The sequence below is a fragment of the Candidatus Bathyarchaeota archaeon genome, from assembly GCA_026014725.1.
Classification (GTDB): Archaea; Thermoproteota; Bathyarchaeia; order Bathyarchaeales; family Bathycorpusculaceae; genus Bathycorpusculum.
Genome location: JAOZHV010000001.1, coordinates 57,089 through 100,530 on the forward strand (window position 1 = coordinate 57,089; position 43,442 = coordinate 100,530).

The 43,442-nt window shown below is 44.9% G+C and carries 51 protein-coding genes, 1 tRNA gene and 2 pseudogenes (1 of these 54 cut by a window edge); 20 read left to right on the forward strand and 34 right to left on the reverse strand.

What is annotated here, in order from left to right; translation table 11 throughout:
* The 10 genes and pseudogenes from NWE95_00330 to ftsZ form a co-directional block, all read right to left on the reverse strand.
* Positions 1 to 624, reverse strand: partial view of a 30S ribosomal protein S4e gene (locus NWE95_00330; GenBank protein ID MCW4002349.1) — the 5' portion only. 141 nt of this gene lie to the left of the window's left edge; only the first 624 of its 765 coding nucleotides appear in the window; its start codon is at positions 622 to 624; the stop codon falls past the left edge of the window.
* 320 nt (positions 625 to 944) lie between these two features.
* A pseudogene (gene rplX / locus NWE95_00335) lies at positions 945 to 1,307 on the reverse strand (50S ribosomal protein L24).
* A gap of 11 nt (positions 1,308 to 1,318) precedes the next feature.
* The gene (locus tag NWE95_00340; GenBank protein MCW4002350.1) at positions 1,319 to 1,759 is read right to left on the reverse strand and encodes a 50S ribosomal protein L14; all 441 of its coding nucleotides are present in this window, start codon (positions 1,757 to 1,759) and stop codon (positions 1,319 to 1,321) included.
* 1 nt (position 1,760) lies between these two features.
* Positions 1,761 to 2,075, reverse strand: a complete 315-nt coding sequence (locus tag NWE95_00345) for a 30S ribosomal protein S17 (protein MCW4002351.1) — start codon at positions 2,073 to 2,075, stop codon at positions 1,761 to 1,763.
* Positions 2,076 to 2,084: 9 nt separating this feature from the next.
* A complete protein-coding gene (locus NWE95_00350) occupies positions 2,085 to 2,366 on the reverse strand; it encodes a ribonuclease P protein component 1 (protein MCW4002352.1) in 282 nt (93 codons plus the stop codon).
* Positions 2,363 to 2,665, reverse strand: coding sequence for a 50S ribosomal protein L29 (gene rpmC, locus NWE95_00355; GenBank protein MCW4002353.1), 303 nt, complete (start codon positions 2,663 to 2,665; stop codon positions 2,363 to 2,365). The genes NWE95_00350 and rpmC overlap by 4 nt, the downstream gene beginning before the upstream one ends.
* Positions 2,666 to 3,445 (reverse strand): 30S ribosomal protein S3, encoded by a 780-nt coding sequence (locus NWE95_00360; protein MCW4002354.1) that lies wholly within the window; start codon positions 3,443 to 3,445, stop codon positions 2,666 to 2,668.
* Positions 3,446 to 3,931 (reverse strand): 50S ribosomal protein L22, encoded by a 486-nt coding sequence (locus tag NWE95_00365; protein ID MCW4002355.1) that lies wholly within the window; start codon positions 3,929 to 3,931, stop codon positions 3,446 to 3,448.
* Positions 3,932 to 4,250: 319 nt separating this feature from the next.
* A complete protein-coding gene (locus NWE95_00370) occupies positions 4,251 to 4,466 on the reverse strand; it encodes a hypothetical protein (protein MCW4002356.1) in 216 nt (71 codons plus the stop codon).
* Between the two features lie 343 nt (positions 4,467 to 4,809).
* Entirely contained in the window at positions 4,810 to 5,892 is a 1,083-nt protein-coding gene (gene ftsZ, locus NWE95_00375; protein MCW4002357.1) for a cell division protein FtsZ, read from the reverse strand.
* 171 nt (positions 5,893 to 6,063) lie between these two features.
* On the opposite strand from ftsZ, the gene NWE95_00380 reads away from it, so the two are divergent.
* Complete coding sequence (locus NWE95_00380) at positions 6,064 to 6,462, forward strand: hypothetical protein (protein ID MCW4002358.1); 399 nt, start codon at positions 6,064 to 6,066, stop codon at positions 6,460 to 6,462.
* 156 nt (positions 6,463 to 6,618) lie between these two features.
* Positions 6,619 to 7,656, forward strand: a complete 1,038-nt coding sequence (gene hypE, locus NWE95_00385) for a hydrogenase expression/formation protein HypE (GenBank protein ID MCW4002359.1) — start codon at positions 6,619 to 6,621, stop codon at positions 7,654 to 7,656.
* Here the strand turns inward: hypE and hypD are convergent.
* Genes hypD through hypF form a run of 3 tightly spaced genes read right to left on the reverse strand, consistent with a single transcriptional unit; the run spans position 7,653 to position 11,314 of the window.
* Positions 7,653 to 8,741 carry a hydrogenase formation protein HypD gene (gene hypD / locus NWE95_00390; GenBank protein ID MCW4002360.1) on the reverse strand — a complete coding sequence of 363 codons (1,089 nt, stop codon included), beginning with the start codon at positions 8,739 to 8,741 and terminating at the stop codon, positions 7,653 to 7,655. The two genes, hypE and hypD, sit on opposite strands and share 4 nt — an antisense overlap.
* A 15-nt stretch (positions 8,742 to 8,756) precedes the next feature.
* The gene (locus NWE95_00395; protein ID MCW4002361.1) at positions 8,757 to 8,981 is read right to left on the reverse strand and encodes a HypC/HybG/HupF family hydrogenase formation chaperone; all 225 of its coding nucleotides are present in this window, start codon (positions 8,979 to 8,981) and stop codon (positions 8,757 to 8,759) included.
* A 50-nt stretch (positions 8,982 to 9,031) separates the two neighbouring features.
* The gene (gene hypF / locus NWE95_00400; protein ID MCW4002362.1) at positions 9,032 to 11,314 is read right to left on the reverse strand and encodes a carbamoyltransferase HypF; all 2,283 of its coding nucleotides are present in this window, start codon (positions 11,312 to 11,314) and stop codon (positions 9,032 to 9,034) included.
* A 101-nt stretch (positions 11,315 to 11,415) separates the two neighbouring features.
* On the opposite strand from hypF, the gene NWE95_00405 reads away from it, so the two are divergent.
* The gene (locus tag NWE95_00405; GenBank protein ID MCW4002363.1) at positions 11,416 to 11,622 is read left to right on the forward strand and encodes a hypothetical protein; all 207 of its coding nucleotides are present in this window, start codon (positions 11,416 to 11,418) and stop codon (positions 11,620 to 11,622) included.
* A gap of 182 nt (positions 11,623 to 11,804) precedes the next feature.
* A complete protein-coding gene (locus NWE95_00410; GenBank protein MCW4002364.1) occupies positions 11,805 to 12,665 on the forward strand; it encodes a winged helix-turn-helix domain-containing protein in 861 nt (286 codons plus the stop codon).
* Between the two features lie 91 nt (positions 12,666 to 12,756).
* Here the strand turns inward: NWE95_00410 and NWE95_00415 are convergent, their stop codons facing one another.
* Complete coding sequence (locus NWE95_00415; GenBank protein MCW4002365.1) at positions 12,757 to 14,376, reverse strand: long-chain fatty acid--CoA ligase; 1,620 nt, start codon at positions 14,374 to 14,376, stop codon at positions 12,757 to 12,759.
* 81 nt (positions 14,377 to 14,457) lie between these two features.
* Here NWE95_00415 and NWE95_00420 point away from each other — a divergent pair, with 81 nt between their 5' ends.
* Entirely contained in the window at positions 14,458 to 14,922 is a 465-nt protein-coding gene (locus tag NWE95_00420) for a flavodoxin family protein (protein MCW4002366.1), read from the forward strand.
* Between the two features lie 29 nt (positions 14,923 to 14,951).
* Here NWE95_00420 and NWE95_00425 read toward each other — a convergent pair.
* Positions 14,952 to 15,059 (reverse strand) — tRNA-Met (locus NWE95_00425).
* Positions 15,060 to 15,203: 144 nt separating this feature from the next.
* Complete coding sequence (locus tag NWE95_00430; GenBank protein MCW4002367.1) at positions 15,204 to 15,464, reverse strand: hypothetical protein; 261 nt, start codon at positions 15,462 to 15,464, stop codon at positions 15,204 to 15,206.
* 210 nt (positions 15,465 to 15,674) lie between these two features.
* Here NWE95_00430 and NWE95_00435 point away from each other — a divergent pair, with 210 nt between their 5' ends.
* From NWE95_00435 to NWE95_00450, 4 genes are all read left to right on the forward strand, one after another.
* Entirely contained in the window at positions 15,675 to 15,854 is a 180-nt protein-coding gene (locus NWE95_00435; protein ID MCW4002368.1) for a CooT family nickel-binding protein, read from the forward strand.
* Between the two features lie 85 nt (positions 15,855 to 15,939).
* Complete coding sequence (locus NWE95_00440; GenBank protein ID MCW4002369.1) at positions 15,940 to 16,620, forward strand: hypothetical protein; 681 nt, start codon at positions 15,940 to 15,942, stop codon at positions 16,618 to 16,620.
* Between the two features lie 4 nt (positions 16,621 to 16,624).
* A complete protein-coding gene (locus NWE95_00445) occupies positions 16,625 to 16,885 on the forward strand; it encodes a GIY-YIG nuclease family protein (protein ID MCW4002370.1) in 261 nt (86 codons plus the stop codon).
* Positions 16,886 to 16,926: 41 nt separating this feature from the next.
* Entirely contained in the window at positions 16,927 to 17,403 is a 477-nt protein-coding gene (locus tag NWE95_00450) for an MGMT family protein (GenBank protein MCW4002371.1), read from the forward strand.
* Here the strand turns inward: NWE95_00450 and NWE95_00455 are convergent.
* From NWE95_00455 to NWE95_00470, 4 genes are read right to left on the reverse strand one after another with little or no spacing between them, the layout of a single operon-like run.
* Positions 17,395 to 18,642 (reverse strand): HAD-IB family phosphatase, encoded by a 1,248-nt coding sequence (locus NWE95_00455; GenBank protein MCW4002372.1) that lies wholly within the window; start codon positions 18,640 to 18,642, stop codon positions 17,395 to 17,397. The two genes, NWE95_00450 and NWE95_00455, sit on opposite strands and share 9 nt — an antisense overlap.
* Positions 18,643 to 18,692: 50 nt before the next feature.
* A complete protein-coding gene (locus tag NWE95_00460) occupies positions 18,693 to 20,027 on the reverse strand; it encodes a radical SAM protein (protein MCW4002373.1) in 1,335 nt (444 codons plus the stop codon).
* A 1-nt stretch (position 20,028) separates the two neighbouring features.
* Complete coding sequence (locus tag NWE95_00465) at positions 20,029 to 21,657, reverse strand: DUF2207 domain-containing protein (GenBank protein MCW4002374.1); 1,629 nt, start codon at positions 21,655 to 21,657, stop codon at positions 20,029 to 20,031.
* Complete coding sequence (locus NWE95_00470; GenBank protein ID MCW4002375.1) at positions 21,651 to 22,010, reverse strand: hypothetical protein; 360 nt, start codon at positions 22,008 to 22,010, stop codon at positions 21,651 to 21,653. Before NWE95_00470 ends, NWE95_00465 begins: the two co-directional genes overlap by 7 nt.
* 225 nt (positions 22,011 to 22,235) lie before the next feature.
* Between NWE95_00470 and NWE95_00475 the strand changes: the two genes are divergently transcribed.
* Together NWE95_00475 and NWE95_00480 are read left to right on the forward strand one after the other, a co-directional pair.
* Positions 22,236 to 23,009 carry a hypothetical protein gene (locus NWE95_00475; protein MCW4002376.1) on the forward strand — a complete coding sequence of 258 codons (774 nt, stop codon included), beginning with the start codon at positions 22,236 to 22,238 and terminating at the stop codon, positions 23,007 to 23,009.
* Between the two features lie 162 nt (positions 23,010 to 23,171).
* Complete coding sequence (locus NWE95_00480) at positions 23,172 to 23,381, forward strand: hypothetical protein (protein ID MCW4002377.1); 210 nt, start codon at positions 23,172 to 23,174, stop codon at positions 23,379 to 23,381.
* A 165-nt stretch (positions 23,382 to 23,546) separates the two neighbouring features.
* On the opposite strand, the gene NWE95_00485 is transcribed toward NWE95_00480, so the two are convergent.
* From NWE95_00485 to NWE95_00495, 3 genes are all read right to left on the reverse strand, one after another.
* Positions 23,547 to 24,236 (reverse strand): hypothetical protein, encoded by a 690-nt coding sequence (locus tag NWE95_00485; GenBank protein ID MCW4002378.1) that lies wholly within the window; start codon positions 24,234 to 24,236, stop codon positions 23,547 to 23,549.
* A gap of 67 nt (positions 24,237 to 24,303) precedes the next feature.
* A complete protein-coding gene (locus NWE95_00490; GenBank protein ID MCW4002379.1) occupies positions 24,304 to 24,738 on the reverse strand; it encodes a type II toxin-antitoxin system VapC family toxin in 435 nt (144 codons plus the stop codon).
* A complete protein-coding gene (locus tag NWE95_00495; GenBank protein ID MCW4002380.1) occupies positions 24,735 to 25,028 on the reverse strand; it encodes an AbrB/MazE/SpoVT family DNA-binding domain-containing protein in 294 nt (97 codons plus the stop codon). The genes NWE95_00490 and NWE95_00495 overlap by 4 nt, the downstream gene beginning before the upstream one ends.
* 409 nt (positions 25,029 to 25,437) lie before the next feature.
* Here NWE95_00495 and NWE95_00500 point away from each other — a divergent pair, with 409 nt between their 5' ends.
* Together NWE95_00500 and NWE95_00505 are read left to right on the forward strand one after the other, a co-directional pair.
* On the forward strand, positions 25,438 to 25,734 hold the full coding sequence (locus NWE95_00500) for a nucleotidyltransferase family protein (GenBank protein MCW4002381.1): 297 nt from the start codon (positions 25,438 to 25,440) through the stop codon (positions 25,732 to 25,734).
* 68 nt (positions 25,735 to 25,802) lie between these two features.
* Positions 25,803 to 26,102: pseudogene (locus tag NWE95_00505) on the forward strand (DUF86 domain-containing protein).
* A 463-nt stretch (positions 26,103 to 26,565) separates the two neighbouring features.
* On the opposite strand, the gene rpiA reads toward NWE95_00505, so the two are convergent.
* The gene (gene rpiA, locus NWE95_00510) at positions 26,566 to 27,318 is read right to left on the reverse strand and encodes a ribose-5-phosphate isomerase RpiA (protein ID MCW4002382.1); all 753 of its coding nucleotides are present in this window, start codon (positions 27,316 to 27,318) and stop codon (positions 26,566 to 26,568) included.
* The gene (locus NWE95_00515; protein ID MCW4002383.1) at positions 27,272 to 28,018 is read right to left on the reverse strand and encodes a hypothetical protein; all 747 of its coding nucleotides are present in this window, start codon (positions 28,016 to 28,018) and stop codon (positions 27,272 to 27,274) included. The genes rpiA and NWE95_00515 overlap by 47 nt, the downstream gene beginning before the upstream one ends.
* Positions 28,019 to 28,487: 469 nt before the next feature.
* Between NWE95_00515 and NWE95_00520 the strand changes: the two genes are divergently transcribed.
* From NWE95_00520 to NWE95_00540, 5 genes are all read left to right on the forward strand, one after another.
* Positions 28,488 to 28,892, forward strand: coding sequence for a hypothetical protein (locus NWE95_00520; GenBank protein MCW4002384.1), 405 nt, complete (start codon positions 28,488 to 28,490; stop codon positions 28,890 to 28,892).
* Positions 28,861 to 31,956 carry a PAS domain S-box protein gene (locus NWE95_00525; protein ID MCW4002385.1) on the forward strand — a complete coding sequence of 1,032 codons (3,096 nt, stop codon included), beginning with the start codon at positions 28,861 to 28,863 and terminating at the stop codon, positions 31,954 to 31,956. Before NWE95_00520 ends, NWE95_00525 begins: the two co-directional genes overlap by 32 nt.
* Entirely contained in the window at positions 31,932 to 32,402 is a 471-nt protein-coding gene (locus NWE95_00530) for a response regulator (protein MCW4002386.1), read from the forward strand. The genes NWE95_00525 and NWE95_00530 overlap by 25 nt, the downstream gene beginning before the upstream one ends.
* A gap of 188 nt (positions 32,403 to 32,590) precedes the next feature.
* Positions 32,591 to 32,809 carry a hypothetical protein gene (locus tag NWE95_00535; GenBank protein MCW4002387.1) on the forward strand — a complete coding sequence of 73 codons (219 nt, stop codon included), beginning with the start codon at positions 32,591 to 32,593 and terminating at the stop codon, positions 32,807 to 32,809.
* A 121-nt stretch (positions 32,810 to 32,930) separates the two neighbouring features.
* Positions 32,931 to 33,647 (forward strand): hypothetical protein, encoded by a 717-nt coding sequence (locus NWE95_00540; GenBank protein ID MCW4002388.1) that lies wholly within the window; start codon positions 32,931 to 32,933, stop codon positions 33,645 to 33,647.
* A gap of 6 nt (positions 33,648 to 33,653) precedes the next feature.
* Here NWE95_00540 and NWE95_00545 read toward each other — a convergent pair whose 3' ends face one another.
* The 9 genes from NWE95_00545 to NWE95_00585 all read right to left on the reverse strand — a co-directional run bounded on the left by NWE95_00545 (position 33,654) and on the right by NWE95_00585 (position 38,608).
* Entirely contained in the window at positions 33,654 to 34,655 is a 1,002-nt protein-coding gene (locus NWE95_00545) for a hypothetical protein (protein MCW4002389.1), read from the reverse strand.
* 77 nt (positions 34,656 to 34,732) lie between these two features.
* Positions 34,733 to 34,963, reverse strand: coding sequence for a DNA-directed RNA polymerase subunit N (locus NWE95_00550; protein ID MCW4002390.1), 231 nt, complete (start codon positions 34,961 to 34,963; stop codon positions 34,733 to 34,735).
* A 14-nt stretch (positions 34,964 to 34,977) separates the two neighbouring features.
* A complete protein-coding gene (locus tag NWE95_00555; protein ID MCW4002391.1) occupies positions 34,978 to 35,388 on the reverse strand; it encodes a 30S ribosomal protein S9 in 411 nt (136 codons plus the stop codon).
* A gap of 2 nt (positions 35,389 to 35,390) precedes the next feature.
* Entirely contained in the window at positions 35,391 to 35,837 is a 447-nt protein-coding gene (rplM, locus tag NWE95_00560; protein ID MCW4002392.1) for a 50S ribosomal protein L13, read from the reverse strand.
* 5 nt (positions 35,838 to 35,842) lie between these two features.
* Positions 35,843 to 36,205 (reverse strand): 50S ribosomal protein L18e, encoded by a 363-nt coding sequence (locus NWE95_00565; protein ID MCW4002393.1) that lies wholly within the window; start codon positions 36,203 to 36,205, stop codon positions 35,843 to 35,845.
* Positions 36,202 to 37,020, reverse strand: coding sequence for a DNA-directed RNA polymerase subunit D (locus NWE95_00570; protein ID MCW4002394.1), 819 nt, complete (start codon positions 37,018 to 37,020; stop codon positions 36,202 to 36,204). The genes NWE95_00565 and NWE95_00570 overlap by 4 nt, the downstream gene beginning before the upstream one ends.
* Before the next feature lie 102 nt (positions 37,021 to 37,122).
* The gene (locus NWE95_00575) at positions 37,123 to 37,530 is read right to left on the reverse strand and encodes a 30S ribosomal protein S11 (protein ID MCW4002395.1); all 408 of its coding nucleotides are present in this window, start codon (positions 37,528 to 37,530) and stop codon (positions 37,123 to 37,125) included.
* Entirely contained in the window at positions 37,527 to 38,117 is a 591-nt protein-coding gene (locus NWE95_00580) for a 30S ribosomal protein S4 (GenBank protein ID MCW4002396.1), read from the reverse strand. Before NWE95_00580 ends, NWE95_00575 begins: the two co-directional genes overlap by 4 nt.
* Positions 38,118 to 38,119: 2 nt before the next feature.
* Complete coding sequence (locus NWE95_00585) at positions 38,120 to 38,608, reverse strand: 30S ribosomal protein S13 (protein MCW4002397.1); 489 nt, start codon at positions 38,606 to 38,608, stop codon at positions 38,120 to 38,122.
* Between the two features lie 343 nt (positions 38,609 to 38,951).
* Here NWE95_00585 and NWE95_00590 point away from each other — a divergent pair, with 343 nt between their 5' ends.
* Complete coding sequence (locus NWE95_00590; protein ID MCW4002398.1) at positions 38,952 to 41,426, forward strand: hypothetical protein; 2,475 nt, start codon at positions 38,952 to 38,954, stop codon at positions 41,424 to 41,426.
* A gap of 275 nt (positions 41,427 to 41,701) precedes the next feature.
* On the forward strand, positions 41,702 to 43,442 hold a 1,741-nt coding region (locus NWE95_00595), incomplete at its 3' end, for a PQQ-like beta-propeller repeat protein (GenBank protein ID MCW4002399.1).

A 43,442-nucleotide genomic window follows, 5' to 3' on the forward strand; every position in this document is an offset into this window, starting at 1 on the left:
GACTTTTTCTATTTCCACGATTTTGCCTTGTTTGCCGATGTTTTTTCCGCCTGTAATTACTGCAAAGTTTCCCTCTTTGGTTTTGAGGGTTTGCACTACTTCTTTTTGTGGAACAGTTATCCTTAGTGTGTCGAATGTTTCGTATTGAACTTCTTGAGGATTTTTTGGGTCTGCAACTTTGACGAGCAGGTTGGTGCCGTCATGGAGTGCTATTTGGACGCCGCTTTTGACGGTGTGTTTGTCTTCTACTCTGACAAGCTTGGTTTGGGCTTCTTCTTTGCTGATCGGAACCAGCGTTAAGCCTTTGTGCGAGGACATGACGCGGTAGTATTTGTCCATGTCTGACAGTGAGATAACATCCATTAAACCTACAGGGAAGTCATTGCTTTTTCGGATTTTACCGTCAACTTGAACTTTGCCTTGGTCTAGGATTGTTTTTGCTTCTTTTCTTGTTTGTGCTACGCCTAAAACGTCTCGTAGAACAAGCGTTAATGGTAAGCACTCATTGAGCGAGTGTGAACCAGATGATGGCCTCACTATCCATGGTAATTCTTTTCTGTGAATGGGCCAGAATTTTGGCGCTGGCTTACGTTTGAGCCTTGATGGTTTTCCTCTTTTTCCCAAATTTATTGTCCTCCCTTAGGAGTTGTTTTTTTAGCTCGCGGTTTAGGCGCGGCTTCTGCTGACTCGTTCTTTTTGGCTTCGGGCGCTTTCTTTGCTGTTGCTTTAGGTTTTGCTACTTTTTTGGCTGGCGCCTCTTCTTGTGCTGGTGCTTCTTTTTTAGCAGTTGGTTTTTTTGCGGCAGGTTTCTTTTCGGCGGCTTCCTTTGGTTTTGGTGCTTCCTCTTCGATTATTGGTTCTTCCACGATTTCTTCTTCAGCCTTTGGTTTTTCAGCTTTCTTTGCTGGTTTAGCTTTCGGTTTCCCCTTCTTTTCCACGGGCTGTTTTCTTGTCAGAACGTCTTTTCGCCATTTGTCGTCGAGGTTTAGGTTTCTGATTTGTACTTTGGATGGGTGAATTGGTAAGAAGATGTTTGTTCCGTCTACTTTTTCGCGGGTTAAGCCTTCAAGGTATATACGGTATGCTTTGAGGTCTACGCGTGAGACTTTGCCTTCAAAGCCTTTGTTGTCTCCGCGAAGGATACGTACGGTGTCTCCTTTTCTTACTGGAAGAGTTTTAGCGCCTCTTTGGGCGGCCAGTTCGTTTGATAGGGGTGCCGCCATTAGTTTGTGACGTATGTGAGCTGGCGCGTTGAAGAGTTTTTTGCGCTGTTTGCGGGGGTTTTTTACGCTTTTTGTGTCTTGCATTAATTTTACACCTATACTATTATGCTTGAGGCGCTTGCTATTCTCGGCCATCTTTCAGCTGCCTCTCTTGCTACTGGCCCGCGGATTTCTGAGCCTTTCATTTCGCCTTCAGGGGTTATGATGACTGCGGCGTTGTCTTCGAATTGTACCCAGACGCCATCTACACGTCTGAAGGGACGTTTTTGGCGGACTATAACGGCTTGGAAAATCTTTTTGCGCATGTCAGGTGAGCCTTGGCGGACTGAGACAGTGACTTTGTCACCTACTGTGGCAGAGGGATAGCGTCTTAGTCTGCCTTTGTAACCGAGGGCTTGAACTAGTCGTAGGACTCGTGCGCCTGTGTTGTCGGTGCACTTCATTTCTGAGCCTGCCTGTAGCCCGCGGCTGATTTTTTGTCCGTGAGAGAGCATGCCTTTTGCTGTGAGGGCTCTCTGTTTTGCTTTCGCCGCCATTCTACTTTTCCTCTCCTAATTTTTCTACTACAACAAAGGATACTGTTTTGCTGAGCGGTCGGCATTCCGCAATTTTCACGCGGTCGCCTTCTTTTACGTCAAGGCACGGTGGATTATGCGATGGGATGTGCCCATGTCTGCGTTCGTATCGAACGAATTTTGGTGAGAATTGCATGTATTCTCTGTCAACGATTACTGTTTTGTCCATTTTTGCTGTGTGAACGATGCCTTCCAGTACTCGTCCTCGGATGGCGAGAGTGCCGTGGAAGGGACAGTTTCGGTCGTCACATTTTTTTCTTGGCTTTTTGAATGACATTGACATTTTTTACCATAACCTCTTTACGGTTTTTTTGAGCCTGTCTTCAGGTCTTCCGACTAAAAGTTTACCGTCAATTTCAACGATGGTGCCATCGTCGAATTTGAAGTTGAAAATGGCTGATTCTTTCAGGATGTTTTTCCGTTTGCCTTCACTGCAAAAGGTGAAGGTATTTTTTGTTTCTCTAATTACTGTGCCGCTTATCCCGACATAGTCTTCATGTGAACTTTTGGCAACTTTGCCTTCAGTGCCGATGAACTCGTATCGGATGATGTCAGGGGTTACTTTCATTGAGAAGCTTCCTCTTTAGCAGTTTCTTTTTTGACCTTTTTTGCTGGCTTAGCTTTCGGCTTTTCTTTTTTCTCTGGTTCTTTGGGCGCTTCCCTAAGACCGAGTTTTTGTTCATTTTGCACTGTTAGGATTTGCGCTATTGTTTTTCGCAGCAGTCTGACTCTTGTGGGGTCTTCGACTGCTCCGCCTGCATTAATCATGGTTTTGACGCGCGCAAGTTCCACACGTAATTCGGTGAGTTTTTTTTCTCTGTCCTCAGAGGACATGGCAGCGATTTCTTTGATACGCATGATCGGCATTTACTGTTTTGCCTCCTCTTTGGGTTCTTCTTTGGCAGCTTCTTTTTTGGCTGGTTCGTCTGTGACTTCTGTTGCTTGCACTTGTTGCGCGGGTTCTGCTGGTGCAGTGGGTTCTGCGGGTGTTGCTACTTCTGACGCTGGAGCTGGTGGTTTAGCTTCGACTTGTGGTGGGGCTTCTTCTATGGGTGCTGGAACAATTTCTACTTTGTCGGGGAAGTATGCGTCTGGCGGCATGATTTTTACTCTAACACCGATTATGCCGGGTTTTAGTTGTACGTGAGCTTCAGCTGTTTTCATGGCCCGCAATGCTGGCTCCCCGCATCTTGGGAAGTAGCCTGCGCGGAATTTTTCGAAGCGTGCACGTTCAGTTGTGAGTTTGCCACTAATGACAATTTCTGCGCCAAGTGCACCTGCTTCCATAACTTGGCTTAGCGCCCAAAAACCTGCGCGCCTAAAGTGAACGCCTCTTTCAAGTGCTGAGGCGACACGGTTTGCTACTACGTGAGCGTTAAATTCTGGAACTTCTATTTCTGATACTGAAATTTGAGGATTAGAAACTTTGAAATTTTGTTCTAGAGCCTGGGCGAGTTCCTTGATTGTTTCCCCGCCTCTGCCGATAACCAAACCAGGCCTCATAGCGTAAACAACAACATGTGTGCCGAGGGGGGTTTTGGAGAGGTTTACTCCGCCGTATCCGGCTCTTTCAAGTTTTTTTTCCAAAAATTCGTCAATTTCTGTGCGTTTGATTGATTCTGTTATAAAGCGTTTGACTATACTCATTTACTGTTCTCCTTGAGTGGGTTTCTCGTCTAGGACTATTTCGATGTGTGTTGTGATGTCGTATTTTGGTGAGGCTCTGCCTTGTGCTCTTGGGGTGTAACGTTTGAGTTTTATGCCGGGATATGCTGCTGCATGCATGATGCGGAGGCGGTCTACGTCTAAGCCTTTGTTTTCTGCGTTGGCTTCGGCGGCTTTGATTATGCGTAAAACTTGCTCGGCGGTTTTGATTGGGTACCTGCCTACAAAGCGTTTTTCCATGCCGCCTTTGTGCCCTAGTTTTTTTGTGTATCTTGTGTAGGGGATGGTTTTTTTCTTTGCGATTACGTCTCGGAGGAAGGTTTTTGCGGTTGAGAGCTCCATGCCTTTTACTGCTTTGCAGACTTCTCGTGCTGCTTTGTGGGATACTTTTATTTCTCTGCCACTGGCTTTCGCTGTTTTTTCTGGATTAAGCATTTCCTCGATTATAGAGTATCCCCATTTTGGCATTTTTATATCTCCGATGCGCAATCAAACACGTAAAAGCGATTTATATGGCTTTCCGTATGATAACTAACAATTTAGTCGAAACTGACTAGCAAGCTCCCTTCTGAAGGGATGAATTTCGATTCGTGAGGTGTACAATTCTGGGATTGCATTTATGCTTTTATAGTTTACCCAAAAACACCTATTAAAAACATAATTTAGGGCTTTTTTCGGTTAATTTAGCCTTTTCAAACTCTTTCACTTGTTGCTATAAACCATAGTTTACTATGTGTATCTGGTTCTTCAAACCGAATAAGTGTGAATAGGGTAAAAGGTTACCGTCTTAACGTTTGGAATTTTCGTCGATGTCATCTATGGTTTTTTGCAGGGCTTCTACTGCACGTTTGATTTTTCCTTCTTTGTCTTCTAGACTAATCATTACGCCGCAGCCTTGGCACTGCACTGTGACTTCTTGTTTGGCTTGTAAGAGGGTTATTGTATTTTTGTACTTGCATCGGGGGCAGGGCAAGGGTAACTCTAATGAGTCTATGTTTACCAAGCTTCATTACCGCTTGCCTCTATGCTGTTAAGGCATAAATAATTTATTCCAGAATTCAAAATGCTATGTTGTAAAAACTATAGGGGGAGAGGTGCTATTGGCGTTTTGCCGAGCCATTAGTCGTTCGCTACTTTATGCAGGGGGATGGTGCACTGCAAAGCAAACACGTTCACGCCATAGCACCTCTTTGTGCCTAAGGAAGGGAAATTAGAAGAGCATCTATGTGAGCAGTTTTCTTATAGAGAAGATTTCAGCAGCTTATTGGGTTGAAATGGCAGCAATTGCAGAGAGCGAGAGTTTTAAAGAAAGAGAGAAGAAAAGGAAGAAAGAGAGAGCGCTCGGCTTACTTGAATTTCAACGGACCGAAATGCTTTGAGTTCTTGCGAAGGAAAGCACTTTCAACGCCCGTAACGACAGCCATAACTGAGACTGCACCTTGCAGATCTTGCTCCACTCTGGCGCCCCAAATAATCTTTGTGTTTGGTGGCAATGAGCGTTTCATGATCTCTGCAGCTCGGTTGACTTCTGTCAAGGTTAGATCCTCTCCACCAGAGACGTGAATCAGCAAGCCTTTAGCTTTTGTAACGTCCTCGATATCGAGTAAACGTCCGTTAAGAGCTTTTTCAACTGCTTGTTCTACTCTGGTTTCGCCGGTACCTTCACCGATGCCGATTGAAGCTAAACCTGACGATGTCATGATTGCTTTGAGGTCTGCGTAGTCCAAGTTTATCAAGCTTGCAGTGGTAATGGTTTCAGTTACGCCTTTGATGAATTTGCCCACAGTTGTGTTTGCAACACCTAAAGCTTCACGGAACGGCAAGTTACCTGCAACTTTAACTAGACGGTTGTTGTCAATTACTACAACGGTGTCACAGACTGCTTTCAGCCTGTTGAGGCCTTTCTTTGCAGCTTCCATTCTTGCAGTTTCAACTTCGAACGGAAGAGTGACCACACCAACAATCAAAGGTGCTGTAGGAGAACCTGCGAATTTTTTCCGTAGACAGTCAGCTAAACCGACAATTGATCCAGTTCCTGTACCGCCACCCAGACCAGCTACCATGAATATGATGTTCGATTTAGCTAATTCATGGATAACTTCGTTGGCAGTCTCATAGAGAGCACGCTCACCGACTTCTGGGTAACCTCCACTTCCTAGACCTCTTGTTAGTTTCTCACCGATCAAAATTCTTTTGTCTGCTTTGGTTATGCGCAAGTGTGTAGCATCAGTGTTTACAGCGACAAGTTTACCGCCTGTAATGCCTTTTTCTTTAGCCCATGTAATTACGTTGCAACCTGCACCGCCTAATCCGACAGCGACCACTGATGGCGCTGCCATCCTTGCATATTTCTCGATTTTTTCCTCTTGTGTTTCTACATAAGGAGTCTCAGAGTACTCGTAGGGTTGTTGTTCTTGATCTTTTAGCACTTTTATCCCCCAAATTATATTTATTTAAATCGTAAGAATTACGATACTATATATAAAGATTTTGTAAAAAGCATGTTGAAAAACAAACTGTTAAACACAACTACACTATCACGTTTCGTAATATAGCTTATATACGACTTCGATGAAAAAATGGGAGAAGGAGAAAACACAATGAAAAAGCTAACACTTATGAAACGTTTCATGAGACATTACGTCGGAAAAGGCTGCCGCTTAGTGATCAAAGAGAAAGACGGCGCTTTCAAAGTGCATACTATCGAAATTATGCAAAAAACAGACAACACTTGCCCAGTAAAAGACATACCAATCGGCGACTACTTCATCCACCTAGTCGCCACCAACCAAAAAGGAAACGAAGCCTCTATAGTGTGCAACTGGACAGAAGACCTTCTCAAAAGCCTTATGGAAAGCTACAAACAAGCAAAAGACGCTGATTACTCAGAAATAACAATGTTCAGAAACCCGCTGTCCAACGATGAAAACAGCTGGCTTCTATCTTGGGGTGACAAAATCCCAAACCGAAAAACTGACCCCGTGCGATACATTAGTTAACAATCACTTTCTTCTTTTTGCCTCGCAATAATTTTTAACGAAAAATTCAAGCAGAACATAGAACCGTATACGATTTGTTTATGTTTACCCCTCAAGATTACCTATGCATCGAAAGCAGAAGGCAATCAAGAATTGACAAATAATGAAAAGATTACCATGTTGCATGGCGCTGGCGGCACGGTCATGCATGACCTAGTCAAAAACTATGTTGTAAAGTACTTCGGCGGCATCGGCAACGCTGATGTTCCCTTGGAAGCCATGGATGACGCAGCAGTGGTCGGTGACGTTGTGTTCAAAAGTGATTCGCATGCGGTTAAGCCCATCTTTTTCCCCGGTGGAGACATAGGGCGCATCGCAATATCTGGCACTGTTAATGATATTTCTGCGTTGGGTGCAGAGCCGACGGCTTTAGCTTGTGGGCTTGTTCTCGAGGAGGGGTTGCTGCTTTCAGATTTAGAGCGCATCCTGTCCAGCATGAGGCAGACGTGTCTTGAGGCGGGCGTGGGCATTGTTACTGGCGATACGAAGGTTGTTGAGAAGGGCAGTTTAGGCGGTTGTGTCATGAATGTTTCAGGAATTGGCAGGCGCACACCAGCCTTAGACAGCAACCTCCAAGTTGTAAGGAAATATCGTAATTTCGCGGCGCGCTGGTTATTGGATTCTAACCTTGCCGAGGGCGACAAAATCATCCTGTCAGGCACCATTGGCGACCATGGTTTGGCTGTGCTTTCCGCTCAGCAGGGCTTAACGTTTGGAAGCCAAATCCTCTCCGACGTAAAACCGCTAAACCGCATGGTTCAACGCTTGCTGGGCGAGGTGGGCGGTGTTGTTGCTATCAAAGACCCCACAAGAGGCGGCTTAGCTGATGCACTAAATGAGTGGGCGGAAAAATCCAAAATCGGCATACTCATAAACGAAGACAAAGTTCCTATCCGAAGTGATGTGCAAACTGCTTGCGAGATGCTGGGCTTAGACCCCATGGAAGTTGGAAACGAGGGCAAATACATAATCGGAGTAGTGCCTCAGAAAGCAAAGCAAGCCTTAGAATTCCTAAAACAAACTCCTGAAGGAAAAGACGCGCAAATAATCGGCGAAGCCACAAAAGAATTCAAGGGCGTAGCCATGCAAACGCTCGTGGGTGGCAAACGGATACTGGCAAGACCAGTCGGTGACCCAGTGCCGAGAATTTGCTAAGTTTGAACAGCGGTGCTTTTTGCCCAGACTCGGCAGGTTCCTTCGCTGCTGACCATGCATGGACCAACCGGGTTTGCTGGATTGCAGGTTTTGAGGAACATAGGGCACTGGTTAGGCTTGATTTTTCCAATAATTACAAGGTGGCATTCGCAGCCAAGCAGGATGTCTTTACCTTGCTCTACGTGAACGTCGTGCTTTTTGCGTGCATCATACGCTGAAAGTGCGTCGCGCAGTTGTAGTGCAGAGTCAGGCAGGCGTCCGATTCCTCGCCAGTTGCCAGCGGTAACGGTGAAAGCTTTCTCCATCATTTCCAGAGCCTTCACGTTGCCTTCGGGCTTGACTACACGTTGGTACTCGTTTTCTAAGCGTGCGGTGCCTTCGCTGAGTTGTTTTAGAATCATGTAAATCGACATTAACACGTCAATAGGTTCGAACCCAGCTACAACAGTTGGCATACGATAAACTCTGGGAAACAACTCATAAGGTTTCAAGCCGATGATTGCGCTCACGTGCCCTGGCGCTATGAAGCCATCAATTTCTAAGTCGCCGATGCCCAGCAACAGCTCCATGGCTGGAGGAATCAAACGATGAGACACCAAAAAACTAAAGTTTTCTGGTAAATCTCCGAGCGCTTCAACCGCTGTCGATGGCGCTGTAGTCTCAAAACCGACTGCTGAGAACACAAACTCTTTGTCTGGCTCTTGTTTTGCCATCTTAACAGCATCTGATGTCGCGTAGACGATTCGAACGTCAGCTCCAGCGGCTTTAGCTTGCAAAAGGGACATTTCACTTCCAGGCACCCGCAGCACATCGCCAAAGCAGGTTACTACTATGCCTTTTTGGGCTAACTGCACAGCCTCATCGATTTCTGCCGCGGGAACAATGCAGACGGGGCAGCCTGGTCCAGCGATGACCTCGACGTTTTCTGGCAGAAGGCTGCGTAAGCCAAAGTGTGTTATTGTCCATTCGTGTGTTCCGCAGACATGACAAATTTTTGTTTGCCCTTTTTTAGGTGCGACTTGCTTGATTTTTGAGGCTATGCTCTTTGCGAGTTCGGGGTTTCGAAATCTTAGGTTTTCAGCCATGCCTTTGGCACCAGTTTATTCTTGTCCTGTTTGTAGAATGTCGTTCCATAAGCTTAAGGTTTCTAAGGCTTCCTTTTCTTCAAGAACTTGAATTGCGTAGCCAGCATGAACTAGCACGTACTGGCCTACTTTAACGTCAACCAGCGACACGTTAACTTCCCTTAGAACGCCTTGACCGAAGTCTACGTTGGCTTTTGTTCCTTCGAGGCTTAGAACTTTAGCTGGAATTGCTAAACACATACCTAATCAGATAATAAGACGGCGTTAAACAGCGATAAAAACAGATTGGTCTAAAAACCTGAAAATCCAGCCACAACTGCCTGACCAAACGAGACCCCACCGTCCCCCGCTGGAACTGCTTCGTGGACAAAGAAGCGCAATCCAGCAGCCTCAACGGTTTCTCGCATGAGTTGGGCGAGTATTTGGTTGCAGGCTGCGCCGCCTGAGAAGCCGACCGCTTTTATGTCGTGTTCTTGTGCTTTTTCCACTGCTAAAGTTGCTAGCCCTTTTGCTAGGTAAGCGTGGGCTGAATATGCCAAGTCTGCATTAGAGACTTTGCCCATGCTCTGGTAGACAGTGCCTATAATGGTCGTAGTATCCACTACGTTGCCATGGAAGACTGGTGTAAGTTTTAGGGTGTCTTTGCCAGTTAACGCTAAAGATTCCAGTTTCATAGCTGGTTCCCCCTCGTAAGTTCGTTCAAAACAAACCCCTAAAATAACGGCAATAGCATCCAAGACCCTGCCGCAACTGGTAGTTTCGACTGTGTTTGCGCCTTTTTCTAGTTGGTTCAGGATGAGTTTGGCTTCTAATTCGCCATGAGGCAAACGACCGCTGTTTCGCATCACCCAGTCGTCAACGTTTACTCCTGCGTTTGCAAGCATTCCAGCCGCCAAGCGCACGGGATAACGGCTTGCCAAATCACCGCCAAGCAACGGCTGAGGCTCCAGATGCCCAAGACGCTTAAATTCTGCTGATTCAAGTTTGCAGTGGAGGATTTCGCCGCCCCACGCTTCGCCGTCAGAGCCATAGCCGTAGCCGTCACAAGTAATCGCCACTATTTCCTCTAAACCATGCTCAGCCAGCAACGCCGCCGCATGAGCATGATGATGCTGCACCTGCACCAACGGCAAACCGTCAGCTTCAGCCATTTCTTTAGCTAAGTTGGTCGTAGTAAACTTGGGATGCAAATCACACGCTACTGCCTCGGCTTTGCAGTTGGTTAAACGTTCAAGGTGGCTTGTGGCTTCTTGGAGGAAGCTTCGGGTTTCGATGTTTTCTGTGTCGCCGATGTGTTGGCTAATGAATGCCTTGTCCTCAAAGAGCAGGCAGGAGGTATTGTTTAGTTCACCACCCAAGCCCACGACGCAACGTTTTGATTTGGTTTTGAGTCTGATTGGTGCTGGTGCGTACCCTCGGCTTCGCCTGATGAAAACTTGGCGGTCACCGTGCGTGCGCATGACTGAGTCGTCGCATCGGTGGGCGATTTTGCGGTTGTGAAACAAGAAATAATCCACTGTTTCACCCAGTATTTTGAGTGCTTCTTGGTTGTCTTTTACGATGGGCTGGTTTGGCGGGTTGGCGCTGGTCATCACGAATGATTCGTCAGGCACTTGGTCGAAGAGCATGTAGTGCAAGCCCGTGTAGGGTAGCATGACGCCGACGTTGTGCAGGTGCGGTGCCACGAGCGGTGAGAGGTTGTAGTTTTTGTTTTTGTTTAGCAACACTATTGGGCGCTGCGGGGAAGTTAGGAGTTCTTGCTCTTTCGAAGAAACTTCGGCAAACGTTTGTGCGGCTTGCAGGTTTTTTGCCATGATGGCGAAGGGTTTCTCGCGGCGGTGCTTCGTTTCTCGAAGCCTCGATAATGGCTCTTCCAGCACGGTTGACGATGCAATATGGAAGCCGCCGTAGCCTTTTACTGCCAAAATTTTGCCTTCCGAGAGTAACTTGCCAGCTGTCCGCACTGGGTCGCTGGTTTGCACTGGCTCGCCCTTGTTTGTTGTCAAATACACTTTTGGTCCGCACGTTGGGCACGCTACCGTCTGCGCGTGAAACCGCCGATTCGCTGGAGTGTCAAATTCTTTTTGGCATAAACCGCACAGGGGGAACTCGCGCATGGTGGTGTTTTCGCGGTCGTAGGGCAAGCGTTCGATGATGGTGAAGCGTGGACCACAATCCGTGCAAGTGATAAAAAAATAGTCGTAGCGTGGGTCTTTTGGGTCGCGGAGTTCTTTGAGACACTGATTGCAGATGGCTATGTCTGGCGGTATGATGGAGCCTGAGAGTTCTGCTTCTTTGGAGCTGTGGTGGATGGAAAACTTTGTGTACTCGTTTTTGCCTGAAAGTTCAATTCGCCTGACTTGGTCTATTTGGGCAAGAGGCGGCTTTTGCGCAGTTAAATCACGCATAAAATTCTCGATTTGTTGCGCGTCTCCTTCCAAGAGCACTTCCACTCCAGCGTCGCCTCTGTTGAGCACGTAACCTGCCAAGCCGTTGGCTACTGCGATGCGGTAGATGAAGGGGCGAAAACCTACGCCTTGAACAATGCCTGAAATGCCGAGTTTAACGCGCAAACAGTTGACCTTAGCCTAAATCAGAAACAGGGTTTTCTCTTATACATTTCTAGTAAATGCTTGGAAATCATTAAAATAGCAAAAGCCCCCGTGAGTAAGCAATGAAGCCCCTAACGTTTGCGATAGCATTTATTCTGGCAATTGTCATAGTCATCGTTGGCACGTTTTTTTATCCCAACATTCTGGGGCAAGCGGCAACGCAAGGCAACGATTTTGTTTTCGGCTTCTTTCTGATTCCGTTTTTTGCTCTGCTGTTTTTGGGTTGGCTGGGAGAAAAAATAGTTCTAAAAGTACTCAAGAAAGATTAGTTTTGGTTGCTTTTTATAAGAGGGAGGGGAGGGTTCCCTGAAAGCAACAAAACCTTTCTCTATGGTGCTTAAACAATGAACCAGAGTTAACGCTAGAGAGACTGCGGGTTTGTCAATGCTTCTTTTTTGACGAGGGATTTAGTCAACAAACCCTAAATTTAACCATCGCAGAAATAAGTGTCATGAAATCGGATTTAGCTTCGCTTCACAAGATACTAAAAGACGGAACCCGACAAAAAATTATATCTCTACTCGCTGAAAAAGGAAGCCTAACCTACACTGAGCTAATGGATTCAACAGACATTACCAGCACTGGAACGCTCAACTACCACCTAAAAATCTTAGGCGAACTTTTGGCGAAAAACGACGCTGGACAATACATTCTAACGGAAAAAGGCAAGCTTGCCGCACGACTCCTCGATGAGTTCCCGCCCGATTACTCTCTCGAGGCAAAGAAGATTTGGTCCCGCCGCTTCTTAATTGTAGCAGTCGCCATAAACATAGGCGGATTACTTCTAGTTATAGTCTTAAACATTCTAGGATATCTTGACATTGCTGGCTTATACAGGGGCATATTCGGCTTCATCACGGGCTTAGTGTTCTTCTACGTTTTCTACAGAATGATTCGACCTACAACTAATGCAAAATCCCATCAGAAATCGAATACGCCAGAAACAAACCCTGATAGAACCATCAAAGACATCTTCGTTTCAGGCAGAAGCCTCCAAGAAGTAAACGACCAGATATGTCAGTGGATAAGAGCAGAAGGCATTACCGTTGAGGTGCAACACGAAGACTTCTTTAGAGGCCGACTTGGTATCCCAAGTGGGCTGGGACTTACTGCACCAAAATACTTCGAAATCTCCTGCACAGTGGAACCCAAGGGCGTTAAAGTGCACACTGAAGGCTGGATAAGCGTTTATGACGTAAGAGAGCAAAGCTTCTCAAGCAATCCATGGGTAATGGGCAATATACCCCGACGGAAAGGGCAGAAAGTAATTGAGCACTTATGGGCTATACTAGAAGCTATTTCTGAGAAGTAAGGAGGATTTTTCGCTTATTTGCGGATTTGTCCCTCGCGCTTCATCACCAACGTAGGCTATCGAAAAGCAACTAGAGCCGCGTGTTTCCATGTTAACTTTTAGGCTGTTCTTTTAGTTGTCTTCTTAGGACTTTGCCTGCGCCGCTTATGGGCAGTTCTTTTCTGAATTCTACTTCGCGGATTACCTTATAAGGTGCCACTTTATCGTTGACGAAAGCCATGATTTCTTGCGCCGTAGCAACCGCACCCTCTTTTAGCACCACGAAAGCCTTCGGAATCTCGCCCACCGCAGGCTCTGGCTTGCCCACGACCGCGCAAAGTTTCACTGCGGGGTGCTCGTAGAGAACGTCTTCGATTTCTCTGGGGTAAACGCTATAATCCTTGTATTTTATGAGGTCTTTTTTGCGGTCAGTAATGTAGAAGTAGCCTTCCTCGTCAATGCAGGCAATGTCGCCTGTTAAGAGCCAGCCGTCGCGGAGCACTGTGGCGGTTTCTTTGGGCTTTTGCCAGTAACCCTTCATGACCTGTGGACCTTTAACTGCTAACTCGCCAGTTTCGCCCGCAACAAGGCTTCTCTCGCCTGTTTCTAAATCAACGATTTTAGCTTCCGTATCTGGCAGGGGCAAGCCGATTGAGCCGACTTTCACGGTTTTCATCGACTTGTCCACTGGCGTGCAATGCGTGACGGGCGAGGCTTCGGTTAATCCGTATCCTTCAGCGAGGAATCCGCCTGTAACCTCCATGAACTTCTTTTGCACTTGCGGCGGCAGTGGGGACGCTCCAGAAATGCAGACTCGAATCGAGGTTAAGTCGTATTTGCCCAGTTCTGAGTTGGCTAAAAGGATTGAGTACATAGTTGGCGAGCCGCAATAAACCGTGACCTTGTGCCGTTGTATAGTTTCTAAGACTTTTGCGGGGTCAAATTTCGGCACCAAAACTATCTTTGAGGCTAAACTGATTGGCACGGTCATGCTTGTGGTCATGCCGTAAATGTGAAACAGAGGCAAAGCTGCAAGGAAGGTTTCTTTGGTTTCTGCGCCTTTTATCCAAGCGGCAAACGCCAGAGCGTTCGAGAGCAGGTTTTTGTGGGTTAGCATGGCGCCTTTGGCTGTTCCTGTGGTGCCGCCCGTGTACTGCAACGCTGCCAAATCCTCGTTTGGGTCTATTCTAATGTTCGGTTGGTCGTAGGAAGCTGATTCCAACAAATCTTGGAAGGACAGCATGTTTGGGTTGCTCTCAGAGTCGAAATCTTCCAATCTTGTTGTTATTACGTGTTTTAGCTGGGTTTTTTGCCGAACTTTCTCCACCACTGGGTAGAGCGTGTCAAGTGTGACTATGGTTTGGGCTCCAGAATCGCCAAGCTGGTACTCGACCTCGCGCTCGCGGTGCAGGGGACTAATCGTTGTAACAACTGCGCCAGCTTTGAGTGCTCCGAAGAAGGCGATGACGAACTGGGGAATGTTTGGCAGGTAGAGTGCAACGCGGTCGCCTTTTTTTGTGCCTAATTTGGCTAAGGCGTTGGCAAACTGGTTCGAGAACAAATCCAGCTGCTTGTATGTGATTTCTTTTTCAGCATAAACTATGGCAACTTTTTCTGGGTATTCAGTAGCAGTTTTTTGCAAAAGTCCATGCAAGGGAACAGCAGGGTAGCTTATGCTTTTTGGCACTTCAAGAGGCCAATTCTTAAACCAAGGTTTATGCTGGTAACTCATTCGATAAGCAACCTATCGCCAAATAATTATTAAAACTCTCTAAAAAGTGTTAATTACCCCTTTCACGCAACTATAGCGTTTATGAAAGCATTGTTAGTTGTATATTCATATCACCACAAAAACACCCAAAAAATCGCCGAAGTCTTCGCAAAAGTTCTTGATGCAGAAATAGTGGCGCCACAGCAGGCAAACCCGATTGAGCTTGAGACTCATGATTTAGTTGGTTTTGGCGCGGGGATAGACAGCGGAAAACACTACAAAGAACTGCTTGACTTCGCCGACCAACTCCCTCAAGTCGAAGGCAAAAAAGCATTCATATTCTCAACAAGCGGCGTCTCGAACACACGGTACAGAAACAAAATCCACACTGCCCTAAGGGAGAAGCTGCAAGCAAAAGGCTATGTGATTGTTGACGAATTCAACTGCCACGGATTTAACACCAACAGTTTCCTCAAACACTTCGGCGGCATGAATAAGGGCAGACCCAACGAAGAAGACCTAAGGCACGCGGAAGAGTTTGCTCAAAACCTAAAGCAGAACCTTTAGAATTAAGGCGGTTTTTTAGAAGCGAACTTTGGTGCCGGGGGCGGGATTCGAGCCCGCGACTTCTGGCAAAGAGCGTTGTGCCCCTTTTGTCTCCAGATTATGAGTCTGGCGCCCTAGCCAGGCTAGGCTACCCCGGCAAACGCAACCGTTTTGGCAGCGTCGTGTCTTTTTAGTTTGATTTCTGTCATTTAAACTTTTAAGGTAGCTTAGAATTTTGGTTATCAACTACCAGTGGAGTCTGAGGTGATTCTGCAGAAAACAAGTGATAGCCGCGCGAGAAACTAGTTGTTAGTGGTGGTTTCTGTTTTGTTTTTTTGGTGTTGCCTGTTTTTGTGGATAATATAGGCAACGAAGTAGGTTGCGCTCAGTATTAAGAAGGTGCTGTCTAGGGCGTTGGGGAAGGTTGGGAAGTATATCCATTGGTCAAAGTATGTGGTGAATTTTAGGGCTATCCCGATTGTGCCAAAGAGGAAAGCGGTTAGGAGCAGGTTACTTAGGAGAGTTTTTGCGTTTACATTTGGGAATCTTGTTGATTGTTTCAAACGCTAACCTCTTTGGCAGACAAATAGTGTCTATTGGGTGATATTAATGTATATATCACTTATCCTTGAAAGCGGATTATCTAACCCTTCACTGATTCACAGTAATTTGATACTGTTAGGAAGAATTCATCCAGCAGCGTTTTCTGTTACTTGTTTTAAGATGAAAGCCCTTATAACTTTGAATCTTACTTTTTGTTGTGGTGAATTTGTATGTGTGAATTTAACGTAATCTTGAATGGGAAAGTAGAGTTTAAGGATGTTATTTATGCTAAAGTTAACGGCGATAACGTTACAGTCAAGAATATTTTGGGAGTAGCAAAAGAATTCAAAAACTGCAAAATCATCGAAGTTGATGTACCCAACACAAGACTTGTGCTATCAGCAAAATAAAAAACAACATTTTCTGTTTTTATTATCGAAAAAGTAAACTAGTTTAAACAACAACAATCTTCATGCAGCTTGGCAAGGAGACGCGATGAGCAACAGACAAAAATTCGAACGCGACCTTACAGTAATTGTTGACAGGTTAACGTCGCATGAAGATAAGGAATGCCAAAACAAACTCAACATGCTAAAAGACTGGCTCATCAAACTACAGAAAGAGAATGTTGTAAAAATAAACCACTCCATTATGGAACTCGTTTGCGCCAAATACTTATTCCAGAAAGGCTACGATGTCCAGCTTGAATACCCCTTAAACGAGATTCTCACCTGCGACTTATACGGCATCAAAGGACTAGGCAACCTCATTGTAGAAGTCGAAACAGGATACATCCCTCCAGAAAACGCCCTAACACCACTAACATACACAACAGCAAGACTGGCAAGCAAAATAATTCGCTACAGTGCTTTCGCAGGAAAATTCGCACTAGGCACGCCGCCACACTACATCTTGCCAATCCCACGTGCACTAGCCAAACCGCCAAGAAACCGAACAGATCAAGAGGTAACTCAAATAAAACAGCTCTGTGACGCCTACTACCAAAACCCACCCGTGACGCTTGAAGAGGTTAGGAATGCGCGTATGCAAGAAATCTACATTATAGACGTGGACCGAGCATGTGTTCAAGAAATTGACCCAGAAACCTACCTTAAACGGGCAATTCAGAAAGGCATCGTTTACGATTACATGACGCCGATAAACGGGGAACCATAGGGCCATGGCATTTTACGTTTACATCTTGCTCTGTAACGATGGAAGCTTCTACACTGGTTACACTAAAGATGTGAACGAGCGGATACGGCAACATGAGAATGGCAATGGCGCGAGGTACACTAAAGCCCATAGACCGCGAAGTGTGGTGTACGTTGAAAGCTGTGATTCCAGAAGCGAAGCCATGAAGCGGGAGAGAGAAATAAAAAAGCTAAGCCACCGACAAAAAGCCGACCTAATTGCCTCTAAAACACAAAAAGAAAATTAGATAAGAGAACATTGGCAATACAATTTTATTGGTTGAATGAGATGACAAAAAAGAAGACTACTTGGCAGGAGAAACTAAACGACAGCAAAGGCTACCCTAAAGTCTCCGTAATAGAAGGCAAACTCAGCACACGTTGGGGCACAGGAACAGTTGTCATCCCAGCGCCAATCGAAGTAGACGCATACATGCGCCAAGTGCCCAAAGGCAAACTCACAACCATAAACGAAATTCGCCAAGCCCTCGCCAAAAAACATCACGCAACCATCGGCTGCCCCATAACCACAGGCATATTCGCTTGGATAGCCGCAAACGCGGCAGAAGAACAAAAACAACAGGGCAAAACCGACATCACACCGTATTGGCGAACACTAAAAACTAAGGGTATAATAAACGAGAAATATCCAGGCGGAGCGGAAGCCCAAACACTGCTTTTGCAACAGGAAGGGCACAGCGTAATCAAGAAGGGCAAAAACAGTTTTGTCAAGGATTATGAGAAAGCACTTGCAAAGCTAGAATAGTAACGTTAAAACTAAGCCAGTAATCAAGGGTATTGATACATTATCATTTATGGGTAGCGGCAAAACTTCAATTGACATTGCAATGGCTGCGCCAACTAACGCTAAAAGCGGCGAAACAAAAAACAAGCCGCCTAAGAATGCGAATAAGAAACCAGCTAGCGTGCCTTCCCAAGTTTTTCCTTTGTTAAAAGGCAAAGACTTAGAGATTAAACCGCCGAAAAGCGAAGCTGCACTGTCGCCCAAACAAAACATCGCTATAGCTGCGCTGCTCGCAGGAGATGGATAAATCACCAAAGTTAGCACTATGCCAAAGGCAAAGTAGAGTGGTGCTGCGGCAAAACCGTTTAGTTCCGATTGAGAGGCGGCATGTCGCGTGATGGCTGAGATTAGTGGCAGTTCTCGTCCTTCTAAACGTGTCAACTCTGAAATAGTGTAGATTAATGCAATAATCACGATTAATGCGGCGACAACTGGGATGCTGATTAAGCCAGCGATAACTGGAACAAAGAATCCTGAAGCGTGAATGTCTTCTCTGACTAAGTCGTTGGTTGAGGGGAATGTGCGTTTGTGTGGTTTTCCATCCATGATTGGCAGGATTGCGGAGAGTTTGCCGTTGACTACTCGGTCAGCTTTCACTCTTATTACAAAGTCTGGGTTGAAACCGATTTTCAGCATTTCAGGCAGGAAAATGCAGCGGTTGTTTCGGTCATCGGCAACCACAACGCAGTCGCTTGGTTTGAAGCCTTCAGTTGCCAAAATCTTTTTGAGAATTTTGAGTTTGCCATCTGCTGTAATGGCTTCGCCCATGATTTTCCCCGTTAATTTGCCGTCTTGTATTTCTACGTCAACGCCGTAAGCGTAGTCTGCGCCTACGCTGTCAGCTAATTTTTGAACAACAAACGTCGGCAACCCTGAGCTAATCAGCGCGGTTTTGCAGTTGCGGAGTTTGAGTTGAGAGAACAGTGCTTGCAGGAATGGTGTGGCGGGCATCTTGTCAAAGATTTGCATCAGCCTCTCGACTTCTAGTCCTCTTATTTCGTAGAAAATGCGTTTTAGGACAGTTTCTATTTTTATGATGCCTGCTTTGTAGAGTAACCCCCAAAAAAGAATCCGTAATAGTCTTGTGAAGCCTGCGTTTTTGCCTGCTTGGAAGAAGAAGCGGTTCTCTGGAATAAGCACGCCTTCCACGTCGAATACGACTAGCCTGTGTTTGTTTGCTTCCATGTGTCCATAACTCATAAGCGACTTAACTGCTTGAACACAAAATAGGGGTTTTGTCTAAGATAAAATTATCTTGTGCCGACGCATAGGTGCTCTTTGTTTTGGAGTTCAAGGGGGCATCCTCCGCCGCAAACCTGCAGTTGATTGCAGTCCTTGCATTTTTCCTCAACGTAGCTGCGGCTTCGCAGTTTCTCAGCGAGGGGGTGGTGCCAGATTTTTTCCCACGGGTCAGTTAGGATGTTGCCTAAACTTTCGAAGTAGCTTTGGCAAGGGTAGATGTCGCCGTTTGGTGCGACGCAGGCGGTTATCATGGCGGCGGTGCAGGTTTTTATGCCTAAGCCCATGACGACGGGGTCTAGGTCGCAGTAGTGGGTTGGTGTGTACCAGAGGAATTTTAAGCCGAGTGTTTGGGCTTTGTCGCGGATTTGGGGCAGAAGCTTGTTTAGTTCCTGTGTGGTTAGGGCGAATTTTTGGCTTGTCGCGGGTGCCTTGCCTGAGTAGATGAGGCTGTTGCATCCGAAAGCGTCAACGTCGAGGGCTTTGATGAAGTCGATGGTGGTTAGGAAGTCTTTGGCGTTGTGTTTGCTCAGAGTCGTGTTTGTGGAAACGTAGATTTGAGACTGCACCGTGTTTTTGATGCCTTCTACGGTTTCGATGAAGCTGCCTTTAGTGTTGGTCATTTTGTCATGAACTTGGGGCTTGTGGGATTCAAGTGTGATTTGCACGAAGTCTAAGCCTGCTTTCTCAAGCGCCTGCACGTAGGTTTGGTCTTTTAGTTTTCTGCCGTTTGTGATTAAGCCTGTGACCATGCCGTTTGCTTGTGCGTGCAGGAGCAGTTCGGGGAGGTCGTCTCGGAGTGTGGGTTCGCCGCCTGTGAATGTTAGGATGAAGACGCCTATTTCGCTTAGCTTGTTGATTACGGTTTTCCACTGCTCCGTGGTTAACTCTGGCGTTTGGTGTGGTCCTCCTGCGTAGCAGTGGATGCAGTCGTTTTGGCAGCGAAACGTGAGCGCCATATCCATCCGCAGTGGTGCTGTGTACTGGTAGGTGAAGGGTTCCTCTTTTTCAATTTCCAAGAACGTGACGGGGTCGATTTTTTCTGTTTGCGCCAGCGTGCTGATGGTGTAGATTAGTTTTTCGTAATCAGCCTTTGCCGCTTCTGGTTTGACGCGGTACATTTTGCGGATTTTGTTTATGACTTCTTGTTGGGGTAGTCCGAGCATGAAGTAGTAGGCGTAGGCTGATGCGGTTTGGTTTAGGTGCAAAACAGTGTTGGCGTTGATGACCATGACGCCTCTGCCGTCAGCTTCGACGCGGAGTTGAAGCGACATGCCTTTGAATTCGTCTTCTCCGCGGTAGGTGAATCTGCCGTGCGGAATGGTTTTCTTTTTGAACAGGCTCATGTTAGCGTCCTCCTCCACCCGCACACGCGCAGGCACATGAAACGCAGGCGCACGCACACGCGCAAGCCGCGCAGGCGCAGACGCATCCTGAGCCTTTTCTTGCTGGTTGATGTGACGCTTTTGGTGGGGGTGGGACGATGGAGTTGGCGAATTTTTCTATGTTTGTGACTATGTTGTTTGAGGTGTTTTCGAGGGCTGTTGCGATGTTGTTTGCGAATTCTGCTCCTGGAATGGCTGGCGGTTTGGCTGATTGTGCTGGGGCTGGTATGTTTGGTTTGTAGGTGGGGTGTGGGTGGTAGATTGTGTAGCCGTACCACCACCAGAACCACATTGGGCTGGGTTGGAAGGGGCGGTCGCGGAACACTGTTTCTGTTCGTGTTTTTTGATTGGGGTCTAGCATGAGCCAGAGCAGTTGCTCATCGTAGGCGTTTGAGGCGAGTTCTGGTGTTCCTGCCTGTTCAACCTGCGTCCACGCTTGGTTGACGATTTTTCTGTAGTAGTCGATGGTGTCTTTTCGGCTGAAGCCTTCGAGTTTTTGTTCTGTTGTGTCGCGCAGGGTCATGACAGTTTTGGCTAGTTTTTCCTCGTCCAGCGTGCCGCCAGGTTTTAGTGCGTGGAGGAAGTCTATTTCGTAGTAGCGCAGCGGGTTCTCGGTGGTGCCTGTCTTGTTCTCGTAGGGTGATAGCACTTCGAGTTTTAGGGAGGGTTTGGTTTCTTTTGCCCACACCGCGCGTTTTTGGAGTAGGCTGTAGAGGATTTCGGTTACAATCTGCGTCGGCTTTAAGCCAAGAAGGTAGGAGGCTTCGACTGCGGTTAAGCCGCGTTTGATGCCTAGGGTTTCTATGCTGACTTGGGGCGCTGTGTAGGTGCTTTTGCTGAGTTTGATTATGATGAATATAAAGATGATGATGGCTGCTATGCCGCCGATGACGCCTAGTATTATGATGAGTGTGTCTATGCCGCCAAAGCCCTGTTCAGTTGGCTTGTAGTTTGGCAACGCGGTGGCTGGGAATGAAACGGCGAGTGGGATTTGTTGTCCTGCTTGGAGCGTGGGGATTTCCCAGTAAACTGCCAAGTTGCCTTCTATTATCATGGTGTTTTGCCATGGGTGGTTGGGGTCAAATTTTATGTCGTTTGCTGTTACGCTTGGGGGCAGAACGATTTGTACTCGTACGTCGTGGATTTGTGTGTTTTTGTCCCATTGGGGTGGGAATATGAGGCGATAGTTGCCTTGGTTTGTGGTGTCGTTTGCTATCATGTTTGCGACGTTGGTTGTGATGGTGAACCAGATGCTGTCGCCTACCTGCAGGGGCGTTTTGAAGTCCACGGATGCCACGTCTGGGTTGTATTTGTAGTTGTTTAGGTTGTTGCCGTATTGGTCTACGGTTTCGCCGATGGTGAAGTCGCGGTTGGGCTGTGCCACGTCAAAGGCGCGCATGGTGTTGGCTGTTATGGTTACTGTTATGTTGTAGGTTACGTCGATGGTGCCGTCTTGGTTGATGAAAACCTGCACCCACTCATGGTCAACATTGTAGACTGGCCCGTCCTGCGCGCTGGCTAAGCTGGCGGCTACAAGTGCAACCGTCAACGCGAGAAGGAGGGTGATTGTGCAGGTTTTTGTTTTTACCATTTTGGCTCCTCAGTAACCTCAAAAGTCGTACCGCAATAGGGGCATTTAACGTATGGCACACCCGACGTTATTTTGATTTCGTTGGCGTTTATGCTTCCGCCGCAGTTGGGGCATTTGATTTGTGCTGCCTTCATTTGCCCTGAAACTTCGAGGCGTTGGATGATGGTTTTGGGCTTGCGCGTTATGTAGTAGATTCCAACTATAATTGCGAGCCCAATAATGAAAAGAATGCCACTAGTCAAAAGCCTGCTCGTCATAACTTCAGGGGAGTAGGAAGCGGCAAGCGCAAAAATCACTGCAAAAAAGAACACCACAACCGCAGCGACACCGCCAAGAACAGCTAAGATTCTCATAACTAGTTCAGGTGTAAAGCTTGGGAATTTAAACCTAGTCCTTTCGTAGGGATGCTTGTATTATTCATTTCTCGGTAGCCATTCTTTTCAACAAAGTTTGTAAATAGTATTCCACTGATTTGTGAATCTCGGTTCAACCTTGCACGCGGAAAGCAATATCATCGCAAATGTAATCATTTTTTTTTAATAAGTGAATGCTATAACAAAGTAAATTGAGGGACCAGAATGCTCTTTGGTGTAAGCCTTGCCGAAGTAGAAAACCGATTGTGTGATAATATAAAAAAAACTAAGACCATATTCCCAGAAGAGACTCGTTTGATAGAATCTGGAATTGATTTAATGTTCAAGCTGACCACGATATCAAAGGATGTTTGTAAGGAATACCCTAGCCAACCAAACTTATACACTAACCATAATTTGTTTGTTAGAAACAGACAACTTTTGTTGCAAGCCTATATTAGCTGTTTATCCTCATGTTATGGTTCCGAGTTCGTGATTTTAAGAACTGTTTTGGAAAACAATAATCTCATGCGATTGTTCAATAAAAAGCCTGAGTATGCCTTCGATTGGTTGCCTAAAGCACTCCAAAAAAGGTTCACAATTGATGCACAAACAAAGTATGGGAAGTCAGGCAAACATGACGAGACCTATAATCCTTTTCCAGTTGTGGGCTTGGTCTATGATGGTAAGGCGAGAAAAAAAGTCAAAAGTGATGTAAACAAGCTTTATGGTCAGCTGTGCAATTATTCGCATCCGAATTTTATGGGTTGGCAGGAGCTTGTACGGCAACAAGGTGAAGTTGAAATGATCGAAAGACTCCCAGTTTTTTCACCTATTAACGGCGAAAAGTCTGTGGGTTTACTGCTCTTCCTGATGCAGTTAACATTCAAAAGCTATGTTGAGACCTTTAAAATGAATTTACTCGCTTTTTCGACTGATCTACATTCATGGCAGCAACAAAACAAAAAATTATTAGCTAAATTAACTCCCGAAGGATAACCTTTTTCCTCGGCATTGCTATAGTGGTGCGGTTGGTAGAACTATAACAAAGGCATTGTCTCCTGTGCTTTGAACATTTGTTGATTTAAGGCTTAGATACGTGTAATCCTCTTATGTACCTGTAATTAAAAATTAAAATAGCAAATCATCTAAGAAGCTCTTATGGCAACTTACCGCGAAATCCAGTTGTATGTTAAACGCAAGCATGGTTTTGTACCGAAGACTTGTTGGATTGCTCACGTAAAGGAACTCTGTCACATTCCACTACGAAAGGCATGGAACCGCAAAGGCGAAAGACCCCACCGTTGTCCTAAAGATAAAATTGATAAAATCAAAGAAGCATTTGAACACTTTGGCATGATTGAGAGGTGATTACTATGTCGTTTAAATGTCCTAAGTGTAAATCAACGCTTTTTAATGTCGAAAAGCAAGGTGCAATTTACACGTTAAATGTTGGAAGAGAGATTGGCAGATTGACTTAACGGAGAGAGATTAAGACATTTCTCTTTTAGCAAGAGTTGTCCTTTCACATTTGGATTATCGGTTTTTTCCGTACCAATCGTCGAATCGTAGCATGGCTCCGTTGTGGTATTCGAAGGTGACGGCGTTGTTTGTGTCTTGGGTGGTTGTGTTTGCTGGCGTTAGTTTTAGGGTTGTGTAGATGTCTTGCTGGGTGAATTGTCTGATTTTTATTTGCAGGGATATGTTGCCGTTTGTTAGGTTCATGGGTTCTATGTGGTTGATGAGGTTTAGGGTTTGGCGCATCTCTGAAACGTATGATGCGCTGTTTTTGTAGTTCTGGTAGCGTTCAAGAAAATCTCTTGTCCAAGTCAGTAGCTTGTCTGATGGGTAGGGTGGCGAGAACGGCTTTTTTAGGTACACGCTGAAGTAGGGTTCGTGAGTGTAGGTGTCGTTTGCTTTCGTGTAGTAGATGTCTACCCAACCAGCGTCGTCAGAGGCTTCCAACTCGTAGCGCACCAAATACAGCGGCAAATGGTTACTGCTTGCAACATCCCATTGAGGCCAGAAATGGAAATCAACCACCGCGTAATCAGTCAAGTTGATGCCGATAACATCTCTCATAAACGATAAAGACTCTTCCCGTAGCTCGTTTGGTGCCTGCGGCGGCGGATTAGCCATAAAGGGGTCTGGACGCCAAGAGACGGCGGCAAACAGAACAGCCAGCAACAACACGACGCACCCAATCAAGAGGAATTTTCCCTTCACCCACACCTACCTCTTATTCCACCTTTAATGTGGCTAAAATTAGTATTTAATTTTGCTACAGTTCAGTTCACTTGCAACTTTTAGGGTTTAACGTTTTTTTGTATTCGAAAGGTCGAATGATTTTGAATTTTTTTATTTTCTTCCAATCCGTTACATCTTCAGATATTATTGTGTCCAAACCCTTGCTTTGCATGCATGCCGCATGTACGCAGTCATAACTTACGCCTGATTCAAGCGTTAGCTTCGCAGCATCCTGCAGGGTTCTTTCCTCTATGGGTATCATGTTTATGGGTAATGAAAAAAAAGCTTCCACTGCCACAGCCGCTTTTTTGGGGTCTAATCGCGCTAACGCGCCAAGAAGCTCTATAGGAACTAGAAAACCGCAGTAAGCCTTGATTTTCAGATTTTGAATATCATCAATTATCTGTTTACACGTTTTCCCATAAACGGGGTGGGCCAGAGCGGAGTAGACAAAGATGTTTGTGTCAACGTAGTAATTCAAGCCTTAGTCTTCCTCTGTTTGCTTCCATGCAGTTTTTTGGGCTCTGCTGGCGGAAGGCTGGTTTCCCAAGATTCCTCAACAAGTTTGACTGCATCAACATCTATGGGCTCGCCGAACAGACACCAAAGCGTATCAGAGGGATTGGTGATGTGTTTGGGGGTTTCCATGATTATTTTTTTGTTTTCGGATTTAACGATGAGTTTGTCGCCGATTTTTACGCCGAGTTCAGAGCGGACGCTTTCAGGTATTGTGACTTGGTATTTTCGGGTTACTTTTACTTCTTCTTGCATTGCACCACCATTTAAAGTAGTACCAGCGTAGTACTTAAGAATTTTGCCACCACCTTAATCACGTTTTTGCAAGGGTTCCACTTAAGAGCGTTAGGTAAAAAACCGCACAGAAACCCAAAAGCGGTTTGCCCCTAAATATGGGGAGAGGAGAGTTTCGACAAAACAACCGAGTCTTAGTTTACTACGTACATTGGAGGGTTCCGCTCTTTGTTTACTACGTGCATGGGGGGCTGTTGGGATGTACGTGGTGGCTTTGTGGCGATTGGCGCCATGTACGTGGTAAAAGCCGCAGTGGTTTGGTGCGTTTGCAAGCATAATTTTAGTTGCTTTAAGTTTTTTTGCATAAAGTTAATGAGTATTAACGGTTAAGAAATTACCAAGAGCAAAAACGAATCGGAGCCTTTGAAATTTGCAGAGGTCGCTTGACGAAGTTAAGAGCCAACTTGAAACGTTAAAGCCGACTCTTCGGAGACGGTTTAAAGTGGAGACCATAGACATTTTCGGCTCATATGCTAGGGGAGAACAAACCGAAAAAAGCGACCTAGACATTTTGGTGACTTACTCGGAGATGGTTGACCTGCTTTTAGTTGCCGAGCTTCGCAGGTATCTGCGCCGAAAGCTCCACATGAAAGTTGATGTGATTTCTAAAAAATACCTCAACAAGTACATAAAAGATCAAGTGCTACAGGAAGCCATCCCAGTTTGAAAAAAAAACCACACAGAACGGAACCCTAAACTCTACTTGCAAGAAATCATAGATTTCATCAAAAAGTCCAAAGCTACATAGACGGCATGACCTATGAGGAATTTGCCAAAGACAACCGAACAATCGACGCCGTAGACTCGAATATTCGGAAAATAGGTGAAGCAGTCAGGGTTTTAGCGAAACGAAGGGCTATCAAAGACTTGTTTTACCGTTTCCATATTCCGTATACTAATCTTTCGGATATGCGGACTGATTTAACGCATGAATATTTTGTCGTGAACATTGACTCTATTTGGAAGACCGCCCAAACGGTGATTACCCTAAAACCGCAATTCAAAAAAGTCCTAGCCGAAATAAACAATAGCTAACAAAATGCAACAGCCTCGCTGTTGGTGCGGTTACAAAATTATTTTAAAAAATAACTGATTTTATCCTGTTTTTTAAACCGCAAAATTCTTTATAGGGCAGAAATGGGCTGTTTTTGCTGTTTAAATCGAGAAGGAAGCAAACCGTGCGAGGTGAGACATGGCACAAAACCGCGGCTTTTCTGGGCGATTCATGTAAGCCCAACTCATCAGCAAGCGACGCTACCCAAAAATGCGTAGTTCACCAACCTATTAGCAGTCTATTAGAAGCCTATTTGGAGCCTATTAGCAATTCTATGCAGAAACTATAGAGGGGTAGGTGAAATTACCGTTTTTCAACGCCAACAGCATGTTGAAAAATTCCACCTTTAAATAGGGGGATAGTGTCTACCCGCAAAGCAACAAACCCCGACCAACTCAGCTTCTATATATAGGGGGCTATAGAAAAAAATCGCAAATAAGCCGTCTACTGCCCTCTTACCCGCTCAAGCTTCTTCACACCAGAAGCAGAACCAACATAAACAACATCAGTCAACCCAACAAACAACCCAGTCTCAACAACACCCGCAATCATCTTCAACGAAGCCGCCAACCCCGCAGGATCAGCAATCTCACCAAAACAACAATCCAAAACAAAATTCCCATTATCCGAAACCACAGGACCAAGCTTCCCACTACCCACACGCAAAACAACCCCACCACCCAACTCCTCAATCTTCCGCTTAACAAGCGAAACCGCAAACGGCAAAACCTCAACAGGCACCACCTGACCACCCTCACCCAACACACGAACACACTTACTCTCATCAGCAACAATCACATTAAACCGCGACGCAACAGCAACAATCTTCTCCCGCACCAAAGCCGCACCCATACCCTTAATCAAACACAAATCAGGCGCAACCTGATCAGCACCATCAATCACAACATCAACCACAGGACGCTCATCCAAACTCGTAACAGGAACACCACACTCAACAGCCAACAAAAACGCCTGATAAGAAGTCGGAACACCAAAAACACGCAACCCCTCACGCCTCACACGCTCACCCAACGCCTCAACCGCAAAAGCCGCCGTACTCCCACTCCCCAAACCCACAACAAAACCATCCTTCACACAACCAACCGCCTCCAAAGCAGCCAACCGCTTAGCAACCTGCAACTGATTCCCCTCAACCTTCAACTTCCATCTGCCCCAACCTATCCAAAACTTTTTCAACCTCACTCCTGATAGATTCTATCCGCCTTTCAGCCTCAGTTTTCTGAGTCGGCTTTTCAACTACCGCCTTGCGCTTCTTTTTGGCTTTCTCCTCACCCATAATTTCCGCCGGCTCTTCTCCCTCTTCAACCTCCTCTTCCTCCTCACTCTCAACCTGCACCTGCGCCTGCACCGGCAACTTAACAGGAACCTCCCGAATAGGCTTCACATCAATCTTAGACCGCAACTCCTCCACTTTGCTCGTTAATTCCCCAAACCGTTCACTAAAAAGCTTCATCAAATCCTCCTGCATCCCCTCAAGCTCGTGCAAAGCAATAATATTCTCATCCTTAGCAATCGACTCTTTGATAGCATTCATCCTAACCTTATAAGACGCCGCAAGCCTTTCCCGCTCCTGCTCAGTAATCTTACCCTCAGCATGCGCCTCATACAACCGCCTAATCGCATCACCCAAAATCTCACGCTCCAACTCCAAAATACGCAACTCATCCCTAGCACTTGAAGCCATAGTAGTCTGAACACTTTTAGAAATTTTAAACGGAACATGAGGAAACATCAACAATTGATCAGGTTGAGTCTGCTGCAACTTTGGCGGCTTGGGTTTACTGTTCCTGCGCATGACAAAGATAACCGTGCCCGAAGCGATGATTGCCACTAAAACTATTATTAAAATTATCGCAGGATCATCGTACCAAACCATTCAAGGGGTCCTCTTGTGTATCTTGATTGCGTACCATGTATATATTAATTTTATATAATTGGTTTGTCCTGTTTTTCCAAAGTTCCCATTAATAAATAGTGAGCCAGAGTTTGTCTGTGACATGTTAGGACGATGAAAAACAGTTTTTTGATAAATGCAGTTTATAGCACACACTTCAACATGCTTTAGACAGAAAAAACCCTACAGGTTTTAAAATAGAACCACTAATAGGCTCCAACCAGTAAGCAACCTGCCAAAACACGCGCTAACTATACTACCCTGTTTGCATGCCTACGCGCGATGCCAAAAAACCTTAAAACAAACCGCAATTGAAGGCATGAATCGGCAGTAAGTACTACAAATTCATAAGCCTTTACTTACTTTTCACCCTTTTTTCATAGTTACAAACCAAAAGTGTGCAGTAGCAAGCGGCAATGAAGGAAAATATCCACGTTAGTGTGATTCACGGTTGAAGAAAAGAACAAACGGAAAGAAATTTGACCAAATTTTCCTCGAATCCATAGACGAAGCCCTTTCAGTTCTTGGAGAAAAAGCGAAAAAATCCATCTATTACCATCTAAGTAATGAATTTTTAATTCCAAAGCGTGATATCCCAAGTAGAGTTAATGATTTTTCCAGCGCCATCGAACAAATTTTCGGTGAAGCTGCCCAATACATTGAGATTTTGATTATGAAGTGTCTTCATAAGAAAGTTAAGGGCACGTATGAGTGGGATGGTCCGAAGTGGCTTGTTCCCGATTTGACGTTTGTTAAGTATGTAAATCTGATGAGAATTTCGTATGAAGACAGCGAACTAGCAGACGATGTAGAGGTGATTTTGGATGTCGGAGAGCAAGTCGAGCAACGACTCTAACGATTCTATGTCGGTGCTGGCAAATCTTATTCCTGATCCAGTCGTCATATTAGACGAGGAAGGAAAAATTGTTGTTGCAAACAGCTTACTGGAAAAAATGTCTGGATATAATAAGGAACAATTAATTGGAAAGACTGTCTCTATCCTCGACTTTATCTCTGGAGAAAACAAAGTACTTTTAGAAAAGAACCACAAAAAAAGATCTACAGGTTTCAACGTTTCGCCTTACCAAGTAAAAATGACGGCTAAAAATGGAGACACAAGATATTTAGAATTAAGAGGCAACCACATAATAAACAACCAAGGGAAAGAGTTAGACATAATACTTTTTCATGATGTCACAAACGAACAAGATATAAAAAATAAACTTCAATGTCTATTCGAAAGCAAAGAGACATTTGAGTCCATAATTAACGCTATTAAAGAAGCAATAATTTTAGTTGATGACGAAGCAAGAGTAACGCACTGGAACCCTGCTGCCGAGAAGATGTTTGGCTACACCAGCCAAGAAGCTGTCGGTAAATCTGTGCATAGACTTGTTTTGCCCAAAACGATGTGTAAAGAGGCCAAGGCACGCATTGATTCAAGCGTAAAAACTTTCGCTGAAACGGGCACAGGATATTTTACAGTAGCCAATGTCCAATTAACAGGTCGCCGTAAGGATGGCAGCGAATTCCCAGCTGAATTGTCGATCTCCCCAGTAAAGCTTGGTGAGAAATGGGGTTGCATCGGAGTAGTAAAAGACATCACTCAGAGAAAGCAATATGAACAAAATTTAAGAGAAGCAGAGCAACGTTATCATGCACTCTTTAATCAAGCACCCGTAGGTGTCCTAGTCGTAGATCCCTTGACTGCTGCATGCGTTGAGTTTAATGACGTTGCCCACACACAACTAGGTTATACAAGAGAAGAATTCACTTCAAAGAAAATTTTTGACCTTGAAGCTAGAGAAACGCCTCAAGAAACAATAGCTCATTTAAATGGAATGGTAATGAGTGGAGGAGACGAGTTTGAAACTCTTCATAAAACAAAAAACGGCGAAATCCGAAATGTAATTGTTATCTCACGCCCATTTCAATCGGCAGATAAAACTTTTCTGCATGCGATTTTTTATGATATTACAAAAAGCAAAAAAGCAGAAAACGCTTTGAGGGAAAGCGAAGCCAAGTACCGCCAACTAGTTGAACTTGCACAAGAGGGCATTTGGGCTATCGATAATGATTTTGTCACCGTCTTTGTCAATCCGCGGATGGCACAGATACTTGGATACAAAGAAAGCGAAATGATTGGAAAATCACTTTTCGATTTTGTAGATATGAGTATGGTAGCAAGAATTAGAGGGGTATTAACCCACTACACACGTCCAGATATGAAAGGACAGCATGATTACGCGTTCCCTCATAAAGCCGGAGGCCGTGTTGATACAACTGTAAATTTATCCGTAATAACGGACGACAAAAATCAAAAAAGGGGAATACTAGCAGTTGTATCAGATATAACACAGCGAAAACGGATAGAAAAAGAACTAAAAGAAAGCGAAGAGCGGTTCCGCGCTATCAGCACCTCGGCAATCGATGCCATTATCTTGAGTGACGCCAAAGATCGCGTGCTATATTGGAACCCCGCGGCAGAGAAAACGTTCGGCTTTTCATCGAAAGAAGCACTAGGTAAGAAACTAGCCGAACTAGTTATTCCACCTAGCGCACATAAAAAACATGAGCAGTTACTTTCAAGATTAAGCAAAGTTCAGTTGTCGAGGCGGCATTTCGGGTTAACAGCACTAAGAAAAGACGGAAGCACATTCCCAATGGATCTATCGATGGTCTCAGTGAGACTAAAAGATAAAAACTGCTTACTAACGATTGTTCGAGATATCACCGAGCGAAAAGAAATGGAAGAAGCAGTAAGACGCGAACGGGATATGCTTGAGAGCGTGGCGGCGAGTAATGATGCTGCCTTATCTATTGTTAACCGTGATTACCGTATTATTTGGGCAAATAAAAGGTCAAAACAAGTCACAGGTTGCAACGATATCGAAAACAAACACTGCTTCGCTGCATTTAGCAACAGTTCTCATGTCTGCCCAGGATGTGGTGTCAAAAAAGTCTTTGAAGAAGGCGTCAGCGTAGATAGACATGATTATCATGGGCACTTGGGTAATCAAGACTACTGGCTGGAACTCATTGCCACTCCAATCAAGGACAAGGATGGAAACGTCGTTGCCGCATTGGAGGTTGCCATGGATATAACGGAGAGAAAAAACCTGCAAAATAAGTTGGCAGAATACTCTCAAAAACTCGAGGACATTGTACAAAAAAGAACTGAGCAACTTAAGCAGACACAAGCAGAACTAGTCAAATCAGAGCGGCTTGCGGCCATAGGCGAATTAGCAGGAATGATAGGACACGACCTACGCAACCCTTTAACAGGAATCAAAAATGCAGTCTATTACCTTCAGAAAAAAGGCAGTTCAGCTCCTGAAACTCAAATTAACGAAATGCTTCAAAGCATCAATAAATGCGTGAACTATTCAAACAAAGTCATTAACGATTTATTGGATTATTCAAGGGACATTCATATTGAACCACAAGAATGTTCAGCCAGACAATTAATGGTTGAAGCGTTAGCTATGCTTGAAATCCCTGAGAATATACAAGTCGCAAACAACCTTCCAGATAATCCTCGCTTAAGGGCTGACCCTGAAAAAATACAACGCGTCTTCGTAAATCTGACTAAGAATGCTATTGACGCTTTACCTCATGGAGGTCAAATACGTATAGACAGCAAAACAATAGATAGTAGCATACAGATTTCCTTCTCGGATAACGGAATAGGCATTAGAGAGGAAATTTTGCCAAAGCTTTTCTCCCCGTTGTTTACCACAAAAGCGCAAGGTATGGGTTTTGGGTTAGCGATATGCAAACGAATCATAGAAGCACACGGAGGAACCATATCGGTTAACACGGTAAAAGACAAAGGAACCACCTTTGTCCTCACTTTACCACTAGAGCAAACAACACAAATGGGAGGTGAAATTATATGGACACCAATCACAGAATCTTAATTGTTGATGATGATGACACAATACGGAAAACTTTGAAGGCTATTCTTGAAGACGAAGGATACACTGTGGATCTGGCAGCGACGGGACAAGAAGCGATTCAAAAAACAGAGGAAAACCCATACGACATAGCACTCTTAGACATTCGGTTACCCGATATGGAAGGTGTTGAACTGCTAAAACTAATAAAAGACAACGTTCCGAAGACCCGCAAAATAATGTTAACAGGATATCCATCAATGCAGAATGCTATAGCCGCTCTAAACAAGGATGCTGATGCATACTTGGTTAAACCAGTGGATGTCGAAAAACTTCTAAGCACAATAAAAGATCAACTAGAGTTACGGGAGAATGAACGACACTTTAGCGAGGAAAAGATAGCTGATTTCATTGAGAGCAGAGTCAAAGAAATGTCAACAACTAAACCTAAGAAACCGCAGTACTACTAACAACTCCCGATATACCCCTTTATTTTCTTACTCAGCTTTTAATCAAACAAGCCAAGCTACCTCTGAAGCAAACAATCCATTGACATACGGCATTATCTTCTATGTACAATCAACATTATCTTTAACAAAATTTGGACAATATATTAATATTGCACGCATCCCCAAACACTAAGAGAAGTGTGTCAGTCATGAGTTTTGGAAACAGCCTGAAAATGTTCAGCGGCATTCAACAAGCGTTAATCTTAGCCTTGATGATGGTTTCTGTCTTTTCACTTTTCTACTTTGACATCGACATCACATACAAGATAGGCATTGCAGTCTTCGCTTTCACAATAATTTTCTTGATGACGTTGGCAACTCAGATTCTAAATCAACAAAAAGAAGAAAGCAAACAGGCACAACGATAAAAGACCGTGTGAAACACTATAATTCGTCTTCACTTTCACTAACCCCTCCCCTACAGCGCAGCGTCGTTTTAATGATGCCTTAAAAAGGAAAAGTCAGCGCTATTGGGTTCAGTGAAAAAAGATGCAACAAACCTTACTAGAGGTACAACCTGCACGGGCACAATCACTACTCTCCTTAAACATGCCCAGTGTCGACAATCTTTTTCCAGGTTTTGCACTAGGCGATTTTGCAGTCCTCTACGGGTCGCCATCAGTCACTTCATTTACTTCGCAATTATGCATTAGGGCACAGTTACCAGTTCAACTTGGCGGCTTAGACAGCAACGTTATTTTCATAGATTGCAAAAATACATTTGCACCCAACAACATCGCCCGTCTAGCCCAACTAAACAACATAAACCCAATTAAGGCGCGTAAACGTATCTTCAACTTCGGTGCATTCACAGCCTATCAACTAACTTCACTCATAATAGAAAAACTCGAGAAAAAAATAATCACATACAACGCAAAACTCGTAATCATCTCGGACATCACAAGTCTATTCTTGGACGACAATATCTCAAAAGAAGAAGCCCAAAGAGTCTACAGCCAAATAGTTAACTGCCTCTCAAACTTAGCCAAAAAACACCAAATAATAGTGGTTGCAACTCACCTTCCTCATGAAGACAGCATAAGAAACTTGGCACTTAGAGAAATAACTTCAGCCAAAGCGACTACTGTCTTATCCTACTTCAAAACACTGTACACCCAAGAATTAAACCTAGAGAAGCATCCAACGTACATTTTAGGCACTGCTGAACCACCATCTGAAAACATGACATTAACAAGCTTCATGTAAAGAGTCTTAAATTTTTTCATAGAATCTTTTGAATATTCTAGCCACAGATAAAGCCAGCCATAACTTCTCACTTGTAACGCCAACTTTTTCTTTTGCACCCTGCGCATAGTCCATTTTCCATAAGCCGTTAGGCAATTGATTTTCAACGAGCCAACGCAACGCTTCTTTGACATCCGTATCATCCTTAGAATACCCAATTAACGAGAGAGAATCAAGAGAAGTAACGATATTTGTCCACCAAAAACGAAACCTAACCCAGTAGCGGGCATCCTGATAAGACGCGTAAACGTCAGGTTGGAAGAAGCGCGACTTAAGCAAATCAGCGGCTCTACGAGCAACTTTAGAGCAGCGGTATGTTGGGTGAGCAGCGAAAGCTCGTAGAACCATGTCTGTACAGTTGTGCGAGAATGGCTTTGACTTGTCGAGTACAAGCGGTTCTGCATAGGTGCTTGTTATGTTAAGCCATGTCTGTCGGTCAAGCTTATGGGTTAAGATGGGAATTGTCCATCCACCATCGTTCTGTCGCATGGATAGAAGCCAATCAAACGCTTTTTTGACTCTATCATCGTTTTCATATCCTGCCTTGATAAGAGTGGCAAGTATCGCGCCAGTGTAGTAGGTGGCATACTGGTTTGCCAGCATACCTCTGAAGTCGCCCTCGTCTGTCTGGCATGAAAACAAAAATTCAGCTGCACGCCGTGACCCTTCATGTTCCTTAGTAACCTCATAGTGCTCAACTAATAAGCGGTAAACCTTCCACGTCTCAACTAACTTGTAATGATATTTTGGAAAATTCACTGTTTTCTTGCCCGTGTGCTTCCATGTTCCATCAGGTTGCTGTTTTTGAAAGGTTTTTTGGACTTCGGGCAACTGCCAAACATAATCTATCGGTTCTACTGTTTCATCGAGTAGGTTACGTTTGGTGAAATATTCTATGGCTTTGTTGCCTGAAGACAGCAAAACGGGTATGGGGTCAACTTTTAGGGGCGATAGCCATTTTTGGAGCATTAGATTTCAAAGTGAAAATGTTGTGTACACTTTATTTAATTAACGATAAAAACCTAAAGGGGCAAAAAATTAGAAGCTCAGTAAAAGTTACGTGCTTCTTTGCGTTTCTCAGCTTCTTCATAAAAGCGGAGAACTTCATCGATGATTTCAACGTTTGAGAGCAACATGCGTCTGCAACAGTACCGCTTCAAACCCAAGCTGTCAAGAACATCACTTGCGTTCTCGCCTGTCTTGATGCGCCGTGTGAATTCGTCCCATCGGTCTCCAACCAACTTGCCGCAGGTGAAGCATCTTACGGGAATAATCACTTGTTTTTTTCACCTTACCTGTAACTTTTCTGTTCCTTTGCTCGTGCACCAGCCCCACCGAACTTTTTGGTTTCTTTTGCTCGGGAGTCGCCAGCAATCATGGTTCGGTCATACTCACTAAAGACTGTGCGAAGGTGACTGCTCTTTGTCCATTTCAAGAGAGCATTCGCGATAGCCATACGGGCGGCTTCTGCCTGTCCCATGTATCCTCCACCACTGGTCTTAACATCTATGTCAATTTGCTGCCAAACATCCCCACCTGCTTGCAACAGAGGCTCCATGATTTTTGCACGGGCAATATCTGGTTCAACAATTTCAACAGGAGTCAAGTTTATTCGTACTTTGCCAACGCCTTGTTTCACTATGGCACGGGCAACTGCGGTTTTTCGCTTTCCACTAACAACTAAAACTTTCTTCGCGGGCATAATTACTCCATCCTATTATTCCATCCAATTTCTTTGGCCAACTCTTCAAGAGTAAAGTGTGGACCTTTAAGGTCTGTTGATTGGGCATCACCAAAGGTTATCATCGGCTGACCTTTAAATTCAACCGGCACACCCATGAATACCTTAAGCCGTTTGTAAGCATTTTTGCCCTTAGGCTGCTTAAACGGAAGCATACCACGCATGGTTTTACGCAGGAAACGGTCCGGTCGTCGATAATGAAATGGACCACGCTCGGGCGCGCCTACTTCTAAAAATTCTTTGGCTTCTGACACTTTGCTTTTCTTTTTGCCAGAAAACACAGCTTTTTCAGCATTAAGAATGATTACTTCTTCGCCGTTTAGCAATAATTTGGCGACTTTACTGCACATCCTGCCAACGATTAAGCCTTCAGCGTTTACCAGAGTTATTTGAGATTTTGTTGTTTGCATACCATTCACCGAATAATTTTAACATTTGAACCCTTTGGGTTCTGCTCCAAAAGTTCAGGAATTGAAAGATACTTGGCCTTAGCAGCCTCAAGTTTTTCTTTCGCTTTGCCAGAGGCATCAAAGGATGCCACAGTCACGGCATGGCTCAGGTTGCCTGAAGCCAAGATTTTCCCTGGAACCACCACTACGTCAGCTTTTTTTGTGTTCCTGTTTATTGTACTCAGATTGACGGCGGCGCGTTGACTACGCGGTTTAGCTAAGTAGTCAGCTACATCCAGCCAGATGGCTGCTTGTTTTTCTCTACTTTCCTTCTTTAATAGATTGATAAGTTCAATTAGTTGCGGGTTTGTTGTTTTAGTTTCTCTCATTGTTGCTCAGCCTTTATTTGTTCTTCAAACTCGTCTAGTTGTTTGCCTAGCAGTTTTGTCGCTTCTTTGAGCACACGCTCAGGAGTAAGCGCACCTGTAGATTCAATGCTCATGATAAAAGCGTTCTTCTCCCACTCAATCTTTAGCGGCGAGGGCTTTTGTGGGCAAGCGTCAACACAGTCCATGCAAAGATTACAAGCCAAAAGATCTTGAACAACAACTTTTTGATCTTTGATACTTAGAACTTTCTTGGGACAAATGTCAGCGCATTTGGAGCAATCTTCACATTTTTCTGTCGGTGCAGTAATCTTGGGATAATATTTGTATGCGCACATAGAAACGGGCTGCCACTTTGCATGTGTCTTGCCTCTTCCAAGCCTGGCGTAAGCTTCAAGTTTAAGTTTCTGGTTCTTGGCCAGTTTGATTATCGGTATTTTATCAGATACTGGAAGAATCTCTGGGTTCTCTGAAACAATTTCCCCTGAATAAACGGTTCTTGTTCCATCCTTTGCCTCAGCATCCAATGTGAGTGTTACTCTGCATTGGGGACAACCGAATTCGCTTTTGCATTCACATTCTTCAGGCAGATTATAAGTATCTAAATCTGTTTTGAGCGGAGTAAGCCCAAGCCTGTGAGCAATGATTTCATCCTGCAGAATTGAAGAGTTTTCTATCATTACAACTTCTTCAATTGCCATACAAGGAACCTCAGCAAGCGCTAAACGACGCAAAGCGTTCATTAAAGGCACGTCCGCATCTCTGACGATTATGCGGAGGTTTGTATCGGTTTTTTCCAAGATTTCTATCTTCAACACTTGCTGACACTCCAATAAGTTACTATAATGGCTGTGCGGTCAATAGGAAATATCGGTGCATTATTTCAATTTTTCTGTCAATATGAAACGGAAGATGACAGTTTAGACGCGTCTTCCTCTTCTTCCGCCAGGTCTTCTGGTGCCGTCATGTGGAATTGGTGTGACTTCTTCGATGCGTTCTATGCGGAAACCAAACCTGGCAAGAGCGCGGATGGCTGCTTGTGCGCCTGGTCCCGGAGTTCTGGGTCCACTGCCTCCTGGAGCGCGAACTTTGATGTGGATGGCTGTGATTCCTTTGTCTCTTGCTACTTCTGCCGCGGCGGTTGCTGCACGCATAGCTGCGTATGGTGAGGATTCCATGCGGTCGGCTTTGACGAACATTCCGCCTGTGGTTCGGGCGATTGTTTCTGCGCCTGAAATATCGGTGATGTGGATTAATGTGTTGTTGTAGGAACTGTATATGTGAACGATTCCCCATCTATCATTTCGTTTACTACTGGCAGTGCTCAGAACTTGCCGCCTCCTCTTCCGCCTCTTCGGCCTCTACCAGGCGCTCTAATTTCAGGTTGTTTAGCTACAACCGTTAAACCGACACGCAGTGGGTGTTCTTGGTTTGCGACCACGCTTTCAGGAGAGTAAACAACTTTGGCTTCTTCATCTTTTTGCACTATGTAGCCAGGGATTGTTACTCTGCGGTTATCGATGGTTATATGCCCATGAGTGATTAGTTGGCGTGATTGGAAGATTGTTCTTGCTAAACCTTTACGGAATACGATTGTTTGTAGTCTGCGTTCCAGAATGTCTTCGAGTGTTAAGTCTAAAACGTTGTCTAATACAGCGGTTTCTTGAAGAATTCCGCGCTTTTTTAGTTGCGCAAGAAGTTCGTTTTCCATTTTTGCTCGTTCTTCAGGTGTTTTGCTGATGAGTGAACGAGCAATACCTCTGGCCTTAGAAAGTGTGGTTTTATGACGCCAGAGTTCATGCTTGTTTCTCAAGCCGTATTGACCTAGAAGTTTGAGTTCTTCTTGGAGAATATCTTTGCGCCAACGGAAACGTGGCGTATCGAATTTCTTACGTTGCTTCTTTGGGTCTCCCATATTTATTTGCCTCCTTCAGCTGGTGCAGCGCCTGGCTTTTGCATAAGGGCCTTCTTCTTGACACCCAAGGCTTTGCCTGCTCTCCCAGTGGTCTTTGTTCGTTGACCACGTACTTTCAGGCTGTATGCATGGCGGTATCCTCGCCAAGACCTAATTTCTTTGGCTTGATCGATATCGGTTTTATTCTTTAATGCGAGGTCAGCACTTAAAAGGTGAGAATCTTTGCCAGTTTCTGTATCTTTTCGGCGGTTAAAAAGCCAAGTTGGTATGTTGTATTTTGCTGGTTCCCTAATAACGTCTTCTATTTTTGCGACGTCTGAATCTGTTAAGTATCCTACTCGTAAGTCAGGGTTTATTCCTGCCTTTTTGAGGACTGCGTTTGAGAGACTGGAGCTTATCCCTTTGATTTGCCCTACAGCGTAAAAAGTCTTAAGGGTACCTGGAACGTCTGTACCCATGATACGAAGTATATGGCGATATTCCTGTGACATGCTAAATTTTCATCCGTTTTTTAACTTGAAGCATATACGAAATGAGTCAGTGTTTATTTAAACCTTCCTTTACAAAAATAGACACCGATTGAAACTTTGGAGTTCTATATTACATTTTTCAAGTTATGTAGAGACAAACGCTTTTCCACCTTATTATCATGCCCTTTAGCACATGGAAGTTAAATTGTCAAGCATAATTTACCTCTATTAAGACGATTATACCGCTTTGTACGATGCCAAAACAGCCATTTACACAAAACTTATTAACGAACTTAGCGAGCCTTATGATAGGGCAGTCAATTTTTGTATAAATTGGTTGCCTTAAAAAGACAGGAGAATAGAAATGCTACAGTTAAATAGCAAAGCGAAGCAAGCAATTGCGATTTTACTGCTCATTTCATTTGTTGTATCTATTGCCGCTATGATACCAACTACAAACGCACAAACGTCAACTAAAAAAACCTACGCGTTCATCGGTGCAACACCAAACCCCGTTGGAGTCAACCAAGAAGTTCTACTCCATCTCGGAATTTCTGAAGCTACTTCCGGAACATATGCTCAATGGAAAGGATTAACAGTCACCGTTACTAAACCTGACGGCACCACTCAAACTCTTGGACCTTACAACACTGACGCAACAGGTGGTACAGGCACAATTTTTGTACCGACTATGGAAGGAACCTACAAATTCCAGTCACATTTCCCTGCTCAGGAAATGGGAATGCCATTTGGCGCTCCAGGTACAATATATTACCTTGCCAGCGATAGCCCAGTAATTGAACTAGTAGTTCAAGCAGAACCAATACAATACCACCCAGGCTTTCCATTACCAACCGAGTACTGGACACGCCCAATAAACGCACAATTCTTTGAGTGGGCATCAATCGGAGGTAACTGGCTCTATCCAGCTGGAAGCTATACAATGCCACCCATCCATAAATTACACGAAGGTAACGAAGAAGCACCCGAAACAGCCCACATACTATGGACAAAACAATACGCGCCAGGAGGACTAACTGGAGGAGACCTTGGAAACTACCAATATGAAATGGGAGATGCTTACGTAGGAAAATTCTTGGGCTCAGTAATCATTGATGGTGTACTATACTACAATGCTTACCAAGCACAAGGAGGCACAGCCGTCGAACAGAATGTTATTGCAGTTGATCTTAAAACTGGTGAAGAATTATGGGTGAAAAACTGGAACAACAGCAGATTATCATTCGGTCAAGTGTTCTTCTGGGATGGTTTCAACTATCACGGCGCTTTCGCATACTTAATCACTGAAGCCAGCGGTACGTGGAATGCGTATGATGCTCTCACTGGTCGATGGGTATGGCGAATAAACAACGTTCCTTCAGGCTTCAACCTATATGGACCTAAAGGCGAAATCTACAGATACACAGTTAACACAGCAAACGGTTGGATGACCCTATGGAATTCATCCAGAGCCTTAAATCCACAAAACACTGGTTCAGTGGGTGACGGCAGCTGGGACGTCATTGGAGGCACGTATAACGGCAACAGAGGCATAGAATGGAACAAGACGATAGAAAAAGGCTTACCTGGCAGTGTCGCGGCCTACTCATTTAACAATATGATATTTGGATCCACATCTATGGCTTTCCCTGGCGCATCTGGTCCCACAATCACTAGTTGGGCAATCAGCACAAAGATAGGCGATGAAGGACGAACCATCTTCAAGAAAACGTGGAATACAGCAAACCCAGACGGCAACATAACATGGGTCTTTTGTGATACAGCATGGGATGACGATGTCTTCATTATATCAGCAAAAGAAACAATTGACTACTATGGCTTCAGCTTAAAGACAGGAGAGTTACTCTGGAAGACAGAACCTGAAAGCTACTTAGCATTCTATGACAAATGGTACGGTCCAGCTTTAGGTTATGGTAAATTCTACACTGGTCGAATGACTGGAGTAGTAACTTGCTACGACTTAAAGACAGGACAAAAACTATGGGCATATAACGTTACAGATAAATACGGCGAAATCTTGTGGAGCAAAAACTTCCCAATCGAATACCACTTCCTCACTGATGGAAAAATCTATCTATCCTACGGCGAACACTCACCAATCAACCCAACTGGACGCGGTGCACCATTCGTCTGCCTTAATGCAACAACCGGCGAAGAAATATGGACATTAAGTTGGGAAGCAAACTGGTGGGGCGGACACGCAATTATCGGCGATAACGTAATCGCTGGATTCAACGGATACGACAACCGCATATACGCTATCGGAAGAGGTCCAAGTTCTACCACAGTTGCAGCATCACCAAAAGTTTCAACACACGGCAGTACCGTTCTTGTTGAAGGCTTTGTGATGGATATATCTCCAGGCACAAGCAAATATGCATTGACAGCAAGATTCCCCAACGGAGTCCCAGCAGTATCTGACAGCAGCATGACTGATTGGATGCAATATGTACACATGCAGTATCCACGCCCAACCGATGTTACTGGTGTTGACGTGACAATCAGCGTGATTGATCCCAACGGCAACGTCTATGATGTTGGTACAGCAACAAGTGATGCACGAGGCTTCTACAGTTGCGTATTCGAACCAGAAGTCCCAGGCAAATACACCATATTGGCATCATTCGCAGGAACCAAAGGATACTATGGTTCGTTTGCTGAAACAGCCATAAACGTCGAAGAAGCACCGCAAGCTACAGAGCAACCAATTGTTGAAGAAAAACAATCCATGGCTGACATGTATTTCATTCCAGCAGTGATCGCTATTATTGTTGCAATCGCTATTGCCACAGTACTGATATTGAGGAAGAAACCATAAGAAATTAAGCATTACCTCAAAACAATCTTCCCTTTTTTAGTTTTTGCAGTAAATTTTTCTGTAGCAAACGTGGAGAATCCTGCGCTCAAGCGTTGAAAATTCAACATGACAGTACTGATTAATTAAATTTTTTAAGATTCAAATATACTGAAATCTGAAATTATTCGAACATGCACTTGCTCAACTTGGCTAACGCTTTGGCAAGCGAGACCTTGCAAATATTTATAAAGATAAAACATCAAACATGGACTTACAAATTTAGGGAGAAAAGAAAAATGCAAAACAAGAAACTTTTGATTGCGTTAGCTCTAGCAGTAATCTTAACCGTTCCAATAATAATGGAGGCTTCTAAATTAACAGTGCAAGCACTAGACGTACCTGTATACCTCAAAATCCACGCTGAACCCGACCCCGTAGGCAAAGGACAAACAGTATTCATCAGCCTATTCTTCACAAAACCAATACCCAGCGGAGTCTACCAGCAACTAACCGTAAACCTCATCAAACCCAACGGGCAAAACGAAACATTCGGACCATACACAGCAGACACCACAGGCGGAGTAGGCGGAATAGAATACACACCAACAGAAACCGGCAACTACACAGTCCAAGGCTTCTACCCAGGACAAACAATACGCGTCTCAAACGTCGACTACAAAATACTAGCCACACAAAGCGAACCAGAAACCTTCACAGTACAAGAAGAAGCAATACCAGGCTTCCCATACGTGCCGTTGCCAACAGAGTACTGGTCACGCCCAATATACTCAACAAACTTCGCGTGGGCAGCACTAGGCGGCAACTGGTGGGGACTCTACAAGCCATCATTCACTGACACCGGCGGATACGACGCAACAGGCAACAACTTCAACCCATACACGACGGCGCCAAACTCACCCCACATTATGTGGGTCAAACCAATGGCGCTTGGCGGACAACCAGGACTACCCATCAGCGGCGACCAAGAAAGCCAATACACCTCAACCTCAATCCTCTACCGCCAATTCGAACCAGTCATCCTAAACGGCGTCATATACTACAAACGCTACACCAACACGCCAACCACTGAAACCAGCGTTGAAACACCAGGCTGGGAAGCACTAGATTTGCGCACAGGAAAAACCATCTGGAAAAAAGACACCAAAAACACACTAAACTTTGGCTTTCTAATGCAGTTCCACACGATTCAAGAGTACGGAACCCAAGGCTTTCTCATGGGAAGCTGGAACTCAAGCGGATTGTTCGCTACTGGCCCAGCCACAAACGTCTGGGGCCTCTACGACCCAGTAACCGGCTACTTCATAGCAAACATAACCGGCGTACCAAGCACAACCGCCGCAGGACTAGTCGACAGCAATGACGACAATACGCAAGGAGCAGTCCTAATCCACCGGGTTGCTAGCGGCAACCTGTCAATGTGGAACTCAACAAGGTGCTTGATGACCAGTCCATCCGCTGCCACTATACGCCCATCAGGCAACATCCCCTACTCAAGAGGTATACAGTGGGAAAAACCAATAGCAACAACCCTTGGCGGCAACACAATCACTCCCGCACTGGGCATCGCTGGAAGAACACTAGAAGTAGTGCTCCTAAGCTCTTATCCAGCTGCACTTGCAACATTCAGCACTCAATTTGGCGAAGCATACGCTGTTGACGCAGGATACGACGCAATGACAGGCAACTTGCTTTGGGGACCCATAAACCGCACCTTGCCACGCTTCCATGAAGTGCCCATTGTGGCAACAGGCGGCGACTACTTTGTCCGACACGACAAAGACACCAACGAAGCATACGGCTACTCGCTAACAACCGGCAAGCAACTTTGGGGACCAGTCAAACTCCCAGGAACCGGACTTAGCACACTATCACGCGGCGCAGCAATCGCATATGACAAAGTCTACATCTGGGACTTCGGAGGCTACGTCAGCGCTATCGACCTGGCAACAGGAAAAATAGCATGGACGCTTGAGCCAAGATCAGCCGGATACGACACACCCTATGGCATCTACCCGT

Excerpts from the sequence above, each read along its gene's own strand:
- NWE95_00380 (MCW4002358.1), top strand. The coding sequence starts at position 6,064 with ATGAAAAAGCTAACACTTATGAAACGTTTCATGAGACATTACGTCGGA.
- NWE95_00555 (MCW4002391.1), bottom strand. The coding sequence starts at position 35,388 with ATGCCCGCGAAGAAAGTTTTAGTTGTTAGTGGAAAGCGAAAAACCGCA.
- NWE95_00530 (MCW4002386.1), top strand. The coding sequence starts at position 31,932 with ATGGACACCAATCACAGAATCTTAATTGTTGATGATGATGACACAATA.
- NWE95_00535 (MCW4002387.1), top strand. The coding sequence starts at position 32,591 with ATGAGTTTTGGAAACAGCCTGAAAATGTTCAGCGGCATTCAACAAGCG.
- NWE95_00565 (MCW4002393.1), bottom strand. The coding sequence starts at position 36,205 with ATGAGAGAAACTAAAACAACAAACCCGCAACTAATTGAACTTATCAAT.
- NWE95_00585 (MCW4002397.1), bottom strand. The coding sequence starts at position 38,608 with ATGTCACAGGAATATCGCCATATACTTCGTATCATGGGTACAGACGTT.
- NWE95_00495 (MCW4002380.1), bottom strand. The coding sequence starts at position 25,028 with ATGCAAGAAGAAGTAAAAGTAACCCGAAAATACCAAGTCACAATACCT.
- NWE95_00450 (MCW4002371.1), top strand. The coding sequence starts at position 16,927 with ATGACAAAAAAGAAGACTACTTGGCAGGAGAAACTAAACGACAGCAAA.
- NWE95_00540 (MCW4002388.1), top strand. The coding sequence starts at position 32,931 with ATGCAACAAACCTTACTAGAGGTACAACCTGCACGGGCACAATCACTA.
- NWE95_00455 (MCW4002372.1), bottom strand. The coding sequence starts at position 18,642 with ATGAGTTATGGACACATGGAAGCAAACAAACACAGGCTAGTCGTATTC.
- rplM (MCW4002392.1), bottom strand. The coding sequence starts at position 35,837 with ATGCAAACAACAAAATCTCAAATAACTCTGGTAAACGCTGAAGGCTTA.
- hypD (MCW4002360.1), bottom strand. The coding sequence starts at position 8,741 with ATGGCTGAAAACCTAAGATTTCGAAACCCCGAACTCGCAAAGAGCATA.
- NWE95_00440 (MCW4002369.1), top strand. The coding sequence starts at position 15,940 with ATGAGCAACAGACAAAAATTCGAACGCGACCTTACAGTAATTGTTGAC.
- NWE95_00590 (MCW4002398.1), top strand. The coding sequence starts at position 38,952 with ATGCTACAGTTAAATAGCAAAGCGAAGCAAGCAATTGCGATTTTACTG.
- NWE95_00460 (MCW4002373.1), bottom strand. The coding sequence starts at position 20,027 with ATGAGCCTGTTCAAAAAGAAAACCATTCCGCACGGCAGATTCACCTAC.
- NWE95_00515 (MCW4002383.1), bottom strand. The coding sequence starts at position 28,018 with ATGGTTTGGTACGATGATCCTGCGATAATTTTAATAATAGTTTTAGTG.
- NWE95_00345 (MCW4002351.1), bottom strand. The coding sequence starts at position 2,075 with ATGTCATTCAAAAAGCCAAGAAAAAAATGTGACGACCGAAACTGTCCC.
- rpmC (MCW4002353.1), bottom strand. The coding sequence starts at position 2,665 with ATGCCGATCATGCGTATCAAAGAAATCGCTGCCATGTCCTCTGAGGAC.
- NWE95_00435 (MCW4002368.1), top strand. The coding sequence starts at position 15,675 with ATGTGTGAATTTAACGTAATCTTGAATGGGAAAGTAGAGTTTAAGGAT.
- NWE95_00445 (MCW4002370.1), top strand. The coding sequence starts at position 16,625 with ATGGCATTTTACGTTTACATCTTGCTCTGTAACGATGGAAGCTTCTAC.
- NWE95_00475 (MCW4002376.1), top strand. The coding sequence starts at position 22,236 with ATGCTCTTTGGTGTAAGCCTTGCCGAAGTAGAAAACCGATTGTGTGAT.
- NWE95_00395 (MCW4002361.1), bottom strand. The coding sequence starts at position 8,981 with ATGTGTTTAGCAATTCCAGCTAAAGTTCTAAGCCTCGAAGGAACAAAA.
- NWE95_00470 (MCW4002375.1), bottom strand. The coding sequence starts at position 22,010 with ATGAGAATCTTAGCTGTTCTTGGCGGTGTCGCTGCGGTTGTGGTGTTC.
- NWE95_00360 (MCW4002354.1), bottom strand. The coding sequence starts at position 3,445 with ATGAGTATAGTCAAACGCTTTATAACAGAATCAATCAAACGCACAGAA.
- NWE95_00350 (MCW4002352.1), bottom strand. The coding sequence starts at position 2,366 with ATGAAAGTAACCCCTGACATCATCCGATACGAGTTCATCGGCACTGAA.
- NWE95_00465 (MCW4002374.1), bottom strand. The coding sequence starts at position 21,657 with ATGGTAAAAACAAAAACCTGCACAATCACCCTCCTTCTCGCGTTGACG.
- NWE95_00410 (MCW4002364.1), top strand. The coding sequence starts at position 11,805 with ATGAAATCGGATTTAGCTTCGCTTCACAAGATACTAAAAGACGGAACC.
- NWE95_00420 (MCW4002366.1), top strand. The coding sequence starts at position 14,458 with ATGAAAGCATTGTTAGTTGTATATTCATATCACCACAAAAACACCCAA.
- NWE95_00480 (MCW4002377.1), top strand. The coding sequence starts at position 23,172 with ATGGCAACTTACCGCGAAATCCAGTTGTATGTTAAACGCAAGCATGGT.
- NWE95_00525 (MCW4002385.1), top strand. The coding sequence starts at position 28,861 with ATGTCGGAGAGCAAGTCGAGCAACGACTCTAACGATTCTATGTCGGTG.
- NWE95_00340 (MCW4002350.1), bottom strand. The coding sequence starts at position 1,759 with ATGGCGGCGAAAGCAAAACAGAGAGCCCTCACAGCAAAAGGCATGCTC.
- NWE95_00415 (MCW4002365.1), bottom strand. The coding sequence starts at position 14,376 with ATGAGTTACCAGCATAAACCTTGGTTTAAGAATTGGCCTCTTGAAGTG.
- NWE95_00405 (MCW4002363.1), top strand. The coding sequence starts at position 11,416 with ATGAAGCCCCTAACGTTTGCGATAGCATTTATTCTGGCAATTGTCATA.
- NWE95_00365 (MCW4002355.1), bottom strand. The coding sequence starts at position 3,931 with ATGCCAAAATGGGGATACTCTATAATCGAGGAAATGCTTAATCCAGAA.
- NWE95_00545 (MCW4002389.1), bottom strand. The coding sequence starts at position 34,655 with ATGCTCCAAAAATGGCTATCGCCCCTAAAAGTTGACCCCATACCCGTT.
- NWE95_00580 (MCW4002396.1), bottom strand. The coding sequence starts at position 38,117 with ATGGGAGACCCAAAGAAGCAACGTAAGAAATTCGATACGCCACGTTTC.
- hypE (MCW4002359.1), top strand. The coding sequence starts at position 6,619 with ATGTTGCATGGCGCTGGCGGCACGGTCATGCATGACCTAGTCAAAAAC.